This window comes from Bradyrhizobium sp. MI1.4 (assembly GCF_055811315.1).
Window position 1 is genome coordinate 53,188 of sequence record NZ_JBVVPP010000014.1, and the last position, 54,033, is coordinate 107,220.

Genomic DNA, 54,033 nt, shown 5'->3' on the forward strand with positions numbered 1-54,033 from the left:
TGTGCGTTTCGTTTTTTGCGCCGGCGGGGGCGGGCGTGGGGTGGCGGCGCACCCCGCGGGGGCCGCCCCGCCCCCCCCCGCGCCTGGCAATGGCGGCCGAGACGCCTCGTGCGGCCAAGGTCAAAGCCGGCAAGTGGCACGCTCCCCGCACCGCGCGCGCTGCTCATGGCACACCGAACCACGCCGCAGAGACCGAGGGCACTGCAGCCAAGAGCACTGCCCCCAAGAGCGCCGCGCCCAAGAGCACAGCGCCGCGGCCGACCCGTGTGGCAAGCCTGAAGAAGCGCGCGCAGTAGAGCTTACTGTCGCATGATGTTGGCGACGCAGAGCAATACGATCAGCGCCAGGAAGAACAGGTCCATATAGGACTTGACCTCGCCGTCGCGCCGCAGCCGGGCGACGTCAACCACGACCTGCTTGCGCACACTCGTTCCGCCAGTGCCGTCATTGAGCGGAGCCTGAAGGCGCTTGGTCTCGGCTTCCAGCTTCTCGATCTTCTGGTAAAAGTAGAATGCCCGCAGCGTCGAAGCTGCGCGCATGCCGGTATAGACCAGCACCAGGATCGCGATAATCGCCCGGTTCTGGTACTTCTCCATGAAATTCAGGCTGAAATAGACCATCGCCATGAATGCGAAGTTGGTCACGAAGCGATAGACGAAGCTTAAAAAGACCATGCGGGCTCAAGCCTTGAAGGGTGGCGCAACCGGACCGTGTTGCAGATGCGGGGATCAGGAGCCCAGACCGGAACAGCCGGCCTGAATGCCATGCAGCCCCGTCTACGCCAACTTTGTTTCAACAAAGATACTATTGCCCCGGCAATGCCGCCTTTTAGCCACGCCCGGCCATAATGCGAGCCGGAGCACGGCCGCCGGTCCGTTCCGCGGGCCTGCTGGCTGCAACGGCTTCTTGGAGATTTGGCCGAAGTCCCGATAGACTGGGACCGCCACATGTGGGGTCTGCCGATGCCGAAGAAGGGAATCACCGGCCACGACGACTGGGTACTGACCGAGGCGCTGGCGACTGCGCTGGTCGCGCTGGAGCAGCTCGACACCAAGCACCAGCCGAGCGCGCATATGGACGACATCCGCAAGATGCTTTCGAACGGCAAGGAGCCGGCGGCTGTGACCCTGCATCTCGCCCAGGCCAAATGCCGGCTGTTTCCCGATCTCGATCCGCTGGAAATCTACCGGGAATACGGCATCGGCGAGGAATATGGCTGAGGGCGCCGTTGACGGCCGGACTTAAGGCCCGCCGGCGACCGATCCGGCGATCACCATGACCAGCGCGGCCAAGTCGATCTTGCCGTTGACGATCAGCTCCTCCGAGGCTTTCGCGTCGTCCGCCCGTTCGACCTTTAGCAATTGCGGCCGGTTGGCCGCCTGCCGCTTCAGCTCCTCGACGATGGCTTCCGTGAGTTTCTCTTCCAGCATGGGCTTGTCCTCAGGCCGCCATCGCGCGGCAGGATTGCGCGCAGGAGCGGCACATGGCGACGCATTCGTCCATGCCACCGACCCGCACCGCTCAACCCGTGGGATGTTGTGATCGTTCCTGCCGTCGTGTCGATTGCGACCTCGGGGGAACTTCGCGAAGCTAGCCGTACCGCCTCGCGCGCACCGCCCGGTAGCGAGCATCGGTCTGCGGTTTGATGAACAGCGCCGCCACGCTCGGATGACGTTTGCGTATCTCGGTCTCGATCGAAACGACGCATCGCTCGATGTCGTCGGCGCGCTTGTCATCCGCAAATTCGATGCTGAGGGCCGCAACGACCTCGACCGGCGACAGCTGCACCGTCAGCAGGCCGTTGGCCCTGAGCACGCCCGGCGAACGCCCTGCGATATCCAGGACCGATCGCGCAAGCTCCGGATCGGCGGGCTCGCCGATCAGCAGGCTCTTGCTCTCGCGCGCGAGACCGATCGACACGACCGCCAGCAATATCCCGATCAGGATCGAACCGATCCCATCCCAGACCGGCTGGCGCAGCCATACGGCCGCCGCAGTGGCCGCCGCGGCAATGGCGATGCCGACCAGCGCCGCGCTGTCCTCGAGCAGCACCATGAATGCCGGAGGATCCTTGCTGCGAACGAAAGCCTGATAATATCCGAACCGCTGGCCGTCCGGGCTGAAGCGCCGCAGGGCAACCAGCCAGGAGCCGCCTTCAAACAGGAACGACAGCCCGAGCACCACGAAGCTGACGATCGGACTTTCGATCGGCTCGGGTGCGGCGACATGCAGAATGCCCTGATATAGCGAGACACCGGCGCCCAGGGCGAAGATCAGCAGCGCAACGATGAAGCTCCAGAAATACAGTTCGCGCCCATAGCCGAGCGGATGAGATTCGTCGGGCGAACGGCTCGCGCGCCGGTAGCCGTAGAGCAGCAGGATCTCGTTGGTCGTGTCGACGAGCGAATGCACGGCTTCGCTCGTCATGGCCGAACTTCCCGTCCAGGCGGCGGCGCCGATCTTCGTGACCGCGACGAGGACGTTGCCGAAGAGCGCCGCATAGACCGCGGTCTTCGAGGATGATTCTGTTGCCAATGTCCGATACCCCGTTTTTCATACCAGTCGCCGCGGCAGGCTGTGGTGGATCGTGCAGGCGGCGACCGCGGCGTGGCCGAACGCGACCGAGATCTGGTGCAGGTCAGTGACGACGTCGCCGATCCCGTAGAGCCCGTCGACCGAACTGCGCTGATGGTCGTCGACTTTCAGGTAACCCTCCCCGGTATGTTCGGCCCCCAGATTCATCGCGAGATGCGAGCGCACCTCCGCACCCATTACCGGGTAGACCATCTCGAATTGCGCCGTGTGGCCGTCGGCGAAAACGGCTTCGACGCCGTGGTCTCTCCGCCTCAGGCGCAGGCCGGGCGCGACGACGATTTCGACACCCGCTTCATTGAGCTCCGGTGCCGCGGCCTTGCCGTCATCCTCGCCCGTTGCGAGCAACGTCACGTCGCGCGAGTAGCCGCGCATGAACAGCGCCTTGCCGGCGGCACGGTGAAGCGGACCGACGATGCCGATGCGACGGCCGATCGCCTCGTAGGCGTCGCAGACGGGGCAGTAGCGCAACAGCCCGTCCGCGACCGCCGCGCGCCATTCGTCGAACGGCGGGTGGGTGTCGACGATCCCACAGGCGAGAACGACGCTGGCGGCCGTATGCGCGCCGCCGTTCCAGATCGCCTGAAAACCTCGCTCGTGTCGCCGCAAGTCGGTGACCTCGGCGCCCACCCGCGTGACCGCGAGCTCGCTCAGCTGCGCGGACATGCGCGCGAGCAGGTCGGTACCGGACAGGCCGTGGACGAAGCCCGGCACATTGTGACTGCGCGGGATCAGCTCCGCCCGGCTCGCGCCTGCGTCCACGACGCAGACGCGCCGCCGAAATCGCGCGAGGTAGATCGCGGCCATCAGCCCGGCGGGGCCGCCGCCGACGATCAGGCAATCATAGGACTGATCCGTCATTTGGGGTTTGGATCCGACAGGCCCGCACCGGGCTCGCGAAGCTGTCCGCTCCGCGCCAGCCGGACCGCATTGCCGAGTGCGCGCGCGACGTTCTGCACCTCTGTCTGGAATGCCCTGTCGTCATCGAGGTCGCGGTGCGAGGTGGCGTATGGCCCCATGTAGCCGACATAGCCATCGAGCTCAGCGAAGCGGCCCGCCGAGATCAGCTGCATATCGGTCAACCAATCCGACAAGGTCCGGCGCACACCCTCGGCACCGACCGCATCGCCATGAACGACGAGGCCGAAATGACGGCCGGCGAGATGGCGTGGATAAGACCAGCCCTTCAGCTCCAGCTCCTTCGCCTCGGCAGCCTTCTTGCCGTGGGTCGAGGTCGGATCGGGATTGCCGCCGTCGGCGCAGACCATGCGATCCATCATCGCCTTCAGTCCGGCGGGCACGTGATACCAGTTCACCGGAGTCACGATCAGGATGCCGTGGGCCGCGACCCACAGCGGATAGATATCGTTCATCCAGTCGTCGGTCTGCCCCAGCGAATAATTCGGATAGCAGCTGCACGGCCAGTGGCAGAGCGGCATCGCGGTTCCGACGCAGGATTTGCAGGGATGGATCGTCTTGCCGAACTCCGAGGCCAGACGCGACAGGTCCAGGATGTCGACGGCAAAGCCAAGCTCGGCAAAGACCGGCTCGGCGAGTTCGACCAGACGCCAGGTCTTAGACATCTCGCCGGGACAGGTGTGCTCGCTGCGCGCCGAGCCGTTGATGATGAGGATGCGCGGCGTCTCGTCCGCATCGTCATGGCGTCGCTGCGCCGCCAGGATCTTCGCGCGCGCGTCGAGCCAGTCGACGGCGATGTCGTAATCGGGATCGGAGAATCCCGCGCCCGCCTTTCGCGTCAGCGGGGCCTTGCGTGAATTGCTGTAGGCATCCCAGGCTGCGCCGACGATGGCGTCGAGCTCGCGCTGGAGCGGTGCAAAGGCGGGATCGACGAACCGGCTCCTGTAGCGGTGCTCGAAGGCCTCGCGCGAGAGCTTGACGGGCGGCATCCCCTTGCGAATGTCGGCTTCCGTCATGCTGGCTCCTCGCGAGGTCGGTACAGTTCGACCAACCCGGGGCGCAGCGCGCGGTTCCTTCTCGCTCTCGTGTCGCTGCTCTACTGGCGGACAACTTCCGGCGGCACATCGAACTGCGCGATGCGCTGGTCCAGCCGCCACAGTTCGATGCGGTGCACCAGCACGAGCGAGGCGGCCTCGCGCTTGGCCTGCTCATCATCGTCGCAGACCAGGTTGATGCATCCAAACACATGCCCGTCCGGATCGATCTGGAACGCGCGGTAGTGCTTGATGCTCCGCATCGTCACCCTCCCCGTCTCGGGTACACGGGTTCGCTCAGCCAGTCCGTCAGGTTCGAGGTCACCTCGTTCTGCTTGGCGCGCTGAAGCAGCATGTCGCGCTCCTTGCCGGGCGGCAGGCTGCGCGCGCGCTCGCGAGCCGTTTGGGCGAATGCCGCCAACCGCTCCTGGAGCGATTGGGTCTGTTTCCTGCGGTTGCGTTTCGCGGTCATTGTACTTTCACAAAGCCCTTTTGATCGGAGGAATTGGCCCCGGCGGGAGGTCGGGCGCCGGGGCCAAAGTTCATGCCGGTTGGGGCGGCCCAGCCCGGCAGTGTTGGCAGCTTCGGCCGCAACCGCAGGTTCCGGCATTTCAATAAGTTAACGGTGCGTGATTTTGCTGGTGCGAAACGAAGGGGCCGAGGAGCGACGGATGGGCGCATTCCCTTCGCACGCCGGCGCTGCTTCGACTGCGCCGGAACCGAAATGCTGATTCGCTTATTGATGAAGGACTTGAAGGAGGATCATCATGGCGAAAGCAGCATGGAAACGGCCGGGCTCACCGATCGGCCGCAAAGGCCCGCGCAAGGCAAATCCCGCGTACAAGCGCAGGGCGCGCGAACGGTGGACACCTGCGGACGTGAGCAAGCTGAAGCAGCTCGCAAAAGGAAACACGCCCACGGGCGTCATGAGCATCAAGCTGCAGCGCCCGGTCGCGGCCATTCGCAGCAAGGCGCAGCGCGAAGGCATTTCGCTCAGGCCCGTCAACCGCTCGCCATACAACAGGCGATCCAAAGCAGCGAAGCGGCGTTGAGCGGGGCACGCCCCCGGCGCGTGCTGCATGTTTGGTGTCGCCGGCTCCTATTCCGGCGACACGCCGTGCCGGAGATCCTGCTCTTGCCGGTTATCGCGAAGGGCCTTGAGCTCGGAGCGTAACATCGCGCTTTCCATCACCACCCGGCGCACCTCGCGCGTGGCGTCATCAAGCTGGTCCGCGACCGCTCTGCGCTGCGCCCGGAGGGCGCGGCTTGCTTCGATCGCGCGCTCAGCGCGGGCAAGCAGGACGTCGTTCATGGAACGACAATACAGGATTCGGGACGAAACTGCCTTTACGTAAGTTACGTCAATTACTCAAAACCAGCCATCCGCTCAAAAAACATCCGCGAACACTAACCTGGATCAAGTACGACCGTTCCCGAAGCGAGCAAACGCTTAGCTCCGTCGATAGAGTTGCAGATAGCTCGGGGAGAACAGCGCCGCATCCTTGAGCGCATCGAGATCGGTGATGGTCAGCGTGCGATCGCGCAGCACGATCAGACCGGAAGCACGCAACTCCTGAACCGTGCGATTGAGATGGACCACCGACAGGCCGGTGGCGTCCGCAAGATCCATTTGCGTCACCGGCATCACGCAGGAATTGCCCTCGACCATGCCGACAGGACGCAGCCGCTCGATGATCTCGCAGAACAGATGGGCCACGCGTTCAAAGGCCACCCGGCGGCCGAGGTTGATGGCCCATTCGCGCTGGATCGCGTTGTTGACGAGCGTCTCGCACCAGAACGCTTCCGCGAGCCCACGGTCCCCCGCCACCAGACTCTCGAACCGCGCGCGCTTGATTTCGGTGTAGACGACCGGCGTCATCGCCGCGATGGAATGATCCATCACCGAGAGCAGGAACGCGTGCGCGTCGCAACTTTCGCCGGGAAAGAGAAAATTGACGATCTGTCTCCGGCCGTCCTCCAGCGTCTTGTAGCGGCAGAGCCAGCCGGACAGCACGAGGCGCACGCTGTCGACCGGATCGCCCTCCGAGATCAGATCCTCGCCCGCTCCTGCGCGCTGGATTCCCTCGAGCATCGCGTATTCGAGCGAGGTGCGGGCCTCCGTCGACAAGGGCCTCAGCACGTTCAGCCGGCGAATGACCGGGTCCACCTGGCTGCGATCTAGCGTCGACAAGGGCATCAGCTGGCCACCGCCGGTGTATGAAACGCCCGCTTGCTGAGGGGAATGGTGATCGTGCATTCCAATCCCTTGGGACTGAATGCCAACCTGGTCTGCCCCTTGAACTCGAACGCGAGTGTGCGCTCCAGAAGCTCGGTCCCAAATCCTTTGTGCGGCGGCGGCGCAACCGGCGGCCCACCGCGCTCCCGCCACTCGAACACCAGCTCCGCCGGGTCGGTGCCCTGCTCGAGGCGCCAGGAAATCTCGATGCGACCGGTCGGCCGGCTCAGGGCGCCGTATTTGAGTGCGTTGGTCGCGAGCTCGTGAATGGCAAGGGCAAAGGTTTCCGCTGCCTTCGACTGAAAACGCACCGGGGGACCGCTGACACGTACCTGCTCGCCCTCCCTGGCATTATAGGCCAGCATCTCCTCGACGGCGAGGTATTCGAGATCGACGCCGCCTTCGGGATCGCGGGTCACCAGCGCCTGGGTACGGGCGAAAGCGTTGAGCCGGCCGTCGAGATGAGAGGCAAACTCCTCGACCGTCGAGCTCGTATCGGCCGTGCGACGGGCGATCGAGCGCACCACGCCGAGCGTGTTGCGGACCCGATGCTGGAGCTCGGCCAGCAGCAGGCGCTGCCGCTCCTCGGCGCGGGTCATGGCGGTGATGTCAACGAAGGTGATCACGACCCCGGCGATGAAGTTTTCGATGCTGCGATAGGGCAGGATTCGCACGATGTAGCGCGTGCCGCTGTCCGGCGCCCTCAGCTCGCGCTCGGCGCTGGCAAGCGTCCGCAGCACGCTGCGAACGTCGTCATAGAGGTCCTCGATCGGGACGCGCGCCTTGATGTGCGCGATGGGCCGGCTAATATCGGTTTCTACGAGATGCAGAATTTGTGTGATCGCCGGCGTGAAGTTCATCACGCGCAACTCGTTGTCGAGGAATACGGTCGCGATCTGCGTGCTCTCCAGGAAATTCCGGAGGTCACTGGTGGCGCGCGTCAATTCCTGGACGCGGTGAGCAAGCTCGCCGTTGACGGTGGTCAGCTCCTCGTTGACCGACTGCAATTCCTCGCGCGAGGTTTCGAGTTCTTCGTTCGCGGACTGGAGCTCCTCGTTGAGGGACTGGTATTCCTCGTTCGAGGACTTCAGCTCCTCATTGGTGCTTTCGAGCTCTTCGATGGTCGCCTGAAGGCGCTCCCGCGTCGCCCGCAGCTCGCCTTCGATACGGTCGACATGCTCGGTCTGCACCAACGCATTGGGCTTGCCTGCGCCGGCATCGATGGCGCGCACCGGGCCGTCCTTGAACAGGACGACAAAATTGCGATCGCCGCTGCCGCTCTCCTGGATCGGCTCCACCGTGATGTCGACGGGAATGTGCTGGCCGTTGGCGCCGAGCTGCACCTGTTCGGCATGGGCGGGCTCGTTGGTCTCCGCCGCGCGGCTGAGCACCGCCCGCAGGTCCAGGCGGAGATCGCGGTGGACGAGTTGGAGCAGATCGAGCGTGGCGGCGCCTGCCGTCGGCTCGATGTAGCGTCCGGTGCGCCCGGAAAAGTGCAGGACCTGAAAGTTGCTGTCGGCGATGACATAGGCGGGCGCATAGCGCTCCGCGATCCGCTGCGCGCGACGCTCCAGCCCGATATCAGGGCGGAAGGAGCGCGCCGGCGCTATCTCGAGGTTTGCCCTCCCCGCGGCGGTCGTGATCGGAAATTCCGGCGGCAGCCGGGTTCCGGTCTCGAGCTTCTTGAAGATGCGGGCGCGGCGGTCGACCGGTACGAACAGTTTTGGATGCCGCGTGACGTTCTCGGAATTGCCGAGGAACAGGAACCGATCCGGCAGAAGGGCGAAGTGAAATAACGGGATCACCCGGTTCTGCAATTCGGCATTGAGGTAGATCAGCAGGTTGCGGCAGGAGACGAGATCGAGCTTGGAGAACGGTGCGTCCTTGATCACGTTGTGCTGCGAGAAGATGCACATCTCGCGCAGCTCCTTGACCACGCAATAGGTGTCACCTTCGCGCACGAACCAGCGCGCCAGGCGCTCGCCGGTCATCTCCGCTTCGATCTTGGTGCGATAGCGGCCGACGCGCGCAGCCGCCAGCGCCCGTCCGTCGATGTCGGTCGCGAAGATCTGAACCTGCGGTGGCGAGTCCATTTTGGCCATGTACTCGCGCAGGAGGATAGCGATCGAATAGGCCTCCTCGCCGGTTGCGCAGCCGAGCACCCAGACGCGAACCTGCTGGCTCGCGTCCTTGCCTTCGAAGAGCTTCGGGACGGTCTGGTTCTCCAGCACCTCGAATTCACGCTTGTCGCGGAAGAATTCGGTGACGCCGATCAAGAGGTCGTTGAAGAGGTGCTGCGCCTCGTCCTGGTCGTTGCGCAGGAAATCGACGTAAGCGGAAATGTCGCCGATCTGGACCACCTGCATCCGCCGCTGCACGCGACGCAGGAAGGTGTTCTGCTTGTAGCCGTGGAAATCATTGCCGGTCTTGCTGCGCAGGATGTCGGCGATGCGCGACAGCGAGGTCGCTGCAGCGGCCAGCACCTCATCGAACCCCTGCTTCTCCTCCAGCCGCCGCAGATGACGGGCATAGACCTGGATGTGCTCGGCGATGTCTTCGGCGGTCAGCACGTAGTCGGCGATCGCCGCCGGCGTATCGGCGTCCTTCAGATGATCCGCGTCGTCGCTCGCGCCTTTTTCGGCGATGGCAAGGCCGCCGTGGTCCTTCAGTGTCGCGGTACCCAACGTGCCATCGCCGCCGATGCCGGACAGGATCACGCCGATCGATTGCTCGGCGCGTTCTTCCGCCAGCGACACCAGGAAGCTGTCGATCGTCGCCCGCTCGCCGGGCGCCTGCTCGGCCGGGCGGACGCCGAAGCGACCGTCCTGGATCGTCGTGATCATCGCCGGCGGGCACAGATAAATCGTGCCACCCTCGATGGTCTGGCCGTTGCCGACGTCGGAAATCTTGCCACCGTGGGAATTTCGCACGATCTGGCGCAGCCGCGGCTCGTCGAGGGCCTCATGATGCTGGAATGCGAGCACGACGGCCTGGTCGGCGCTTACGGTCAGCCTGGAAAAGAACCGCTCGACGCTATCCAGAGCTGTCGGCGCGGCGCCCACCCCGATGATCAGCGGAGACCTGGTCTGGCGCTCTCTTTCGACCGACTGGTCGCCGATTTCATGCATGGTCTCGGTAGCTCTCATTCATTGACGGGAACCAGAGGACGCCCGCTCGCCGCAAATAGCAGAATTGATATTATCCCAACAGGTGCAAGGCGGAAACGTCACGCTGCGTTCCGTACAGCGAGCATTGGGCATTAGGCATTGAGCTTGGGTGGCCTGCCAACGCCCCCAGATCACTCCGGACCGACTTGCTGCCGAAGATAGGCGATCCGCTGCTCGATCAGGACGCGATGGCGCAGCCATTCCGTGAGGGTCTGCTTCAGCGCCTCGACCAACCGTTCCGCCTGGCCCGCGTCGTGGCCGCCGGCACTGAGCTCGCGGATGCGCGCCTCCTGATCGAGGATGCGCCGCGAACCCTCCTCGATATCCCGATCGGCCTTGATCAGATGGCGGCGCTCGGTATCGAGTTGCTCGGTCCATTCGGCGAGGGAAATGGCCATCGCGACCCTCAAGCCTCCCGCTTGCGAATAGGAGGATCGAGCGACTTTAGCACAACGCGCCGGATCATGTCGGCATATTCGCGATATTCGGCAGCGCGCGCCTGGTACATCTCGGCCACCGCCGGCCGGCCGTTGCGCCGTCCGTCGGCGGCCATGCGCTGCACCAGCTCGGCCCGCTCCTCGATGATGCGCAGTGCGACCCGCAGGGCTTCATCCACTTGCCCCTCCTGCTCTTTTGCGAGGACGTCGGCGGCGAAGGCGTGACCGACCTGGCAACGGAAGCGCATCGGGTGCGATTCCTTCATCTCGGACAGGACGCCCCCGCAGGCCGGACAGGTCAGCGCAACCGGATCGGCCATCGAGACGAGACGGTCACTGCCGATCCGTTCGCCGGCCGCGATCTCGACCTCGAGCCGGATCTCCGGCGGGATCGGCAGTGCGGCGCCGGCAGCCTCCCTGGCGAGATCAGACAGCACGTCGCCCATTCCGGCGCCGGGAACGCAAAGATCGATGATGGTCGCCTCGAGGGCGCTCCTTGGCATTTCATCGGCGATGGCATCCGAGGGGTCCTGAACCACCGAAATCCCGCCGCAACGCTTGATGGCGTTGAGACCGGCCGAACCGTCGGACAACAGGCCGCTGAGCAGCACACCGATCACACGCGGGCCGTAGTTGATGGCGGCCGAGCGAAACAAGGCATCGATGGCCGGCCGGACCATGTTCTCGCGCGGGCCGCGCCCGAGGAATACGCGATCCTCGGACAGCAGCAGATGGTGGTCCGGTGCGGCCAGATAAACCCGGCCTGGCTCGATCTTCATGCCGTTTTCGGCCTGCCGGACCGGGAGCGGACCGGCGCTGCTGGCCACCGTCGAGAGAATGCCGATGCCCTGCGCCGGGATGTGCAGCACGATGAACACCGCCGCGGGCAGATCCGGCGGCAGCCGGCCCAGGATCTGCTTCAGCGGCGCGGTCGCGCCGGCCGAGCCACCTATGACGATGATGTCGCGGTTGCTCATGGAACCCACTATCGGTTGTATTCGTTTGTACCAAGGCGGGTCACCGCCCTATGTTCCTATGAACCGGCAACGAAGGGGTGGAAGGCACCATGGCGATGTCGCCTCGATCGTCAGGTCCAGAGTCGGCGCTCAGCGGGCGACGCATCTTCATTGTCGAGGACGAATATTTTCTCGCCGACGACATTGGCAGAGCATGTCGCGCGCTCGGCGCAGACATCGCGGGCCCGGTGGGCGATCTCAACGACGCACTCCGTATCCTGCACGACGGCAGTGTTCTGGATGCCGCCGTGCTCGACGTGAACATCCGCAGCGAGATGATCTTTCCGGTCGCGCGCGAACTGAAGGCACGGAACGTCCCCTTCCTCTTCACGACCGGATACGACAAGGTCACGATCAGTCCGGAATTCCACGACGTGCCGATCCTGGAGAAACCGATCGATATGCCTGCGATGGCACAGAGGCTGGCGGCGCTGATCGCCGATCCGCACGGCCGAGCCTGACGACGATCAGAACAGATGCGCGAAAGCGAGCCAGGCGGTCACCGCCAGACACAGAAGCACCGCAGCATAGGGCAACGCGATCCGCAAATCAGCAGCCCTCCCGGTCATCAACCCATCATCATCCAGACGATCGCCGCCATCATGACGAGAAAACCCGTGATTGCCGTTGCGACAAAGGCCTGTTCGACGCGATCCATCGGCATCACAGCCCCCTTTTTCCAGCCGAACCAGTCTGACGGCGCGGGGAGCTTTGCGCATTAGGCTATGTGAATCGGCGTCCTCCTTATCGGTCCGCGCCGCACCGGTTAGCTTAGATTGCGACGGTATCGTTCTACGACTTCGCCGTGCCCGGCTCCGCCATCTTGCGATGCTGCTTGGCCAGCATCTCGTTCGGCGTGACATTGGCGATCGTGGTCTGGATCTTGTTCTTCATTCCGGTCACGATGTCGGACTCCCCGCGCAACATGGCGTCGAAGCCGGCCTTCGCGACGTCGTAGGCACTGTCCTTCGGCTCGGTGCCGACCTTGGTATCCATCATGTCGGCGCGGCGGAAGAACTCCGTTTCCGTGGCGCCAGGCATCAGGCAGGTGACGGTGACGCCGCTGTCGCGCAACTCCTCGCGGAGCGCGAATGAGAATGAATCAAGAAACGCCTTGCTGGCGTTGTAGACCGCCTGAAAACTGCCCGGCGTGAATCCCGCGATCGAGCCCGTGATCAGGATGCGCCCCGAATTGCGGCGAAGCATCGCGTTGCCGGCGCGATGGATGAGATACAGCGTGCCGGTGATGTTGGTGTCGACGAGGTGCTTGATCCTGGCAAAATCCTGGTCGAGAAAGGCCTTGCCAAGACCAACGCCGGCATTGGCCAGCAGCGCGTCGATCGGCCGGTCGCCGACCGCGGCGCAGAGCTTGTCGACGCCTTCGGTGGTGGCGAGATCGGCCTGCACCGGTTCGACGCTGCTGCCGAGCCTGCGCAGATCGACGGCCACCCTCTCGATCTCGGGCTCGTCCGCCGCAATGACAAGGTTGAAACCTGCTTGGGCACAGCATCTGGCGAGTTCCAGCCCGATGCCGGTGGAGGCGCCGGTGACGACGGCGAGTTGATTGGCGGGCATGAGCGTATCCTTCGCTAATCCTCGAGGGGGATTGATGACGCTCCAATCACCGCAATGCGCGCTCGTTCCTATCGGGGACGCACGCTGGTGCGGCGCAAAGATTTTGCACTGTGGAATAGCAACCATCGTTCGTTGTTCGACTTGGTTGCCTCGTAGCTCGGGAGAAAAGAGATGAAGGCGCTGGTTTGGCACGGCAAGGAAGACATACGCTGCGACACCGTTACCGATCCGGAAATTCAGGACGCGCGGGATGCCATCATCAAAGTCACGAGCTGCGCCATCTGCGGCTCGGACCTGCACCTCTTTCACAATTACATTCCGGGCATGCTGCCCGGGGACATCATGGGCCACGAGACCATGGGCGAAGTGGTCGAGGTCGGCTCGGGCGTCGACGGCAAGCTGAAGAAGGGCGACCGCATCGTCGTGCCCTTCACAATCATTTGCGGCGAATGCGACCAGTGCAAGCGTGGCAATTTCTCGGTTTGCGAAACCACCAATCGCAAGAGTCATCTCGCTGAAAAAGCGTTCGGTCATTCGGGCGCCGGCCTGTTCGGCTATACGCACCTGACCGGCGGCTATCCCGGCGGCCAGGCCGAATATTTGCGCGTGCCGTTCGCTGACGCCACGCACATCAAGGTGCCCGCGGGCATTCCCGACGAGCAGTTGCTGTTTCTCAGCGACATCTTCCCGACCGGCTGGCAGGCCGCCGTGCAATGCGACATCGAGCCGACCGACACGGTCGCGATCTGGGGCTGCGGTCCCGTGGGGCAGATGGCGATCCGCAGCGCCATCCTGCTCGGCGCCAACCAGGTGATCGCGATCGATTGCCTGCCCGAACGGCTCAGCATGGCCGAAGCCGGCGGCGCCACCACCATCAACTTCGAAAAAGAAAGCGTCCTGGAGCGGCTCGAGGAGCTCACCGACGGCAGAGGCCCCGAAAAATGTATCGATTGCGTCGGGATGGAGTCGCATGTGATGGCTTCCCTGCCCGACACGCTGCTCGACCGCGCCAAGCAGATGGTCATGGTGGAGAGCGACCGGCCCCATGTGCTGCGCGAGATGATCTATGTCTGCCGGCCCGGCGGCATCATTTCGGTGGCAGGCGTGTACAGCGGATTCTCCGACATGCTGCCGATGGGCGCCTTCATGAACAAGGGCCTGACGATGCGCACCGGCCAGACCCACGTCAACCGCTGGACCGACGACCTGCTCCATCGCATCGAGGAAGGTCAGATCGATCCGTCCTTCGTCATCACCCACACCGTCCCGCTTAGCCAAGGCCCCGAGATGTACCAGGTGTTTCGCGACAAGCGCGACTCCTGCGTCAAGGTCGTGCTGAAGCCCTGAGGAGCAAGACCCATGTTTCATTTCTCCAACATCGTTCGCACCAAGGGCGACCCGAAAATCGTCGAGGGCGGCCCGAGCCTGAAGCGGCCCGAAGACCAGCTCGCCCGTGCGCTCGGCTGGTTCAGCATCGGTCTCGGCGTCGTGGAATTCTTCGCGCCGCGGCGCGTCACGGAAACGCTGGGCATGGAGGGCCATGAGACGCTGGTCCGCACCTTCGGCCTGCGCGAGATCCTGGCCGGGGTCATGACGCTCTCGGTCGAGAAGAACGCCGGCCTGTGGGCCCGCGTCGGCGGCGACGGCCTCGATGCCGCCGCGCTGCTCTCGGGGCTGACCGCGGACAATCCCAAAAAGGGCAATATCGCGCTGGCGCTGCTGATGGTCGGCGGCATCGCGATGCTCGATTACCGCGCCGCGCAGGACACCAAGCCGCAGCGGCCGCAGCGCGACGCACGGCGCAAGCTGTATCCGAACCGCAGCGGCTTTCCCAAGGGCATCGAGAGCGCCCGAACCGCGGCCAAGCAGATCGCAGCGCACGCCGCGACGGAACGGACCTGAGAACGCGCGACGAGGTGATGCAAGACAATGAGCGAAGCGTCCCGTAACGAAGGTGCGTGGTGGGAATCCGCCGTCATCTACGAAATCGCACTGATCTCGTTCCAGGACTCGGACGGCGACGGCAAGGGTGATCTCGCCGGCCTGACATCCCGCATCGACTATCTGAAATGGCTCGGCGTCGACGCGGTGTGGCTGACGCCGGTCTACAAGAGCCCGTTTCGCGACCTCGGCTACGACATCTCCGACTACTGCTCGATCGATCCTGCGTTCGGCAGCCTCGAGGCGTTCGACCGCCTGCTCAAGGCCCTGCACGCGGCGGATATCCGCGTGATCCTCGATCTCGTGCCCAATCATACCGCGAACGATCACGCATGGTTCATCGAGAGCAGCAGCTCACGGAACAGCGCGAAGGCCGATTGGTACATCTGGGCCGACGCAGCCGAGAACGGCGGCCCGCCCAACAACTGGCTGAGCCGCTTCGGCGGCAGCGGCTGGGAATGGTGCGAGGCGCGGCGGCAATATTACTATCACTCCTTCCTGGTCGAGCAGCCCGATCTGAACTGGCGCAACCCGCAACTGCGCGCCGCGATCGCCGACGTCATGCGCTTCTGGCTCGATCGCGGCGTCGACGGCTTTCGCGTCGATGCCAGCGCGGTCCTGATCAAGGACGCGCTGCTGCGCGACAATCCGCATAACCCGCAAGCGAAAGGCAAGCCGCCGCCGCAGCGCCAAACGCCCGTCTTTACCGACGACCGGCCGGAGACGATGGATTGCATCGAATTCATTCGCGAGGTGATCGACGGCTATCCAGGGCGGATGTTGTGCGGTGAAGTCCAAGGCAAGACCGACCGCATCGGCCACTTCTACGGCAACGACCGACCGCGCCTGCATCTGCCCCTCAATTTCGCACTGCTGGACTCGCAATGGGACGCGCTGTCCCTGCAAGCAACGATCGACGCGTATTTCAACGCCATCCCGGATCATGCATGGCCGGTCTGGGTGATCGGTGGTCACGACAAGCAACGGATCGCGAGCCAAATCGGCGAGCCGCAAATGCGCGTGCTGGCGATGCTGCTGATGACGCTGCGGGGAACGCCCTTCTTCTTCATGGGCGACGAGATCGGCCGCAAGCGCGTTCCCATTCCGCCCGACCGCGTCCACGATCCCTTTGAGAAGCTCGTGCCGGGGTATGGCCTTTGCCGCGATCCCGAACGCGCGCCGATGCGATGGGATGACAGCAGCAACGGCGGCTTTACAACCGGCGATCCATGGCTGCCGCTCGAGCCGCGCGACGGCGCGGCCAACGTGGCCGCGCAGCAGCGCGACCCACGTTCGATCCTGGCGCTGTTTCGCGCGCTGATGCGACTGCGGCGCGAGCGCGCGTGCCTGCGCCACGGCGGCTACGAGCCCCTACGCGCGCAGAACGACGTTCTTGCCTACAGGCGGACGGATGGCGGCAAGGAAATTCTGGTCGCGCTCAACATTGCCGCCGAGCCGCGGAAATTGCATTGGCAAGGTCGCGGCCGCCTGCTGATGTCGACGCATCTCGACCTGCCGTCCGAGCCGCTGCCGGACGCCTCCATCCTGCTCCGCGGCAATGAAGGCGTGATCATCGAACTCGAGCCACGGTGACGGCCGAGGAACCATCCGCGCGTCAGAGAGTCTCATCAACGCCTCCGACGTCCCCCCTGCCGGAGGCTGAATAGACGAAACCGCAGCCCCGGCGCTCACCCCCTTCAAGCGCCGGGGTGGCGGCGTGAGCCAGGAGGCGGATCATGAGCAAGACCAAGGGCCTCGGTCAGCGGATCGCCGGCAAGGCGAAACAGGCCGTCGGCGAGATCGTCGGCGATCAGAATCTCCATGAGGAAGGCAAGGAGCAAGCGGAGCGCGGCCGGGACGAACAGAGCAAGCCGAGCGAGCTCAATCCGTTGAAGAAACTCAATCAGCTGACGTGAACGCTGCCGCGCCGTCAGCCATTTCCAAGTCAATTCGCACCGGTGATGAAGGCGCCTCACGGCGACGCTCGCGCTGGGTCGCCGCTGCCGAACTCGGCCTGATCAGCAGCACCTTCTCGACCATCGTCAGCCAGCTCTTCGCCGCGCGCATCGGACGCGATGCCGCGGTCGACTGGATGACGGTCGCCGCCATTCCCGCGCGCGATTGGGCGATCAGCGCAGAGCCGTCGTGGAGCGCGATCCTTGCCGGGATCGCCTTCCACCAATGGGCGGACTTCTCCTGGGCGCTGGTGTTCTTCGGTGTGCTCGGGCGCTGGACCGCTGACCTGCGGCCGCTCACGATCCTGCTGCTCGCGCTGCCCTGGGCCGTGTTCTCGTCAAGCATGGAATGGTTCGTGCTGGTGCCCCTGTTTCCGTTTTGGCAACCGCTGTTCACGCTGCAGCAGCCCTACTGGATCGGCCTGCTCGTCCACGGCTCCTCGGCCGTGATGTACCCCCTGTTTGCCCGGCTGCGCTGGACGGGGGGAGCAGCACCCGCGCGCGACGTTCGCTTCACCAATGCCTGGATCACCGGCGCGCTGGCTTTGATCGCACTGCTCGGCGCGGCTGCCTTGTTCGGCAGCCATGGTTACGAGCCGCAGTGGGCGGGCCGCGACAGGGACGCGGACCAGACTTACATCCGTCACATGACTGCGCATCACGCCCAGGGCATCGCGCTGGCGCGGATCGCCGCGGAGCGCGCGCAGGACCCGCATCTGCGAAAGCTGGCGATGCTGATGGTCGCAAGCCAGACCGGCGAGAACCGGATTTTCGAGACGTGGTGGCTGAGCTGGTTCGACACCGAGATACCCGATTGCAGCTCGGACGAACGCGCCGCCATGCCGGGCTTCCTGACACAGGCCGAGATGCGGCAGGTCAAGGCCGCGCCGGCGAACCAATTCGACACGGTCTTCGTCGAAACGATGAGCAAGCATCACGCAGGCGCAGTCAAGATGGCCGACCAGATGTGGCATAGCGGCGGCGATCTGCGCCTGCGTGTGATGGCCCACGCCATCCGCCATGAGCAACAGGGCGAGATCGCGCTGATGCACGGCGCCAGCGGCATTGCCGCCGTCGCCGCCGCCTTCCGCAACATGCTCGGCGACAATGTCAATTGAGCGGGTCGTGCCCTACTCGCGCCAGAACTCCGCCAATTCCTCGGCGGTCATCAGATCGACCTGGCCGTGAAAGCGGGTGCGATACATCGTCATCAGCGCATCATGGCCGACGTCGGACGAGCTGCACAGCGCATCCTCGACGATGACGACCCTGAAGCCGAGATCGACGGCGCTCAGGACCGTCGAGAGCACGCAGACGTCCGTCTCCGCCCCGGTGATGACGACCGTGCCGACGTTCTTGTCGATCAGCAGGCTCGCGAGGCCAGGATTGCTGAACGCGGAGTAGGCCGGCTTGTCGATGACGGCAGCCGGCGGAACGAAGCGGCTCAGAGCCGGCACGAGTTCGAGGCCGGATGGCGGCAGATGTTTGCGGGTCGCTTCGCGCCAGCGACGAAAATAGCGTTGCCACTGTCCGGGACGATCTTCCGGATCTTCCGGCGTGATGAATCGCGTGAAGATCGTTCTGGCCTGATGGCGCGAAACGATCGAGGCGATCGTCGGCAACACTCGCGCCATCCATGGCGTCTCCCAAAGGCCACCCGGAGCGAAGATGTTCTGCATGTCGATGCACAAGTGAACGGCGTCGCTGATGTCGGTCACGTCCGACGCGCTGTCTCTCATCGTCCTTCACTCCTGTGGGCGTGATCGACGGCGTTCACGACGCCGAGATCCGAGCCTCTCCGGCCTCGACGATCTCTGGAAGGATGTCCTTGAACAGACGCACCGGAATGGATTTTGCCGCAGGGACCTTGCTGCCCTCCGCGTAATGCCAGAGCGGAATGAGCACGTTGCACTCCGGATAATAAGCCGCAATGCTCCTGCGCGGGATGCCATAGGGGACGATTTGGAGTTCGCTCAGGCTGCGTTCGACACCGTCGCCCGCCTCCGTCACCAGCGTGACGGTATCTCCTGCTTTCAACCCGTCTCCCTCCATGTCGGCGGGATTCATGAACACGACGTAGCGGCCGCCCTCGATGCCGCGAAAGCGATCGCCTTCGGCGTAGATCGTCGTATTGAACTGCCCGTCCGCGCGCAGTGTCATCAGCTCATAGACGCCGTCGGTCTCGCGCGGCGGCGCGAAGGCCGACTTCGGAACGGTGAAGTTGGCCTTGCCGTTCGGGGTCTTCCACTTCCGCTCGCGCGCCGCGAGTGGCCGCGCAAAACCGCCGGGTTCGAACATGCGCGCATTGAAGTCCTTGAACTGGTCGGGATAGGTGCGCTCGATGGCGTCCCGAACCCGCGAATAGTCGGCGACCCAGGCGTCCCAATCGATCTTGGGGTTGGGCTTCAACGTTGCCTTTGCCAGGGCGGCGACGATCGCCGGCTCCGACAGGAGATGGTCGGCCACCGGCTTGCGCTGGCCGCGCGATCCGTGAATGCAGGTGGTGGAATCCTCCATCGACACCGCTTGTGCGCCGCTGGCCTGCCGGTCGATCTCGATCCGGCCGAGGCACGGCAGCAGATAAGTGCCCTCGCCCGGCACGAGGTGGGTCCGGTTGAGCTTGGTCGCGATCTGCACCGACAGGCGCAGGCCGGACCAGGCGGGCTCCATCAGGGACCGCTCCGGAACGGCGCGCAGGAAATTGCCGCCGAGGCCGACGAAGCCGCGAACGTCGCCTTTCAGAATACCCTGGCAGGCGTCGACGGTGGACAGTCCCTCCCACCGCGGCGGCTCGAAACCGAAAAGCTCCGCAAGCTTGTCGAGCGGCACCAGCTTGGTCTTCTCGGAGATGCCGACGGTGCGCTGGCCCTGCACGTTGGAGTGGCCCCGGATCGGCAAAATGCCCGCGCCCGGCTTGCCGATATTGCCGCGAAGCAGCAGCAGGTTGACGATCATCTTGTTCGTCTCGACGCCGTGCTTGTGCTGGGTGATGCCCATGCCGTAATTGGCGATCACAGCCTTGGCTTCCATATAGGTGTTCGCGGCTTCGCGCAGCGCACCGCGCGAAAGCCCCGAGGCCCGTTCGATCTCGTCCCAATCCTGTGTACGGCAGAATGCGGCGAACTCCTCGAAGCCGGCCGTGTGCTGCTGGATGAATTCGACATCCACCACGCGCGCAGCTTCATTCTTGCGCGCGAGGTCGTCCGCCTCGATCACCCATTTGCAAATCCCGACGATCGCCGCAGCATCACCGCCGACCCGCACCTGATAATATTGCGAGCTGATGCGCGTGCCGCCGGCGATCATCTGGACCGGATTTTGCGGATTGACGAAACGCTCCAGGCCGCGCTCGCGCAGCGGATTGAAAGATATGATCGGCACGCCGCGCTGCGCCGCCTCCTGGAGCGGATGCAGCATGCGCGGCGCATTGGTGGTCGTGTTGTGGCCGAAGAAGAAGATGCAACCGGTAGTCTCGAAATCCTCCAGCAGAACGGTCCCGACCGGAACTCCGATCACCTCCGGCAGCGCCACCGACGTGGTTTCGTGGCACATGTTCGAGCTGTCGGGGAAATTGTTGGTGCCGTACATGCGGCCGAATAATTGGTACATGTAGCTGGTTTCGAGCGAGGCACGTCCAGACGTGTACATCACGACCGAACGGGGATCGAGCCGGTTCAGCTCGGCGCCGATAGCCGCAAAGGCCTCCTCCCAGTCGACCGGCAGATATTTGTCGCTTGCCCTGTCGTAACGCATCGGCGTCGTCAGGCGCCCCTGCTCCTCCAACTGATGATCGGACCAAGTTCGTAGTTCAGCCAGCGTATGTTGCGCAAAGAACTCCGGTGTCACGGTCTTGCGCGTAATCTCCCAGGCGGTCGCCTTGGCGCCGTTTTCGCAGAACTCGAACGGACGCGGCTTGGCCGGCTTGGCCCAGGAGCAGCTCACGCACATGAATCCGTCCGGCTTGTTCTGCTTGAGCAGGATCTCGCTGCCGAGAATGGCGACCTCTTCCTGTGTCAGGATACTGGCAACGGCTTTGAGCGAGCCCCAGCCGCCTGCCGGCGCATCATAGTTCTCGACCTTTGCCTTTTGCCGCATGGCGTTTCCTTCAATCGCAAGCCCTGCACGCAAAACCCGAGATGGGATGGCAAGTTCCAAGCGTTCGGAACCTTGCTCCGGTTCGTGCGTCGATGAATCGACGTAGGACGAACACCCATGCACGGCTCTCGATCCGGCGCACACGATCGCGCATCCATGCCCACGGCATCCGTGAGAATGCCCCGGCTGACGTCGAGCGGAACGCGGGATGAGCGGATGCTGGCGGAGGAATGTCCCGTGGCACTCGTCTACGACGGAACGACCGTCGCCGTTGTGATGGCAACTCCCGCCGATCTGACCGATCTTGCTGTGGGATTCAGCCTGACCGAAGGGATCATCGGGGACATCGGCGAGATCGAGGAGCTCACGGTCGTTCCCGGTCGCGACGGCATCGAACTGCGGCTATGGCTGCGAACGAACGCCGGGCGCCGCCTGAAGGAGCGCCGGCGACATCTGGTCGGGCCGACGGGTTGCGGCCTGTGCGGCATCGACAGCTTGCGGGAAGCCGGGCGGATCGTTCAGTGCGTCGAGCAGCCAGCGAACCTCACGGCGGAGCAGATCAGCACGGCCGTCGCAACCCTCAGCGAGTCACAGATCCTCAACTACAAGACACGCGCCGCTCACGCCGCGGGTTTTTTCGAGCCAGTCGGCAAGACCATGACGGTGCGCGAGGACGTGGGGCGCCACAACGCCCTCGACAAGCTTGCCGGCGCTCTCGCGACGGAAGGAGCATCCGGCCGCGCTGGCGCCGTCATTCTCACCAGCCGGATTTCGGTCGAGATGGTGCAAAAAACCGCCGCGATCGGCGCCGGCGTCGTCGTTGCCATGTCTGCACCGACCGCGCTCGCAGTCCGAACGGCCGAAGCCAGCGGGATCACGCTTGTCGGCATAGCGCGGGGCGACGAATTCGAGATCTTCAGCCATCCGGCGAGGGTGTTTAAGCCCGCCGCCACGCAGATCGAGCCGGAGTCTCGACCGCAGGCAAACTAAGGGAACCCGGACGTGAGGGCATAGCGAACTTCGCCAGGCAACTTCATGCCCGATCGCGCCGAGGGAGCGAACCCTCGGCCGCGAGATCGAACATCGAAGACTTGGGGAGGCCCCGTTGCAGGGTCCGCAGCGCGAACAGGGCGGGCACCGAAAATCGCGAAACAATCTTTCGCGTGTCTGTTTGCTTGGTGCGCTCGGAGGGACTCGAACCCCCACGATTTTACTCACTGCCACCTCAAGGCAGCGCGTCTACCAATTCCGCCACGAGCGCTTTGGGGATGCCGGCTTGAGGCTTGAAGGCCAACCGGATCAACGGCGCCGATCTAACAAATCCGTCAGAGGGGTACAAGCCTCCAAAGGCCCTGAATTCCACAAGCTTGGCAGGAAAGTTCCGGCTCCTTGCGCCGGGATCGGCCTTTTCCGCCTGCCCGGCCGCTACTGCGCGCCCAGGCCGCGACGCGTGCCCGGGCCGCGACGCCTGCCGGGCCGCTACCGTGTGCCCGGGACACGTGGCAGCATCTGCTTGACCTCGACCGCGATGCGGTTGCGGTCGACCAGCACGACCCCGGAGGCGACCGGCAAATTATTGGCCAGAACCTTGACCTCGTCGGCCTCGGTTGCGTCCAGCTCGATGATGGCGCCGCGGGAAAGACGCAATACCTGATGGATCGGCATGGTCGTCGTCCCGAGGACGACCATGAGGTCCACGGTGACTTTGTCGAGAGTAGGCACTTCAGCACCACCGCAACTTGGGACTAGGACTAGGGACTGGTATTTGCTCCTGGGATCATCACCCGGTTATGGTTAGCCAATGGTTAATTCGCCCCAACACCCCCGCCAAGAGCTCGATTTGACGCCGTTTTCCGCTTCCACCGGCGAGCCGGTGGAATGGCGGATTTCGGACGCGCCGGTGCCCTATCCGGAGGCGGTCGCCGAAATGGAGGCGCGCGTCGCGGCGATCGCGGCCGGTGCAGCCCCGGAGCTGGTCTGGCTGCTGGAGCACCCCCCGCTCTACACGTCCGGCACCTCGGGCAAGACCACCGACCTGCTCGATGCCCGATTCCCGACCTTTGCCACCGGGCGCGGCGGCCAGCTCACCTATCACGGGCCCGGCCAGCGCGTGGCCTATGTCATGCTTGACCTGAAGCGCCGCCGGCCGGATGTCCGGGCCTATGTCGCGAGCCTGGAGGAGCTGATTGTGCAGACGCTCGCCGCCTTCAACATCCGTGGCGAGCGGCGCGAGGACCGGGTCGGCGTCTGGGTCAAGCGGCCCGACAAGGGACCCGAGCACGAGGACAAGATCGCCGCGATCGGCGTCCGGCTGAAGCGCTGGGTCTCGTTTCACGGCATTGCCATCAATGTCGAGCCGGAGCTGTCACATTTCGCCGGCATCGTGCCCTGCGGCGTCGCCGATCCCCGCTACGGCGTCACCTCGCTGGTCGATCTCGGCCAGCTCCTGACGATGAGCGATGTCGACGTGGCGCTTCGGCAAGCCTTCGAGGAGCTGTTCGGGCCGACCCAGGCGCTGATGCCGGAAGCAGCGGCCTAACTTCGGTCTCCCTCATTCTCGGCAAACCCGGAATCAGCTACCCTCGATTCCGGTGTCGCCCACGCCTCCCCCCTCCGCCGGGAAAGCAGATGTCATGCCGGGCGAATTGATCATCGGACCGACTGTTCGAGCGCCAAGGCATAAGGAGGGGTTGCGCTTCAGCTCGCAATGGGAGGTTTTTGCGATGAGACTGTCTGCACCCATTTATCATCTGAAACGAAAAGCGAAGCGCTTGTCCCGCGAGGTAGGCATCCCGCTGCACGATGCGCTCGACCGCGTCGCTGCGACGCAAGGCTTTTCCGCATGGAGCCTGCTCGCGGCGAAAGCGGCCACAGCGACGCCGGCCAACCGGCTTTTCCCGCAATTCCAACCGGGTGACCTGGTGCTGGTGGGCGCGCGTCCCGGCCAGGGCAAGACCCTGATGAGCCTCGGGCTTGCCGTAGAGGCGATGCGGTCGGGCCACCGCGCCGCGTTCTTCTCGCTCGAATACACCGAGAAAGACGTTCTGGATCGCTTTCGGGCGATCGGCGTGGATCTGGCGGAGTTCGAAAAACTCTTCGAGGTCGATTGCTCCGACGCCATCAGTGCCGACTACGTCGTCAAGCAGATGGCCGCAGCACCGCGCGGCACGGTCGTGGTGATCGACTATCTGCAGCTGCTGGACCAGCGGCGGGAAAATCCCGACCTCACCGTTCAGGTGCGCGCGTTGAAATCATTCGCGCACGACAAGGGATTGATCGTCGTCTTCATCTCGCAGATCGACCGTTCCTATGATTCCTCGCTCAAACCCTGCCCTGACCTGGACGATGTCAGGCTGCCGAACCCGCTCGACCTGAAGCTGTTCGACAAGACCTGTTTCCTGAACAAGGACGAAGTTCAGTTTCGCATAGCGAGCTGACGATCCCTGGCAACGGTTCAGGCCGCGGGTGCGGTTATTCACCCGCGGCCTCCCTCCTCACGCCTTCTCCGGCGAAACCTCGAGCTTGCCGGCGATGTAGCGCCGCTCCTGGGTCAGGCCGCCAAAGCCATAGGCGTCGCCCTTGACCTCGTCGACATGCAGATAGGTCTCGTGATGCAGCGGGCCCAGGATCCCGGCCATGCGCTGGAACATCGCGGCGAGATAGGCGGCCTTCTCGTCCTTGGTGTTGGTGCCTTCGCTGACGTGAATGTCGATCCAGTAGCTCGCGAGCTTTTGCTCTGCGAGCGACTTGCCGCCAGCGAACCAGTCGCTCGCCTCCACCGACTTCACGATAATGGCCGTGACCTCAGGGTCCTTGTGCAGGATTTTTGCGGTGAGCTCGGATACGGCGCTCGCGATGTCGGCCTTCAGCGGCGGCGACTGGCGCGGGGTGGTGTAGGACACGGTGATCAGCGGCATGGTCGTTCTCCTCGGATGTCGCGCAGGTGTTGCGCGGCGTTCATGAGAAGCTAGACCCGCCACCGACATTTTGGTATCTTATCTCTGTTGATACCAGTGATAAGACATCGTAATGACAGCAACGCTCGACATCGCCACCGTCCAGGCCTTCCTGCTGGTCGCCGACCTCCAGAATTTTACGCGGACCGCCGAAGCGCTCGGCACGACCCAGGCGGCTGTCAGCCTCAAGCTGCAACGGCTGGAGACGCTGCTGGGAAAACGTCTCGTCGAGCGCTCGCCGCGCGCGGTCCGGCTCACGGCAGACGGCGCGACGTTCCTGGAGCGCGCCCGCGCGCTGATCGCGGCGCATGACCGCGCGCTATCGGGCGAGGCCTCAGTCGCGCAGTCGCTCTCGCTCGGCATCTCCGACCATGCTGCGGGGCCGGAGCTGGTACCCCTGCTCGAACGCCTGCATGCGATGTCGTCGAACCTCACGCTTGCCGTCATCATCGGCTTCTCGCGCGAGATGCAGGAGGCCTATGATGCGGGCCGACTGGATGCGGTGATCGTGCGCCAGGAAGGCAGCCGGCGCGGCGGAGAGACGCTGGCCGAGGACGAATTCGGCTGGTTCGCGTCACGACGCTTCACCGTGCCAAAGGGGCAGCCTTTGCCGCTCGCGACGCTCGCCCCGCCCTGCGGCGTCCGCGCCATCGCTGTGCGCGCGCTCGACAAGGCCGGCCTGAAATGGCGTGAGCGCTTCGTCGGCGGCGGCGTCACCGCCGTGGTTGCAGCCGCGCTCGCCGGACTTGCAATCGCGCCGCTGGCGCGACGGATCGCGCCGGCAGGCCTGGTCGACGTCGGCCCCGCCCACAAGCTGCCGAAACTCGGCAGCTCAAAGGTGATGCTCCATTCGAAGGTCAGCGATCCCGCAAAGCTGGCGGCGCTGCGTGCGGTGGCGGCGACGTTCCGTAGCGTGGCGGCGGTCTGACGCGCACGGCTTTCCGGCTCGAATGCGGGCGAGCGTCTGCTGGCTTGCGTCCTGCATACGGACGCGCAATGTTGCCTAAAAATGTTCCAACCTCCGGGAACAATCCGCCACCTACTGCGTTTGCCCCCGTTGAGGCAGGGTCCGCGAATGGTCGAGAAGTCTAGTCAGCAGAGGGATTTGTTCGAAAGCGAACGCAGTTTCCGCCTGTTAGTTGAAGGAGTTGCGGACTACGCACTCTACATGCTGGATCCCACCGGGAGAATCACCAGCTGGAACATTGGCGGCGAGCGCATCAAGGGCTATTCACCCGGGGAGATCCTCGGCCAACACTTTTCCCGGTTCTACACCGAGACGGACCGCGCCAACGGCAAGCCCGCCCGTGCGCTCGGCATCGCGCGGGAAAAGGGCCGCTACGAGGAGGAAGGCTGGCGCGTCCGCAAGGACGGCACCTTCTTCTGGGCCAGCGTCGTGATCGATCCGATCTACGAGGCCGGCGAGCTGGTCGGCTTCGCCAAGATCACGCGCGACATCACCGAGCGGCGCAATACCCAGCTCAAGCTCGAGGCGATGCAGAAGCAGCTCGCCGAATCCCAGAAATTCGACGCGCTCGGCCAGCTCACCGGCGGGGTCGCCCACGATTTCAACAACCTCCTGATGATCATCAGCGGCAGCCTCCACATGCTGAAACGAGGGGCCGACGACGAAGCCAAGCTTCAGCGCGCGATCTCGGCCATCGAGACCGCTACCAGGCGCGGCGCCGCGCTAACCAACCAGCTCCTCACCTTCGCGCGGCGGCAGAGCGTCAATCCGCAGGCGATCGACTTCGCCGACCGCATCGCGGCGATCCGCGAGGTACTCGATGCCGGCGTCGGCAGCTCCGTGCGCCTGGCTTTCGACGTCAGCGACGACGTCTGGCCGATCAGGACCGACGTTTCCGAGCTCGAGACCGCGCTGCTCAACCTTGTCATCAATGCCCGCGACGCGATGCCCGACGGAGGCACGGTGACGATCGCAGCGCGCAATCTCGTGCTCGACGAGGACCCCCTCGTGGGCGAATTCATCGCGATCGACGTCACCGATACCGGCCTCGGCATTCCCTCCGACGTTCTCGACAAGATCTTCGAGCCGTTCTTCACGACCAAGGCGATCGGAAAAGGCACTGGCCTCGGTCTCTCCCAGGTGCACGGCTTCGCCCATCAGGCCGGCGGCACGGTCCGGGTCGCGAGCGCGCTCGGCAAGGGCACGACCTTCACCATCCTGCTGCCGCGCGGAGAAGACGAGCCATCGCGTGAGGCGGCGGGAGAACCGGCGTTCCAAGGCAGCGGCACGGTGCTGCTGGTCGAGGACAATCCGGACGTCGCCGCCGTCAGCATCGGCCTTCTGGAGCAGCTCGGCTATCAGGTGCGCCGGGTCGCGGACGCCGAAGCCGCCTTGAGCGAGATCGAGAAGAACGGCGTCGACTTCGTGTTCTCGGATATCGTCATGCCCGGCAAGATGGACGGGCTCAGCCTCGCCCATCACCTCCGCCAGATCCGCCCCGGCCTGCCGATTCTGCTCGCCACCGGCTACAGCGAAGTCGCCGCAGGCGTGCGCGGCGATTTCCCGATCCTGCGCAAGCCCTACGAGATCCACGAATTGAGCGAAGCGATCGCCAAGCTGCCGCGGTGATTCTTTAGCTACACCGTCGGCAACACCGAAAACGCCTCGCCTGCTCGGCGCAAGTTCAGTTCATCGACGTCGGCCGTCTCGCTGGTGACGCTGTCGACGCGCGAGGACGGCGGGCCGTGGCGGCACAGCGCAACCATGTCCGCGACGTGCTTCGGCGGCCCCGCGAACAGCGCTTCGACGCTGCCGTCACGGCGGTTGCGGACCCAGCCTTCGAGACCGCACGTCGTCGCCTGATACTCGAGCCAGGCCCGGTAGCCTACCCCCTGCACGCGGCCGCGGATCATGACCTGGAGGATCGCCCGGCTCATTGTTTCAGTCCGAGGACATCGGCGCTCCGCGCCTTGACGTCGGCCTCCCGCGTGACGCGGCTGGTCAAGTCCGACGATGGGAGACCTTTGAGATTCTTCGGCGCAGTGCCGTCGCGTAGCGCCTTCTGCGTCTCGTAGACGGCCTGCGTTGCGGCCGCGATCGGCGCGTGGCCCTGAAGCGCGATGCGCACGCGCTGGCCAGCGAGGTATTCGAGCACGTTCAACTCCTCCGGCGCGCCGCCGAGCACGATCGGCAGGCGCGTCGCAGACACGATGGCCTCGAGCTCGGCGCGCGACTTGATGCCGGTGAAGAACAGCGCGTCGACGCCGGTAGCCTCATAAGCTCTGGCGCGGCGGATCGCATCCTCGATCGAGGTGATCGAGGCCGCACCGGTGCGGCCCATGATGACGAGCGAGGGGTCGCCGCGGCCGTCGAGTGCCGCCTTCATCTTGCCGACGCCCTCCTCGAGCGAGATCAGCTGCGTCTTCGCTTCGCCGAAGCCAGCCGGCAGCAGCGTGTCCTCGATGGTGAGGCCGGCGGCGCCCGCCGTTTCCAGCTCCTGCACCGTGCGACGCACGTTGAGCGCGTTGCCATAGCCGTGATCGGCATCGACCAACACCGGAAGCGCTGCAGCACGCGACATCCGCCGCATCTGCTCGGCAAGTTCCGTGAGCGTGATCAGCGTGATGTCGGGGTCGCCGAGCACCGCGAGCGAAGCCACCGAGCCGCCGAACATGCCGAGCGGGAAACCGAGATCCTCGGCGATGCGGATCGAGATAGCGTCGTAGACCGAGCCGGGATGGACGCACGTCCCGCCCGACAGGATCGATCGCAGTTTTTCGCGGCGGGAACGAAAGGCCATGGTGATGTCTCGGTTAGGTCACGGAGGCCGCAGCATACTCCGTCATTGCGAGCGAAGCGAAGCAATCCAGAAATGCATCCGCAGAGACAGACTGGATTGCTTCGTCGCGGAGCCTGTCATCGGGCCGCGCTTCGCGCGGACCCGGTGGCTCCTCGCAATGACGTTACGCAAACTCCAAAATCAGCGCATCCACCGCGAGCGTCGCGCCGGCGCTGGCGTGGATCTTCTTCACCGTGCCGTCCTGCTCGGCGCGCAGAACGTTCTGCATCTTCATGGCTTCGACCACCGCGAGCGTCTCGCCGGCCTTGACCTCCTGCCCTTCGGTCACCGCGATCGAGACCACGAGACCGGGCATCGGACAAAGCAGCTTCTTGCCGGTGTCGGCAGCCGTGGTCACCGGCATCAGCCGCGCCGAGGCAGCTTCCGCTTCGGTCCAGACATAGACCGGCACCTCGACGCCCTGATGCGCGAGGCGGATACCGTTCGCGATCGGGCGCACCTGCACCGCGACGACATGCCCGTCGATGGTGCCCTGCCAGACAGGATCGCCCGGCTTCCACGGCGACTGCAACAGATGCGCATTGCCGGTCTTGCCGTCAGCATTGACGAAACGCACCGCGACCGCCTCGCCCTCGCGCGCGATCTCCAGCAGGATCTCCTGGCGGTCGAGCCAGACCGCACGGCGACGCTCGCGCTGCACGATGCGGCCGCCCATCTGCCCCGAGATCTGCCGCTTGCGCTCGCCGAGCACGTGATCGATGGCGGCGCCGACCGCAGCGAGCCGCCGTGCGACCTCGCCTTCAGGCACGCGCACGGCAAAGCCCTTGGGGAATTCCTCGGCGATGAAGCCGGTGGAGAGCCGGCCTTCGCGCCAGCGCGGATGATGCATCAGCGCCGACAGGAACGGGATGTTGTGGCGGATACCGTCCACATAGAACGAGTCCAGCGCAGTGGCCTGCGCCTCGATCGCGGCGGCGCGCGACGGCGCGTGGGTGACGAGCTTGGCGATCATCGGATCGTAATGGATCGAGATCTCGCCGCCCTCCTGCACGCCGGTGTCGTTGCGCACGGTGATGCCGTCCTGGCTCGCTTCCGCCGGCGGACGGTATTTCACCAGGCGCCCGATCGAGGGCAGGAAGTTGCGGAACGGGTCCTCCGCGTAGAGGCGCGACTCCACTGCCCAGCCGGTCAGCGTGACGTCCTTCTGCGCAATGGCGAGCTTCTCGCCGGCGGCGACGCGGAGCATCTGCTCGACGAGGTCGACGCCGGTGACCAGCTCGGTGACAGGATGCTCGACCTGGAGGCGCGTGTTCATCTCCAGGAAGTAGAAGCTCTTGTCCTGCCCCGCGACGAATTCGACGGTGCCGGCGGAGTCGTAATTCACCGCCTTGGCGAGTGCGACCGCCTGCTCGCCCATCTTACGGCGGGTGGCTTCGTCGAGCAGCGGCGACGGCGCTTCCTCGATGACCTTCTGGTTGCGGCGCTGGATCGAGCATTCGCGCTCGCCGAGATAGATCACGTTGCCGTGCTTGTCGCCGAGCAGCTGGATCTCGATATGGCGGGGATCTACGATGAACTTCTCGATGAAGACCCGGTCGTCACCGAACGAGGCCTTGGCCTCCGCCTTGGCGAGGTTGAACCCTTCGGCGACCTCGGAGGTCGAATGCGCGATGCGCATGCCCTTGCCGCCGCCGCCGGCGGAGGCCTTGATCATCACGGGATAGCCGATCTCGTCAGCGATCTTGACCGCGTGCGTAGCGTCCTCGATGACGCCGAGATAGCCGGGCACGGTCGAGACTTTTGCCTTCGCGGCAGCCCTTTTGGATTCGATCTTGTCGCCCATCGCCGCGATCGCGCCCGGGTTGGGGCCGATGAAGACGATGCCGGCCGCCTCCAGCGCGCGCGGAAACGCCTCGCGCTCGGACAGGAAGCCGTAACCGGGATGCACGGCCTCGGCGCCGGTCTTGCGGCAGGCCTCCACGATCTTCTCGATCACCAGATAACTCTCGGCCGCAGCCGGCGGGCCGATCAGCACGGCCTCGTCGGCCATCTCGACATGGAGAGCGTCGCGGTCGGCCTCGGAATAGACCGCGACCGTCTGAACTCCCATGCGGCGAGCGGTCTTGATGACCCGGCAGGCGATTTCGCCGCGATTGGCGATCAGAATGCGTTTGAACATGCTTTTCTTGAGTCTCGACCTTGGGCGGGACCCTTCCCTGGCCGTTGGAGCCTATGGGAGGGGCCGTGTGGCTCCCGTGGTACATCAAAATAGGCTGGAGGCAACGGTCAAAATCCGGCCCCTCTGGCGTACCAGCGCAAGACCGAAGCAAGACCGAAACGGGCCTGACAGGCCCCGGACGGCCTACGGCTTCCCGGCCTTGCCCACGTTCCGGACCAGGCCGTGAATGAAGCCGAGCTTGTCGACAACGACCGGCGAGAGGATGAACGGATAGAGATCGCGCATGCCCATGGCGCGGTTGACGCTGTTCATGGCGAAGGTGAAGGGCAGCCATGCGTTGACGATGGCCTCGACGTCCCTCGCTTCGTACGGGTTGAAGCGGATGCGCGCCGTCAACTCCCCGTCGCGGTCCACCTTGGGCCGCACCTCCATGCCGAACTCGCTAGCCATCTCCAGAGTGTCGACGATGTGAAGATAGTGCGCCCAGGTCTCGGCGAAATCTTCCCAGGGATGCGTGGTCGCGTAGGCAGAAACGTAGTTCTGCTGCCAGTCCGGCGGGGCGCCTTCGGCATAGTGGCGCTGCAAGGCCTGACCGTAATCGGCGGAATCGTCGCCGAACACGGCGCGGCATTCGTCCAGCATGCCGCCGTCGCGCACCAGCACGTCCCAGAAATAGTGCCCGACCTCGTGGCGGAAATGCCCGAGCAGCGTCCGGTAGGGCTCGCCCATCTCCAGCCTGCGCCGCTCGCGCTCGATGTCGTCGGCCTCGGTCAGCGCGATCGTGATCAGGCCGTTGTCGTGGCCGGTCAGGACCTTCTGCCCGCTCTGCGGATCGTCGGCGAGGAAATTGAAGATCAGGCCATGTTCGGGATTGTCCTGCCGGGTCTGGAGCGGCAGCTTCCAGCGGATCAGGGAATAGAACAGCCGGTGCTTCGCCATCTCCAGCTCGCGCCAGCCGGCGAGTTGCGCCTGATCCGACAGATCCGGCACGACGCCGTTATGCCGGCAGGCGCGGCAATAGCCGGTGGTATCACCTGCATCCGTCAGCCAGTTGCAGGAATCATATTCGGCATTACGGCACGGCATGCGTCCGCTGCCCTTGTCGGCGAGCGTGGCCCAGACCTCTCCGTCGGGCTCGATCGCCGACATCGTCTCCTTCTCCGGCAGGAACGCGACCCGATGGCCGCAGCGTTCACAGGTGCGGTTCTCGAAATAGAGGACGTTGCCGCAGGCCTGGCAGACAAAAAGCTTCAAGATTTAGCCTCTTCGGAAAGGGAGCTTTTGGGAATGACAGTTGTGGCGCCTCGCGGATACGCGCGCGGCGGGCTCATCGTTCCAATGTTCGGAACAAATAGCCAGACTTGGCGTTCGCTCATGCCCACCATACTGCATCCGGCGACGCCTTTCTTTCCATATTCCCTCTGAGCAATGGCCATCGCGCTACGTCTGTGTGAATATCGGTCCGCCACGTGCGCTCTCGCATCACAACGGCCAACGCCTTGAACGATCCTTTGCCCGAGACCATCGCCGCCGAAAAGCTGCGCCAGCACCTGGAAGATGTTGCGCGCGAGCGCGACAACGCCTATCGCGCGCTCCAGGAGCGCGAAGCCGAACTTGCGCGCATCCAGCGCATCGGCAAGGTCGGCGGTCTCGAAGTCGATTTCCGCGAAGGCTTCAAGAACCGCCGTTCGCCGGAATATCTGATGCTTCACGGCCTGCCGCCGGAAGCTGCCGACGAGTCGCACGAGGACTGGATCAATCGCATTCATCCCGGCGACCGGGACGCTACGGTGAAGCACTTCATCGAAGCGCTGTCCGGCACCAGTGAGGACTATACCGCAGAATACCGCATCATCCGCCCCAGCGACGGCGAGACCCGCTGGATCCGCGTCGTCGCCAAGATCGAGCGGGACGGTGGCGGCCGCGCCCTTCGCCTCGTCGGCGCCCATATCGACGTCACCGACCAGATGCTGGTGCGTGAGACCCTGCGCGAGAGCGAAGAGCGCTTCCGGCTGATCGCCGACAGCGCCCCGGTGCCGATCTGGGTCACCAAACTCGACCGCACACGGTCCTTCGCCAACCAGGCCTATGTCGATTTCGTCGGCCTGCCCTACGACCAGGCCATTGCCTTCGACTGGCGCAAGGTGCTGCATCCGGACGACCTGCCCCACGTGCTACAGCAATCCGTTCAGGGCGAAGCATCACTCAAACCGTTCGTGCTGGAAGCCCGCTACAAGAACGCCGCCGGCGAATGGCGCTGGCTGCGTTCGGAATCGCAGCCGCGCTGGGACCCGACCGGCAGGCATATCGGCTTTATCGGCGTTGCCCATGACATCACCGTGGCCAAGCAGGCCGAGATCGAGCTCCGGCAGCTCAACGAGACGCTGGAAGAACGCATCGCCGAGCGCACCGCCGAGCTCGAATCCAACGAGGCGCGGCTGCGCGCGATCCTGGAGACCAGCAACCAATATCAGGGCCTCGTCAATCTCAGGGGCGAGCTGCTTTACGCCAACACGACCGTGCTCGACGCCATCAAGGCGAGCCCTGCGGACGTGATCGGAAAGCCCTTGTGGCAGACGCCCTGGTTCAGCACGACGGACGGCATGAGCGCGCGGGTGCGCGAGGCCTTCGACACCGTGCTCAAGGGCGAAGCCGTGCGGCTGGAGATGCGCCTGCGCCTTCCCATCGGCGAGCGCGATTTCGAGTTCGGCATGCGCCCGGTGCTCGACCGCCACGGCAACATCACCGGCGCGGTGCCCGAGGCTGTCGACATCACCGAGCGCCGCCGCGGCGAGGAAGCGTTGCGGCAATCGCAGAAGATGGAGGCGATCGGCCAGCTCACTGGCGGCGTCGCGCACGACTTCAACAATCTGCTCACCATCATCCGCTCGGCCACCGATTTCCTGCGCCGCCGCGAGCTGCCGGAGGAGCGCCGTCGCCGTTATGTCGATGCTATCTCGGACACCGTCGAGCGCGCCTCCAAGCTGACCGCCCAGCTGCTGGCGTTTGCGCGCCGGCAGCCGCTGAAACCGCAGATCTTCAACGTCGGCAGCCAGGTTGAAGGGGTCGCGCAGCTGGTCCGGCCGCTGGTCGGTGGCCGCATCGAAATTGCGGTGGAGGTTCACGATGGCGACTGCTTCACGGTCGCCGATATCGCGCAATTCGAGACCGCGCTGATCAACCTCGCCATCAACGCCCGCGACGCCATGGACGGCGAAGGCCGTCTCACCATTGCGGTCCGGAAAGTTCAGGGAATCCCCGACCTCCGCACGCAACCGGCGCGCGGCGGCGACTATGTCGCGATCTCCGTTGCCGACACTGGCAGCGGCATCGCGCCCGAAAACATCGAAGCCATCTTTGAGCCGTTCTTTACCACCAAGGAGGTCGGCAAGGGCACCGGCCTCGGCTTGAGCCAGGCCTTCGGCTTCGCAAAGCAGTCCGAGGGCGACATCGCCGTGACGAGCACCCATGGTGAAGGCGCGACCTTCACCATCTATCTGCCGCGGGCGCACAGCCCCGCGACAGATCAGGAAGCCGCGGCGCTGACCTATGAGGCCGCGGCCACCGGGCGCGGCTATCGCGTGCTCGTGGTGGAAGACGACGACGAGGTCGGCCGGTTCTCCACCGAGCTGCTGGAAGACCTCGGCTATGTCGTCCGCCGCGCCGCCAACGCCAATGCGGCGCTCGCCATTCTCGGCGAGAACGAGTTCGCCGTCGATCTCGTTTTCTCCGACGTCATCATGCCCGGCATGAACGGCGTCGAGCTCGCCGGCATCATCCGCGAACGCTATCCGGGCCTGCCCGTCGTGCTCACCTCTGGTTACAGCAACGTTCTCGCCGAGAACGCCGATCGCGGTTTCGAGCTGATCCAGAAGCCGTATTCGGTCGAAGCGCTGTCGCGCATCTTGCGCAAGGCAATCACGGCAAAGCCGTCGATGGCGCGATGAGTGTTATGGTCGCACGAAGCTGCCACAAACTCCGTAGTTGCGAGCGCAGCGAAACAATCCAAAATCTTTCCGCGGAAACAGTCTGGATTGCTTCGTCGCTGCGCTCCTCGCAATGACGGCGCTATCGCGCCGCTCCAACCCAACGGGCTTTTGAACAACATTGTGGACTGAAACTCGGGCCGAGACGCGGCAATCGCAGATAGCCGTCCGCGCTCGCGGGGGGAAGACATCGACATCGGCTTCCGCTATCGCTGCCGAATGAACCGACACATCTCAAGGATCGAACGTGCCGTCTAACGCCATCTGGGCCTGGAGCATCATCGTCGTCGCGACCGCAGGCGTCATCATCCGGCCCTTTCGCCTGCCGGAGGCGATCTGGGCCATCATCGGCGCCAGTGCGCTCGTGCTGTTCGGTCTGCTGCCCTGGCGGGATGCGCTCACCGGCATCGAGAAAGGCGTGGATGTCTATCTTTTCCTGATCGGCATGATGCTGATCGCCGAGCTGGCGCGGCTCGAAGGCCTGTTCGACTATCTCGCAGCGCTCGCCGTGGAACATGCCGGCGGCTCGCCGCAGCGGCTGTTCCTGCTGATCTACATTGTCGGCACGCTCGTCACCGTCCTGCTCTCGAACGACGCCACCGCGATCGTGCTGACCCCCGCCGTCTATGCCGCGACGCGTGCGGCCGGCGCCAAGCCGCTGCCTTATCTCTTCGTCTGCGCCTTCATCGCCAATGCCGCGAGCTTCGTGCTGCCGATCTCCAACCCCGCCAATCTCGTCGTGTTCGGCGCCCACATGCCTGCGCTCACCGAATGGCTGCGGCTGTTCGCCCTGCCCTCGGCGGCCTCGATCCTGCTGACTTATGTCGTGCTGCGCCTGACCCAGCACCGCGCCCTGAAGGAAGAGACGATCGCGCGCAGAGTGCCGCATCCCAAGCTCGGCTGCGGCGGCAAGCTGACGGCCATCGGCATCGTGGCGATCGGCGTCGTGCTGGTCACGGCCTCCGCGTTGGACAAGCAATTGGGCCTGCCGACCTTCGTTTGCGGCGTGGTGACAGCCGCAATCGTGCTGCTGCTCAACCGGCAATCGCCGCTCCCCGTGCTGCGCGGCGTCTCCTGGAGCGTGCTGCCGCTGGTCGGCGGATTGTTCGTGATGGTGGAAGCGCTGATCAAGACCGGCGTGATCGGGCAGCTCAGCGCGCTGCTGCATGAAGCTGTCGGACAATCCGTGACGAAGGCGGCCTGGAGCGTCGGCATCGCCACCGCGGTCGCCGACAACATCGCCAATAATCTTCCCGTCGGTCTCGTTGCCGGCTCGGTCGCCGCCAGCGATCACTTGCCCGCGCCGGTCGTGAGCGCCATCCTGATCGGCGTCGATCTCGGTCCCAATCTGTCGGTGACCGGTTCGCTCGCCACCATCCTGTGGCTGGTGGCGCTGCGGCGGGAGAAGATCGAAGTCGGCGCCTGGCCGTTCCTCAAGCTCGGACTGCTCGTGACGCCGCCGGCCCTGATCGCGGCCTTGGCGGCCGCGATCAGGTAACTTGCGAGATCAGTCGTTCTCGTAGCCGTAGACTTCCGGCAGGATGAAGATTGCGGCAAGCAATCCGATCAGCGGGAAGATCGCGACGAACAGCGTGGCATTCGCCTGCCCAATCGCCGCGAACAACGACGGGAACAGGAAGATCGCGAGGAACGACGGCAGCTTCACGAACATGTAGGCGAAGCCGCTGGCGGTGCCGCGATATTTCGGCTTGGCGACCATGGTCGGGATCGTCATGCAGTTGGAGGCATCCCAATAATGGCCCCACAGCATCGCGGCAGCCGCGAACGGCAGCAGGATCTTGTTGTCGGTGTAGAGCGCGAAGGCCGCGACCAGCAGCGAGACCAGCACGATCGAGAAGCCCGCGATCGAGATGCCGCGGTGGCCGATTTTCGGGGTCAGCAGCGGACCGACCCAGCCCGACACGGCAGCGAAGGAGAACAGCGCCATCGTCACCAGATTGATGCCGAGCACGCTCGACACGCCGACCATCACGAAGAGCACCGGCAGGTAGAACGCGAAGGTCGAGAACTCGCTGGCCTGCGCGAAGCAGGCGATCCAGCCGTAGATCGTGGCGCGCCAGCGGATCGGATCCTTCTTGAGGTCGGCGAGGAAGTCGCGGGTGGACACCTTGGGCACCTCCACGTCATGGTCCGGCAGCATGGCGAGGTCGTCGTTGAACATCTCGCGCGCGACCTGCTTGGCCTCGCGGTAGCGTCCCTTCTGCACCAGCCAGACCGCCGTCTCCGGCACGTCGTGCCGCATGATCAGGATGATCAGCGCCGGCAGCGCGCCGAGGCCGAGCGTCACCCGCCATAGCGTTTCGTGGTTGATGTCGAGCAGCAGGAAGATCACGATGACGCCGATCGTCAGGACCTCACCGACCGCGAACATGAATTGCCAGCGGTTGCCCATGACTTCGCGCTCACCCTTGGCCATGGATTCCATGATGTAGGTGTAGCCGGTCGAGATGTCCGAACCGAGCGGAACGCCGAGCAAGAAGCGGATCACGACGAGCCAGAACACATTGGGCACGAAGGCCTGCGCCAGCGCCAGCACGATGAACAGCACCATCGTCACCAGGAACATGACGCGGCGGCCGATCTTGTCGGAGAGCCAGCCGCCGAGCAGCGCACCGATCAGGGCGCCGCCTTGCGTACCGGCCGCGGCCAGGCCCAGCATCAGCGGATCGGGATTGAACTGCTCCTTGATGAAGATCAGCACGAAGGCGATCGAATAGAGATCCCAGGCTTCGACCAGGATCGAGGCCATCATCAGCCAGCCGACCTTGTTGCCCTTGGGACTGTAGTTCGTGATGAGGTAGCGGACCGCGGCTTCGCTCGCGGTCGGTTGTGGCATCGCCATCGTCGACATCTTTGGTCCTCTCTTCAAAACTTTCTTACGTGCCAAGCAGCGGCTCGATGCTGCAATCGAGCAGGCGCGGGTCGATCCCGACCTCCATGCCGGTGAACATCTCGCCCATGTAGTCGATCAGTGCATCGCTCGCCTTCACCGCGTCCTCGACGCGGCGGCCGGCGACCGCGGCGAGAATGGCGAGGTGACGATCGATCGTGCCTGACAGTTCGGCCTGTCCCGGCATGAACCGGTGGTGGATGTAGCCGATGCGCCGGTACAGCGTGTGTAACGGCCGTAGCGTGTGCACCAGAAACGGCTCGCCTGCCGCCTCCAGCACCAGCGCGTCGATGCGGCGGTCAATACTGTTGAACTCGTCGAGGGTCAGAGTGGCGCGGCGCTCGCGCAAAAGGCGCTCAATATGCAGCGCCTGATTGCGGTGCGAGAGGCTGGCGCGATCGGCCGCAAGCCGGATCACGAAGCGCTCCATGTCGCGGCGCAAGGCCAGCAGCATGCGCTCGCGTGCCAGATCGATCGGCGCAATGCGCAGACCGTGGCGCGGTCGGATGATGATCAACGTATCGGCGGAGAGACGATTGACGGCGTGATGAACCGGCGTACGGCCGAAGCCGGTGATGTGCTGCAATTCCAGCATCGTCATGAATTGGCCGGGCTTGAGCTCGCAATGGACGAGCAGCTCTTCGATCCTCTGATAGGCCAGCTCGAAGAAGTTGAGACGATTGCGCCGGGAGGGCTTGCCCTCGCCGTCGTCGTTCCTCACCACCTCGAGCGCGCGCTTGCGCGTTGCCATGTCGTCTCTCCCTCAGCCCGCGCCGTCGTTGCAGGGCGGCCGCCTTATTGGTGATATCCCTAAAACATGTTGTGATATATTACAAGCGGGCGTAAGACTTCGCATGCGCCCGCACCATGTTGCGGTGCGGAATGACAACAAGACGGCGCTGCGCGCGCCTGCGACGGGAGGAGTATTGCCGTGAAGATCACGTCGATAGAGACGCTGCGCACCGAAGAATTCTCCAACGTCATCTGGGTGCGCGTCCACACCGACACGGGCATGATCGGCCTCGGTGAAACCTTTTATGGCGCCGGCGCAGTCGAGGCGCAGATCCACGACACCTTTGCCGGCCGCCTGCTCGGCCGCAATCCGCTGCACATCGAGGCGATCCATCGCGACATGCTGAACCTGCCGATGGCGCAGTCGTCCACCGGCGTCGAATATCGCGCGGCTTCGGCAATCGACATTGCGCTGTGGGACCTGTTCGGCAAGGTCTGCAATCAGCCGGTCCACCAGATGCTCGGCGGCCTCTGCCGCGACAAGCAGCGCATCTACAACACCTGCGCCGGCACCCAATATGTCCGCTCCACCAATATCAGCCCGGTCGCGAACTGGAATCTTGGCGCTGCCAAAAGTCCCTACGAAGACCTCGACGGCTTCATGCACCGCGCCGACGCGCTTGCCGAAAACCTGCTGGAGAGCGGCATCTCCGCGATGAAGATCTGGCCGTTCGATCCGGCGGCGCAGGAGAACAAGGGTCTCTACATCTCCGCCGCGCAGATGAAGCAGGCGATCGAGCCGTTCGAGAAGATCCGAAAGACGGTCGGCGACAAGATGGAGATCATGGTCGAGCTTCACTCGCTGTGGAACCTGCCAACCGCAAAACAGATCGCGCGCGCGCTCGAGCCCTACAAGCCGACCTGGTACGAAGACCCGATCCGTATGAACTCGCCGCAGGCGCTGGCCGAATATGCCCGCTGCACCGACGTCTGGGTCTGCGCCAGCGAGACGCTGGGCTCGCGCTTCCCCTACAAGGACATGCTCGACCGCGACGCTATGCATGTGGTGATGGCGGATCTGTGCTGGACCGGCGGCCTCACCGAGGGCCGCAAGATCGCGGCGATGGCCGAGACCTATCACCGGCCCTTCGCACCGCACGACTGCATCGGCCCGATCGGCTTCATCGCTGCCATCCACATGTCGTTCAGCCAGCCCAACACATTGATCCAGGAATCCGTGCGCGCCTTCTACAAGGGATGGTACAATGAGCTCGTGACCACCATGCCCACGATCAAGGATGGTTTTGTCTATCCAATGGAAGGCCCCGGCCTCGGCGTCGACCTTCTGCCTGCCGTCTTCGACCGCTCCGATCTGACCGTGCGCCGTTCCAACGTCTGAGGATTCTTGAGATGAGCACCGCCCTCTTCGATCTTTCCGGCCGCACCGCGCTCGTGACCGGCTCCTCCCGCGGCCTCGGCCGCGCCATTGCCGAGGGCATGGCCAAGGCCGGCGCCAAGCTGATCATCAACGGCGTCGATCCCAAGCGTGTCGAGCAGGCCGTCGCCGAGTTTCGTGCCGCCGGACATCAGGCGGAAGGCGCCCCGTTCAATGTCACCGACGAGCCTGCGATCGTCGCCGCCTTCAACGACTTCGACAAAAAGGGCATCGCGGTCGACATCCTCGTCAACAATGCCGGCATCCAGCACCGCAAGCCGCTGGTGGAGTTCACCACCGACGAGTGGCGCAAGGTGATCGAGACCAACCTCACCAGCGCCTTCGTCATCGGCCGCGAAGCGGCCAAGCGCATGATCCCGCGCAAGCACGGCAAGATCATCAATATCGGCTCGCTCGGCAGCGAGCTCGCGCGTCCCACGATTGCGCCTTACACCGCCGCCAAGGGCGGCATCAAGAACCTGACCCGCTCGATGGCGGTGGAATGGGCCCAGCACGGCATCCAGGCCAACGCGATCGGCCCCGGCTATATGCTGACCGACATGAACGAGGCGCTGGTCAACAACACTGATTTCAACAACTGGCTGATGGGCCGCGTTCCCTCCAAGCGCTGGGGCCGACCGGACGAGCTGGTGGGCGTTGCGATCTTCCTGGCGTCGGAGGCCTCGACCTATGTCAACGGCCAGATCATCTATGTCGATGGCGGCATGATCGCCGCGATGTGAGCCGCGAAACGCTGAGGGAGCCAACCATGCACGCCGTCGTCATTCACGCACCGAAAGATCTGCGGATCGATAGCTATCCAGATGCAGCGCCCGGTCCGGGCGAAGTCCGCGTCAAGATCGCGAACGGCGGCATCTGCGGCTCCGATCTGCACTACTATCATCACGGTGGCTTCGGTGTCGTGCGCATCCAGCAGCCGATGGCGCTGGGGCACGAGATCGCGGGCGTGGTCGCGGCCATCGGTGACGGCGTCACGAACGTGAAGCCGGGCACTCGGGTCGCGGTCAATCCGAGCAAGCCGTGCGGCCGGTGCCTGCATTGCCAGGAGGGTATGCGCAACCAGTGCCTCGACATGCGCTTTCTCGGCAGCGCGATGCGCTTTCCCCATGTGCAGGGCGGCTTTCGCGAATTCATCACGGTCGATGCGGCGCAGGCCGTTGCGATCGCCGACAAGCTGTCGCTGGCGGAAGCCGCGGTCGCCGAGCCGCTCGCGGTGTGCCTGCATGCCGGCAAGCAGGCCGGGCCCCTGCTCGGCAAGCGCGTGCTGATCACCGGCTGCGGCCCGATCGGCGCGCTGATGATCCTGGTCTCGCGCTTCGGCGGCGCGGCCGAGATCGTGGTCACCGACGTCGCGGAGGCGCCGCTTGCGGTCGCCAGGAAGCTCGGGGCCAGTCATGCCATCAATGTCGCGGCCGACGCCGCGGCGCTCGATCCGTGGCGCACCGGCAAGGGTGTGTTCGACACGCTGTTCGAAGCCTCGGGCAACCAGGCCGCACTCCGCACCGCGCTCGACGTGCTCAGGCCGGGTGCCACGTTGGTGCAGCTCGGCCTGGGCGGCGAAATGACGCTGCCGATCAACTCCATCGTCGCCAAGGAATTGCAGCTGCGCGGCACCTTCCGCTTCGATCCCGAATTCGAGCTGGCGGTGCGGCTGATGGGCGAAGGCCTGATCGACGTCAAGCCGCTGATCACGGCGACCATGCCGTTCGAGAACGCGGTCGCAGCGTTCGAGCTCGCCAGCGACCGCTCGCAGTCGATGAAGGTGCAATTGACGTTCTGATCGATGAGCGCTGCTATTGGTTCTCGATCAGCCGGTCGCTGACCAGCCGCACGGCGCCCCGTTTCCAGGAATAGTCCGCGCCCAGGCGCAGGCCGCTGTCGCCGCGTGCCAGCACCGCGCCGGTCCTGGCATCGCGCACCTGGAAGCCGAGCGTGTATTCGGTGCGGCTGACCCGCCGCACCACCCCGATCAGAGACTGATCCGCACCGAGCCCTTGCGCCATCGCCGCTTCGCAGCCGCCGCAGTCGCGTAAAGCGCGTGCCTTTACCGCCTCCTCGTTCGCGCTGCCGACATCGACGAGGCGGTAGCGGCCGGATTGGCCAAGGGCATCGCGCACACTGCCGGTCACTTCGGCCAGATAGGATGCATCTGCGGCCGCGAGACCGGCGGCCGGCGCCGCGGTCTTGTCCTCGAGCTCGAATTCGAACACCGCCAGCGCGATCGGCGCGGGTGCGCCGAGCGCGGCCATGATCTCGCGGGACACGAAGATCTCGGCACGCTCCCATGATTCATCATTGTCGCCGCGGAAGGTGTAGAGCTTGTCCATCACGACCTTCCTGGCGCCAACGTCGATCACGGCGACCTTGGCCCATTGCACCAGTGTGCTCGTCTTCTGGATGCCGCCGATCACCTTGAACGCCGCGCCGTCCTGGGCCGAGGGCACGAGCCGGTAGCGCCGGTCTCCGCCGATATCTTGCCGGAGCGCGGCCATGAAGGCCGCCAGCCGTCGCTCGTGGGCGGCGGTCTGGTTGGCAGGCTCCGCTGACGTATCGGTATAACTGAAATCGTCCATGGCGACGCCGACGGCAGTCTCGGCACCGAGCGCATAAGCCGCCGGAAGGACGACAAGGAGACAGACTGAGAGGATCAACCGGCGCAGGTGCATAAATGTGCCTCGTATGACGGAGCGGCGCACAATCTGGACGGCGTAATCAGGGCTCGCAGCAGCGCCGGTCCCGGCGATGACCGGGAAAATTTCACGACGGTGCACCGCACTCACGCCTGACGGCTTTGCGCTAGGTGCGTTCTGCCGTTTAATGCGGGCGCGACAACCCGTTCGCACCAGGTGCCCGCCGATGTGGAACCGCCCGAGGTTCGATCTCAAAGTCCGTCTGACGTTGCGCGTGGCCGCGATATCGGCCGCCTGCTTCGCCGTTATCTCCGCCTATTTCCTGATTACGGCCGACCGCGCGGCGCATGCGCGCCTCGACGACATCGCCGCCATCGTCGCCAAGACGCTGGAGCTACAGCAGGGCAAGATCCAGTGGGTCGCCAGCCCGCGCTCGGACTTTCCCAACCTCGACCCCGTTTCGGCCTATGTGATGACGCCCGGCCTGTGCCTGGCATTCCGCGGCACGAGCGGCGACATCCTCCAGCGCTTCTGCAGCGGCGCGCCCGCCCCGGCAAACCCACCGCCGCAAGCCTTCACGGCCTTCTATCGCAGCCTGTTCGACCCCGGCCGCGAAGCGGCACGGCCTGTGATCGTGCGCGGAGCGAAGCTTGGCGACGCCGTGGTCTCGGTCGAGCCGGCCGTGCAGACGGCGGAGGCCTGGCACGAGGCCGGCCGCCTGATGCTGGCGCTGGCGATCGCGCTGCCGCTGCTCTGCGCCCTGGTCTACGCCGCGCTGGCACGCGCGCTGCGCCCCACCCGCATGATCCGCACCGGCCTGGAGCGGATTGCCGCCAACGACCTCACCACGCGGCTGCCGCCGTTCGACCTTGCCGAGCTCTCCGCGATCCGCGACGGCTTCAACCATCTCGCCGAAAGCCTCGAGACCGCACTTGCCGAACGCAGCGAGCTGACGCGGAAGCTGATCGCGCTCCAGGACGAGGAGCGCCGCCATCTCGCGCGCGAGCTGCATGACGAGTTCGGCCAGTCGCTCGCCGCCATCCGGGCGCTCGCCTCCTCCGCCCGCCAGACCGCCGCGCAGGACTGCCCTTCCTTGCTTGGCGAATGCGACGGCATCGCGCGGACCGCAACCGGCATGATGGAGACGTTGCGCGGCACACTGTTCCGGCTGCGGCCGCCGGATGTCGAGGAGCTCGGGCTCGTCGCCAGCCTCGAAGGCCTGGTCGCGGGCTGGAACGGGCGCAGCCGCGGCGAGACGCGCTTCTCGATCCGGTTCGACGGCGCATTCGAGACCCTGCCGGCCACGATCAGCGCCAGCCTCTACCGGATCGTGCAGGAGGCGCTCACCAATGCCGCCAAGCATGCCGTCGCCACGCGGGTCAGCCTGGAATTGACGATGGGGGCGAGCGAGATCGCGCTTGCGATCGACGATGACGGACGCGCGACCGATCCCGTCGCGAAATCCGGAATGGGCCTGCTCGGCATGCGCGAGCGCGTCGCGGCCTTGCGCGGCCAATTGAGCTTCGAGGCCAAGCCGAACGGCGGCTCCGCACTGCGCGTCGTCATTCCGCTCGCAGCCGCCGATCGGCCGCCGCTGGAGCACGCCGCATGAGCGCGGCCGGCGCGACCATTCTGCTGGTCGACGACCATTCCGTCGTCCGCGAGGGCTATCGCTCCGTGCTCCAGAAGCAGCCGGGACTTCGCGTCATCGCCGAAGCCGCCGACGGCGCCGAGGCCTATCGTCTCTACAAATCGGAGGCGCCCGACCTCGTCATCATGGATCTGAGCATGCCCGGCATCGGCGGCATCGAGGCGGTCAGGCGCATCAGGCAGTGGGACAAGGGCGCGAGGATCCTCGTCTTCACCATGCACGAGAATGCCGGCTTTGCCGTGCAGGCGATCCGCGCCGGCGCCAGGGGCTACGTCACGAAGACCAGTCCGCCGGAGACGCTGGTGCGCGCCGTGATGGACGTGCTTGCCGGCAAGATTGCGATCAGCCCCGACATCGACCATGAGCTCGCGCTGAGCCGGCTGGCTGGGGAAAGCTCTGCCGCCGACGTCCTCACGCCGCGCGAGTTCGAGGTGCTGCGGCTGCTGCTCGCCGAGAATACGACAGAGGAGATCGCCGAGACGCTCCATGTCAGCCCGAAGACGGTGGCGAACCTGCATTCCCTGATCAAGGACAAGCTCGGCGTCGGATCCGACATCGAGCTGGTCCGGCTGGCGCTGCGCCAGGGCATCTTGACGGAGGTCGATCTCGGCGAGGCCTGATTGCTCAAGCCAGATAGCGCGTGAGATAGCCTTCCATCGCGTAGAGCGCACAAAGCGCAAGGCTCGACCACACGGCGGCGGTGAAATACAGGAACATCCAGGTCAGCTCGCCCTTCCAGTGCGCGATGTCGTGGGTCACGACCCAGCGCGTCGAGACGTCATGCAGGCCTTCGAGGAAGCCGAGCAACCGGTTGCCCTCTTCATACCCTGCCCGCCAGCGGCTGAGATACATCGGCACGTCGACGGTGACGAGGAAGGCCAGGAAGCAGGCGATGCCGACGATGCCGGCAATCAGCGCCCAGCGCACCGGCCCCTGGAATTCCGGCATCAGCCGGCACAGCGCGATGCCCGCGAGGAAGAATGTCACCGCCCACAGCGAGTTCTCGATCGCGTTGAAAAGGAAGTTTGTCGTCACCACCGCATACCAGGAGAAGCACTCCGCGATGATGATGATGGGCACGATCACCCACGCGATGTTCACAACCGTCTCGGCGCCCGTCATGGTCCCGAGTTGATGCAGGATGACCGCCCATTGCGCCGCGAAGCACAGTTCGGCCACGGTCGCGACCGTGCGGCCGACGAAGACGCTGGAGAGCCAGGTGTCGAACAGACAGATGCGCTGCACGTCGGCGCGCGGCAGGAACGAGCGGAAGGCGCAGCCGAAGACATAGCCGGCGCAGAGCAGGAACATCAGTCCGATGTCGGAGCCGCCACTGATGCTGCCGGCGGACGTGGGATAGAACGCGCGGTACAGCATGAACCAGGCGAGAATGTTGGCAGCACTGACCAGCGTCAGGGACCCCCACCACCACGCGAGGGGATTTGTCCGCGCCTGCCACTGCAACATGAATCGCTCCGCTGTAATCGATATGACATTCAGTCGTAATAATCCTGTCACAACAACCCACGGAATCACGACGAGAATCTGTGTGCGGCGGAGCTCGTCGCGCACATTTTATCCGCACGGGCAACGCCGCCGCGTGTCCGGATAGTGGACACAAAATACAATTTTATGAATCTATTGGACAACCGCCCCGACCGGGTTCATTAATCCTGGATGGCCAAAACCGCGTCCAAACCGATCCGCGCCTCCTCGTCCGCTGCCGCCGTGCTGGCGGACAGCATCGACGACGCCGCGTTCGCGACGACGCTGGCAAAGGGTCTCGTGGTGCTCGAAGCGTTCAAGGCGGGAGCGACGCAGCTCGGCAACATGGAGCTGTCGACGCTGACCGGGATTCCGCGTCCAACGGTGGCGCGGCTGACGCATACGCTCGCCGAGCTCGGCTACCTCCGCTACGATTCCGAACGCGCCAAATATCGCGTCGGCGCGCGCGCCCTTCGCATGGCGCATCCGCTGCTCGCCGACATGCAGTTCCGCCAGGTCGCGCGGCCCATGATGCAGGAGCTCGCGCAAAGCGTGCGCGGCACGGTCTCGATCGGCCTGCTCGATGCGACCTCCATGATCTATGTCGAGACTGCGCGCTCCGGCGACGTCGGCCCGCACGTCCCCGACATCGGCATGCCCATTTCCGTGGTGATGACGGCGATGGGCCGTGCCGCGGCGGCGACCTTGCCGCAGGCCGATGCCGCGCTGCTCGAAGAGCGCATTGCAAGCGAGGATACCGAGCTGTGGTTGGCCTTCCGCGAGACATACCGCGCCGGCCTCGCACAATGCATCAGCCGCGGCTTCTGCACCTGCTTCGGCGAGTACATCGCCTCGATCCATGCCGTCGCCGCGCCGCTGTTTCATGCGCGTGAGGCGAAGCAGGCCTTTTCGATCAATTGCGGCATCCCCGCATTCCGGCTCCAGCCCGGCCAGCTGGAGGGCGAGATCGGCCCGCGCATTGCCGCTCTTGCCGACAGCATCCGCACCATGATTGGGGCGGCACCGGCGACCGAAACACAAAAGCAGAACAAGAAGAGCGCCAGGCGATGAACAAGACAATCGGCGCTCCGCCATCGGGAGGCCACCATGACCATCACACGGCGAACATTTTTGGGCACCCTCGCTCTTTCGATATCCGGACTTCCATTCGCCGCACGCGCTGAGGACGCCTGGCCGTCGCGTATGGTGCGGCTGATCTCGCCTTACGGGCCCGGCGGCTCCAACGACATCTCGCTGCGGCTGCTGGCCGAAGAGTTCGGCCGCAACCTGCACCAGCAATTCATCGTCGAGAACAAGCCGGGCGCCGGCACGCGCATCGCCAACGACACGGTCGCGCATGCGCCGGGCGACGGCTATACCCTCCTCTATGTCGCGGCCCCCTATGCGACCGCCGAAGCGCTGTTCGGCAAGCTGACCTATGAGCGCAAGGATCTGCAGCCCGTCGCCATGGCTGTGATCGCGCCACTGTTCCTGATCATCAGCGCGGACGCGCCGTTCAAGACGCTCCCCCAATTGATCGCCTACGGCAAATCGAAGCCGGATGGCCTGACCTTCGCCTCGCCCGGCGCCGGATCGCAGCCGCATCTTGCCGGCGAACTCCTGTTCAGGGATGCCGGTGTCAAGGGGCTCAACATTCCCTTCCGTGGCGATGCGGCGTCCTACACCGAGCTGCTCGCCGGCCGCGTCGATGCCACGCTGACGGCGCTGCCGACCGCACTGCCCTACATCCAGAGCGGCAAGTTCATCGTGCTCGGCGTCGCCTCGGCCGAACGCAGCGCGCTTTACCCGCAGGCGCCGACCCTGCGCGAGCAGGGTTTTCCCAACGTGGCCGCGGCCGGCTGGTACGGCTTCATGGCGCCTTCGACGACGCCGCGGGCGATCGTCGACAAGCTGCAGGCCGAAGTCTTGCGCGCGCTGGCCGAGCCGGCGATCAAGGACAAGCTGACGGCCCAGGGCCTCGAAGTGCGCGCGGGCACCGCGGCCGAATTCGGCCAGTTCATCGACAACGAAACAAGAAAGTGGACCGGGCTGATCCGCGAGGCCGGCCTCAAGGGCGAGTGACAGTCACGAACAGGGAATGGAAATGAAAAACGTACTTCTCAAACGTGTCGCGGCAGTCGCGATCCTTCTCGCGCTATCGATCCCGGCGGCACAGGCCCAGAAGAAATACGATCCCGGCGCATCCGACACCGAGATCAAGGTCGGCCAGACCGTCCCGCTCAGCGGGCCGGCCTCGGCCTATGCCGTCATCGGCAAGACCCAGGCCGCCTACATGAAGATGATCAACGACCAGGGCGGCGTCAACGGCCGCAAGGTCAATCTGATCCAGTATGACGATGCCTATTCGCCTCCGAAGACGGTTGAGCAGACCCGCAAGCTTGTCGAAAGCGACGAGGTGCTGCTGACCTTCCAGATCATTGGCACGGCGCCCAATGTCGCCGTGCAAAAATATCTCAACGCCAAGAAGGTCCCGCAGCTCTTCGCGGCAACGGGCGCGGCGCGTTTCACCGATCCGAAGAACTTCCCCTGGACCATGGGCTTCAATCCGTCCTACCTCGTCGAGGGCCGGATCTACGCGCAATATCTTCTGAAGAACCATCCGAACGCCAGGATCGGCGTGCTCTATCAGAACGACGATCTCGGCAAGGATTACCTCGCCGGCTTCAAGGCAGGTCTCGGTGACAAAGCGAAGATGATCGTCGCCGAGACGTCCTACGAGATCACCGAGCCGACCATCGACTCGCAGATCCTGCGGTTGAAGGATGCCGGTGCCGATGTGCTGTTCAGCGCCACCACGCCGAAACAGGCCGCGCAGGCGATCAAGAAGGTGGCCGAGATCGGCTGGAAGCCGCTGCACATCATCGACATCAACGCCTCCTCGGTCAGCGCGGTGCTGAAACCTGCCGGACTCGACAACGCCAAGGGCGTCGTCAGCGTCGGTTATGTCAAGGATTCAGCCGATCCCGAATGGAAGGACGATCCCGGCATGAAGCGATATCTCGCCTTCATGGCCAAGTACTACCCGGAGGGCGACAAGGATTCGAACCTGAACGTCTACGGCTATATCACCGCGCAGCTGCTGGTGCAGGTGCTGAAGCAATGCGGCGACGATCTCACGCGCGAGAACGTGATGCGCCAGGCCGCCAGCCTGAACAACATCGCACTCGACCTGACGCTGCCGGGCATCTCGGTGACGACGACGCCGACGGACTACCGCGTCAACAAGCAGTTCCAGATGGTGCAGTTCGACGGCCAGCGCTGGCAGAAACTCGGCGACATCGTCACGGACGACGCGAAGGAATGAAGCGCCCCTCATCCCGAGGGGCGCGCGCCTTGAAGAAGGCTTCACCAATGGTCCTCGTGCTTCGAGGCGGCCGCTCCGCGGCCTCCTCCGCATGAGAGAGGAAGTGGCTGCTCGCCCTACCTCTTCATCCCACTCACATAGGCCGCGAGCTTGTCGAGTGTCTGGTAGCCGTATTCGACGGCACCGAAGTTGATCATGCCGTCGCGCTGCGCCGCGCTCGACGCCAGCTGCCGCATCATCAGAACCGTCTTGCCGTTGCTCTGCTCGGCGAAGGTGACGGTGAAACGGAACATTCCGGGATCCTCGTCCTGGTCGGTACCGTGATCCATCTCCATCAGCGACGGCCGTTCGATGCGGCGAAAGCGCATGCGGTTCGGGTAGACCGTGCCGTCCGGGCCGATCATGTTGAAGCGCCAGACGCCGCCGACCCGCACGTCGATCTCGAAGGTCTCGAGCTTGAAGCCCTTCGGGCCGAACCATTGCGGCAGATGCTTCGGGTCGGACCACGCTTCGAACACCAGATCGCGCGGCGCGTCGATCACGCGCGACATCACGATCTCACGGTCGAGCGACCATTGCGACAGAGCGGGATTGGCAGAATTCGTCATCGTCAGGAACCTTTCCGTCTGGTTGTCTTGTCGATCGGCTTGTTACTTGTCTTGGTCGCCCGTTTGGCAGCCGCCCGCTCTTTCTTCAGCTTCATTACATAGGTTTCGAAGCGATCGAGCCGCGCCTCCCAGATCGCACGCTGGTGCTGGAACCAGTCCTCCGCAGTGAGGAGCGCGTCAGGACTGAGGCGGCAGGTGCGCACGCGGCCGGATTTCTCCGACAGGACGAGACCGCTCGTCTCCAGCACATGGATGTGCTTCATGAAGCTCGGCAGCGCCATCGCGAAGGGATCGGCGAGTTCGCCGACCGACGCCTCGCCGGCGCAGAGCCGCATCACGATCGCCCGCCGGGTGGGATCGGCAAGGGCCGCGAAAACCTGATCGAGCCGGGATAGTTGGTTAGCCATGGGGCTAACTATAGGGCTGCCATGATCTCGCGTCAACAATTGTTAGCCAATTAGCTAAGTTAATTTTGCCCGACTGGTAGCCTGGATGAAGGGAAGCGTAATCGGGGCCGCTCGCTCGGCTGCGGCACTTTCCGGGTTGCGCTTCGCTCCATCCGGGCTAACGGACCATTCGCGCGGAACCCACCACGCGCAATCGTGAATAGGGAGGATCGGCCCTTCCCACTACAAGAGACTGGGGGCGCATCGAATCTTGCGCCAGAGCCGTGTCGTCTGTTGTCACCTCATCGTATCTCACCCGACGGGCGCTCGCCCGGGCCGCGCTCGTTCCCCTTGCGCTTGCATGGCCGCGCGGGGCCGCCGCGGATTCCGACATGATCGCGCAGATGCGCGACATCGTTGCGAACGAACTGACGCCGACCGCGACGCCGGACCAGCCGGGCGGTCTCGCCGCTGCACTTTATGCCGGCAGCCATGTCGAGTACTTCAATTACGGCTTTGCCGACAGCGCCACGCGAAGGCCGGTCACGCCGGACACGCTGTTCAACCTCGGTTCCCTACGCAAGCCGTTTGAGGCGACGCTGGTTGCGCTCGGCACCCTCCGCGGCGAACTGCGGCTCGACGATCGTCTGGCGAAATATCAGCCGGAGCTCACCGGCGACTATGTTCGCCGCATCACTGTCGGCGAACTCGTCACGCACACCTCAGGCATGCTGCTGCCGACCGATCATCCGCCGTGGCCGAGCGACACGTTTTCCCGCGCGCAGCTCATCGACATGTTCAACAGCTGGAGACCGCAAGCCGGCGAAGCGCCCGGCAAGCAGCGCGTCTACAGCCACGCCGGCTACGTGCTGCTTCAACTCGTGCTCGAGCGCTGTTACGGCGCTCCGATCGCAACCCTGTTTGAACAACACATCCTCAAGCCGATCGGCATGGATGCGACCTCCGTGCCCGAACGCGGCGAGGACAGCCGTGCCGTCATGGACGACGCCTGGATGCAGCTCGCGGTCCAGGGCTACTCGGATCAGGGCATGGCAATCGGCCCCATCGGCAACCAGCAGAGTTATTTTGATTTCCCCGGCACCGGCCAGATGTTTTCTTCGCCGCGGGATCTCGCCGCATTCGTTGCGGCCTGCGTCGATGGGCGGTCGACCGAGCCTCACTTGCGCGAGGCCCTGCGGATGACGCAGCACGAGATTTTCCGCGTCGACGACAAGTTTGGGCAGGGAATGGCCTGGGAGACGGTGCGTCTGCCGGGCGTCACCGTCGTCGACAAGCCGGGTGGGCTCAACAACGCCTCTGGCTATATCGGCCTGGTGCCGGCGCAGCGGATCGGGATCGTCCTGCTCGCCAATCGGGGCGAATATCCGCACGAGATCGCGCGCTACAGGATCCTGCCAGCATTGGCGCATCTGGTGGCATCGCACTGAGTCCGCCTAGCGAAAAACAGAAAGCCCCGGCTAAGCCGGGCTTTCCACGCCAGGTCGGAACGGGAATGCTCAGTACCTGGCAACGACGGGTCCGCCGAACTTATAGTTCACGCCGACGCGCACGATGTTCGATTTGAGATCGACCGAGTGGGTGAAGACGTTGGTCGGAAACGCGCCGCCAAGCAGATTGGTGCTGGTCACGGTGCTGCGTCCGAGGTCGACGTAGAGATATTCCGCCTTGAGCGACCAGCCACCGCCGAAGGCATATTCGGTGCCGACACCTGCGGTCCAGCCCAAGCGTGTGTCGCGGAACGCGGCCGACTCAGTCGCCGCAGCGAACGTGTCCACGAAGTTGAAAATGCCCTTCACCTCGGCGATCGCCGCACCGCCGGTGGCGTAGAGCAGCCAGGTCGGAGCAGCGAGGAAACCGATGCGGCCGCGGATGGTGGCGAGCCAGTCGGCCGAGACCGACGACGACACGGTGAAGCCGGTCGGTGCGCAGCACGGATAGAGCGCCGAACCCGTCGCACTGCCCTTGAAGCCGAAATAGTTGATATCGCCTTCCAGGCCGAGCACGGCGTTGTTGAGTTGCCAGTTATAGCCGGCGGTAAGACCGCCGGTGACGCTGGAGCTGTTGACACGCTGGGCGCCGACTGCAGCAATCGCGGTAACACTGGTGTCCGCGAAATAGCCGGCGGGATCGAACGCGGTCGAGGTGGCCGGATCGGCGCTGCCCCATTGCCCGCCGACATTGCCGCCGACGTAAAAGCCGGTCCAGCTGTAGGCCGTCGCCATCATCGGCGCCTTGGTGTAGTGCGCCGCGAGGTCGGCCGCCTGCACGGATGCGGAGCCCAAAACAACCGCGGCAACCGCCAGCAAAAACTTCTTCATTCCAGTCTCCTTGCCCCGCGCGATTGATCTCGCGTTTCGAATGCGCGGGCGGAAGTTGTCCGGCGCAGATTGGGCATAGGCTGCCGGTCCCTCGCCGTCTTGGGCTGCGGCGAAGTTCATAGGGACTGTGACGTAGCGTGAGCCGTGCGGCACGCGAACGCGTGACGGGTGTGACTGGAGGGCCACGCGTCATCCCTCCTCCGTGACGCGCGACGCACACCACTGTCGCATCGCGACAACCCGCGCGCGATCCGACGCTCCGCGTCTCAGACCGAACGCGTCAGTCCGCCGTCGACGCGGATGTTCTGTCCCGTGATATAGGCCGCGCCATCGGACGCCAGGAACGAGATCGTCGCGGCGATCTCCTCGACCTTGCCGTAGCGCCGCATCGGCACGCTGTCGCGGCGTGCATCCAGCTGCGGCAGGCTGTCGATCCAGCCCGGCAGCACATTGTTCATCCGGATGTTGTCGGCGGCATGGGTGTCGGTGAAGATCTTCGTGAAGGCGGCGAGGCCAGCGCGGAACACCGCAGAGGTCGGAAACATCGCGCTCGGCTCGAACGCCCAGGCGGTCGAGATGTTGATGATGGCGCCGCCCTTCTGCGTCTGCATGATCGGCATCACCAGCCGGGTCGGACGGATCACGTTGAGCAGATAGGTGTCGAGGCCGGTGTGCCACTGCTCGTCGGTGATCTCGGTGATCGCCGCCCGGGGGGCCCATGGCCCGCGCTGTTGACGAGCACGTCGATGCGTCCCCATCGGGCAAGCGCCCCGTCCACAAGCCGCTTCAGATCGTCGTTCGACTTGTTGGAACCGGTGATCCCTAACCCACCGAGCTCGGCTGCCAGCGCCTCGCCCTTGCCGGAAGAAGACAGGATGGCGATGCGAAAGCCGTCGGCTGCGAGCCGGCGCGCAGCCCCTGCCCCCATGCCGCTGCCGCCGGCGGTCACGAGTGCGACCTTCTCTGCTGCCATCTCTGCTGCCATGAGCGATCATCCTTTGTGATATCGTGGAGGCGAGCCGTGGGCCCGGCCTATCATGAGGCCTTCTACCGCCGGACCGGCCGGAAGGTCCACCGTCGAAGGCGACTTGAAAGATGAGCGATTTGGAGATCCGCAATTTGCGCCCCGAGGAGATCGCCATCGCCGTCGACTGGGCCGCGGCCGAGGGCTGGAATCCGGGCCTCTCCGACGCCGCCTGTTTCGCGATCCCGGACGCGAAGGGCTTCTTCGTCGGCGAGATCGACGGCGAGCCGGTCGCGACCGTCTCCTGCGTCAACTACGACGATCGCTTCGCGTTTCTCGGCTTCTACATCGTGCGATCGGGTTTTCGCGACAGAGGCCACGGCCTGCGCATGTGGAACGCGGCGATCGCGCATGCGGGCGCTCGCGTGATCGGCCTCGACGGCGTCGTGGCACAGCAGGACAATTACAGAAAGTCCGGCTTCCAGCTTGCTCACGCCAATGTCCGCTATGGCGGCTTCGTCGCCGCGCCATCGAGGCCGCCCGCCGATGTCGTTGCGCTCGACACGATCCCGCTCGCGCTCGTTGAAGCCGACGATGCAACGGTTTTTCCGGCTCCGCGCAGTGCCTTCCTGCGTGCCTGGATCGGCACATCAGGACATGTCGGGCGCGCGCTGCTGCGCGACGGCAAGCTC

Annotated in this window: 55 protein-coding genes, 1 tRNA gene and 1 pseudogene (1 of these 57 only partly in view); 27 read left to right on the forward strand and 30 right to left on the reverse strand. The window is 64.7% G+C overall.

The features are described 5' to 3' along the window. Nucleotides 1–35 precede the first annotated feature (35 nt). Nucleotides 36–296 (forward strand): hypothetical protein, encoded by a 261-nt coding sequence (locus AC0L23_RS18070; RefSeq protein WP_473357180.1) that lies wholly within the window; start codon nucleotides 36–38, stop codon nucleotides 294–296. A gap of 3 nt (nucleotides 297–299) precedes the next feature. On the opposite strand, the gene AC0L23_RS18075 is transcribed toward AC0L23_RS18070, so the two are convergent. Further along, nucleotides 300–674: a hypothetical protein gene (locus AC0L23_RS18075; protein ID WP_018455201.1), complete on the reverse strand. Its 375-nt coding sequence runs from the start codon at nucleotides 672–674 to the stop codon at nucleotides 300–302. Between the two features lie 288 nt (nucleotides 675–962). Between AC0L23_RS18075 and AC0L23_RS18080 the strand changes: the two genes are divergently transcribed. After that, entirely contained in the window at nucleotides 963–1,220 is a 258-nt protein-coding gene (locus AC0L23_RS18080; RefSeq protein ID WP_179950104.1) for a hypothetical protein, read from the forward strand. 21 nt (nucleotides 1,221–1,241) lie between these two features. On the opposite strand, the gene AC0L23_RS18085 is transcribed toward AC0L23_RS18080, so the two are convergent. The 6 genes from AC0L23_RS18085 to AC0L23_RS18110 all read right to left on the reverse strand — a co-directional run bounded on the left by AC0L23_RS18085 (nucleotide 1,242) and on the right by AC0L23_RS18110 (nucleotide 5,016). After that, entirely contained in the window at nucleotides 1,242–1,430 is a 189-nt protein-coding gene (locus AC0L23_RS18085; protein ID WP_027567374.1) for a hypothetical protein, read from the reverse strand. A gap of 160 nt (nucleotides 1,431–1,590) precedes the next feature. Continuing rightward, nucleotides 1,591–2,535, reverse strand: coding sequence for a cation diffusion facilitator family transporter (locus AC0L23_RS18090; RefSeq protein ID WP_446480488.1), 945 nt, complete (start codon nucleotides 2,533–2,535; stop codon nucleotides 1,591–1,593). An 18-nt stretch (nucleotides 2,536–2,553) separates the two neighbouring features. Further along, nucleotides 2,554–3,453, reverse strand: a complete 900-nt coding sequence (locus AC0L23_RS18095; RefSeq protein ID WP_473357181.1) for an NAD(P)/FAD-dependent oxidoreductase — start codon at nucleotides 3,451–3,453, stop codon at nucleotides 2,554–2,556. Further along, nucleotides 3,450–4,526: a flavodoxin family protein gene (locus AC0L23_RS18100; RefSeq protein WP_473357182.1), complete on the reverse strand. Its 1,077-nt coding sequence runs from the start codon at nucleotides 4,524–4,526 to the stop codon at nucleotides 3,450–3,452. Before AC0L23_RS18100 ends, AC0L23_RS18095 begins: the two co-directional genes overlap by 4 nt. 80 nt (nucleotides 4,527–4,606) lie before the next feature. Then, nucleotides 4,607–4,807 carry a hypothetical protein gene (locus AC0L23_RS18105; RefSeq protein WP_026232903.1) on the reverse strand — a complete coding sequence of 67 codons (201 nt, stop codon included), beginning with the start codon at nucleotides 4,805–4,807 and terminating at the stop codon, nucleotides 4,607–4,609. A 2-nt stretch (nucleotides 4,808–4,809) separates the two neighbouring features. Continuing rightward, nucleotides 4,810–5,016, reverse strand: coding sequence for a hypothetical protein (locus AC0L23_RS18110; protein WP_018455208.1), 207 nt, complete (start codon nucleotides 5,014–5,016; stop codon nucleotides 4,810–4,812). Nucleotides 5,017–5,422: 406 nt separating this feature from the next. Between AC0L23_RS18110 and AC0L23_RS18115 the strand changes: the two genes are divergently transcribed. Next, complete coding sequence (locus AC0L23_RS18115; protein ID WP_240543305.1) at nucleotides 5,423–5,596, forward strand: hypothetical protein; 174 nt, start codon at nucleotides 5,423–5,425, stop codon at nucleotides 5,594–5,596. 47 nt (nucleotides 5,597–5,643) lie between these two features. Here the strand turns inward: AC0L23_RS18115 and AC0L23_RS18120 are convergent, their stop codons facing one another. From AC0L23_RS18120 to AC0L23_RS18140, 5 genes are all read right to left on the reverse strand, one after another. Next, the gene (locus AC0L23_RS18120; protein ID WP_085351356.1) at nucleotides 5,644–5,856 is read right to left on the reverse strand and encodes a hypothetical protein; all 213 of its coding nucleotides are present in this window, start codon (nucleotides 5,854–5,856) and stop codon (nucleotides 5,644–5,646) included. Nucleotides 5,857–5,994: 138 nt separating this feature from the next. Then, nucleotides 5,995–6,741 carry a Crp/Fnr family transcriptional regulator gene (locus tag AC0L23_RS18125; RefSeq protein WP_085351355.1) on the reverse strand — a complete coding sequence of 249 codons (747 nt, stop codon included), beginning with the start codon at nucleotides 6,739–6,741 and terminating at the stop codon, nucleotides 5,995–5,997. Further along, entirely contained in the window at nucleotides 6,741–9,908 is a 3,168-nt protein-coding gene (locus tag AC0L23_RS18130; protein ID WP_085351354.1) for a CheR family methyltransferase, read from the reverse strand. Before AC0L23_RS18130 ends, AC0L23_RS18125 begins: the two co-directional genes overlap by 1 nt. A gap of 170 nt (nucleotides 9,909–10,078) precedes the next feature. Continuing rightward, nucleotides 10,079–10,345 carry a hypothetical protein gene (locus AC0L23_RS18135; RefSeq protein WP_018455213.1) on the reverse strand — a complete coding sequence of 89 codons (267 nt, stop codon included), beginning with the start codon at nucleotides 10,343–10,345 and terminating at the stop codon, nucleotides 10,079–10,081. Nucleotides 10,346–10,353: 8 nt separating this feature from the next. Continuing rightward, nucleotides 10,354–11,361 carry a chemotaxis protein CheB gene (locus AC0L23_RS18140; RefSeq protein WP_018455214.1) on the reverse strand — a complete coding sequence of 336 codons (1,008 nt, stop codon included), beginning with the start codon at nucleotides 11,359–11,361 and terminating at the stop codon, nucleotides 10,354–10,356. A gap of 89 nt (nucleotides 11,362–11,450) precedes the next feature. Here AC0L23_RS18140 and AC0L23_RS18145 point away from each other — a divergent pair, with 89 nt between their 5' ends. Further along, nucleotides 11,451–11,861, forward strand: a complete 411-nt coding sequence (locus AC0L23_RS18145; protein ID WP_083926391.1) for a response regulator — start codon at nucleotides 11,451–11,453, stop codon at nucleotides 11,859–11,861. 15 nt (nucleotides 11,862–11,876) lie between these two features. Further along, on the forward strand, nucleotides 11,877–12,122 hold the full coding sequence (locus AC0L23_RS18150) for a hypothetical protein (protein WP_162496518.1): 246 nt from the start codon (nucleotides 11,877–11,879) through the stop codon (nucleotides 12,120–12,122). Between the two features lie 70 nt (nucleotides 12,123–12,192). Here AC0L23_RS18150 and AC0L23_RS18155 read toward each other — a convergent pair whose 3' ends face one another. Then, nucleotides 12,193–12,975, reverse strand: coding sequence for an SDR family NAD(P)-dependent oxidoreductase (locus AC0L23_RS18155; protein WP_085351353.1), 783 nt, complete (start codon nucleotides 12,973–12,975; stop codon nucleotides 12,193–12,195). Between the two features lie 171 nt (nucleotides 12,976–13,146). Here AC0L23_RS18155 and AC0L23_RS18160 point away from each other — a divergent pair, with 171 nt between their 5' ends. From AC0L23_RS18160 to AC0L23_RS18180, 5 genes are all read left to right on the forward strand, one after another. After that, a complete protein-coding gene (locus tag AC0L23_RS18160; RefSeq protein ID WP_085351352.1) occupies nucleotides 13,147–14,322 on the forward strand; it encodes a zinc-dependent alcohol dehydrogenase in 1,176 nt (391 codons plus the stop codon). A gap of 12 nt (nucleotides 14,323–14,334) precedes the next feature. Further along, a complete protein-coding gene (locus tag AC0L23_RS18165) occupies nucleotides 14,335–14,877 on the forward strand; it encodes a hypothetical protein (RefSeq protein ID WP_018455219.1) in 543 nt (180 codons plus the stop codon). Between the two features lie 27 nt (nucleotides 14,878–14,904). Beyond that, a complete protein-coding gene (locus AC0L23_RS18170) occupies nucleotides 14,905–16,509 on the forward strand; it encodes an alpha-amylase family glycosyl hydrolase (RefSeq protein ID WP_085351351.1) in 1,605 nt (534 codons plus the stop codon). 143 nt (nucleotides 16,510–16,652) lie between these two features. Then, nucleotides 16,653–16,832 carry a CsbD family protein gene (locus tag AC0L23_RS18175; protein ID WP_085351350.1) on the forward strand — a complete coding sequence of 60 codons (180 nt, stop codon included), beginning with the start codon at nucleotides 16,653–16,655 and terminating at the stop codon, nucleotides 16,830–16,832. Beyond that, nucleotides 16,829–17,989 (forward strand): DUF305 domain-containing protein, encoded by a 1,161-nt coding sequence (locus AC0L23_RS18180; RefSeq protein WP_085351349.1) that lies wholly within the window; start codon nucleotides 16,829–16,831, stop codon nucleotides 17,987–17,989. Before AC0L23_RS18175 ends, AC0L23_RS18180 begins: the two co-directional genes overlap by 4 nt. 12 nt (nucleotides 17,990–18,001) lie before the next feature. Here AC0L23_RS18180 and AC0L23_RS18185 read toward each other — a convergent pair whose 3' ends face one another. Together AC0L23_RS18185 and AC0L23_RS18190 are read right to left on the reverse strand one after the other, a co-directional pair. Next, the gene (locus tag AC0L23_RS18185) at nucleotides 18,002–18,610 is read right to left on the reverse strand and encodes a cysteine hydrolase family protein (RefSeq protein WP_018455224.1); all 609 of its coding nucleotides are present in this window, start codon (nucleotides 18,608–18,610) and stop codon (nucleotides 18,002–18,004) included. A 34-nt stretch (nucleotides 18,611–18,644) separates the two neighbouring features. Beyond that, nucleotides 18,645–20,966 (reverse strand): FdhF/YdeP family oxidoreductase, encoded by a 2,322-nt coding sequence (locus tag AC0L23_RS18190; protein WP_085351348.1) that lies wholly within the window; start codon nucleotides 20,964–20,966, stop codon nucleotides 18,645–18,647. 156 nt (nucleotides 20,967–21,122) lie between these two features. On the opposite strand from AC0L23_RS18190, the gene fdhD reads away from it, so the two are divergent. Next, entirely contained in the window at nucleotides 21,123–21,956 is an 834-nt protein-coding gene (gene fdhD, locus AC0L23_RS18195) for a formate dehydrogenase accessory sulfurtransferase FdhD (RefSeq protein WP_039799364.1), read from the forward strand. A gap of 186 nt (nucleotides 21,957–22,142) precedes the next feature. Here fdhD and AC0L23_RS18200 read toward each other — a convergent pair. Together AC0L23_RS18200 and AC0L23_RS18205 are read right to left on the reverse strand one after the other, a co-directional pair. Next, nucleotides 22,143–22,227 (reverse strand) — tRNA-Leu (locus AC0L23_RS18200). A 218-nt stretch (nucleotides 22,228–22,445) separates the two neighbouring features. Further along, nucleotides 22,446–22,688, reverse strand: a complete 243-nt coding sequence (locus AC0L23_RS18205) for a FliM/FliN family flagellar motor switch protein (protein ID WP_085351347.1) — start codon at nucleotides 22,686–22,688, stop codon at nucleotides 22,446–22,448. Nucleotides 22,689–22,767: 79 nt separating this feature from the next. Between AC0L23_RS18205 and lipB the strand changes: the two genes are divergently transcribed. Next, the gene (lipB, locus tag AC0L23_RS18210; protein ID WP_085351346.1) at nucleotides 22,768–23,505 is read left to right on the forward strand and encodes a lipoyl(octanoyl) transferase LipB; all 738 of its coding nucleotides are present in this window, start codon (nucleotides 22,768–22,770) and stop codon (nucleotides 23,503–23,505) included. A 184-nt stretch (nucleotides 23,506–23,689) separates the two neighbouring features. Beyond that, on the forward strand, nucleotides 23,690–24,403 hold the full coding sequence (locus AC0L23_RS18215; protein WP_143273336.1) for a DNA helicase: 714 nt from the start codon (nucleotides 23,690–23,692) through the stop codon (nucleotides 24,401–24,403). 57 nt (nucleotides 24,404–24,460) lie between these two features. Here AC0L23_RS18215 and AC0L23_RS18220 read toward each other — a convergent pair whose 3' ends face one another. Then, a complete protein-coding gene (locus AC0L23_RS18220) occupies nucleotides 24,461–24,883 on the reverse strand; it encodes a tautomerase family protein (protein ID WP_018455230.1) in 423 nt (140 codons plus the stop codon). 112 nt (nucleotides 24,884–24,995) lie between these two features. Between AC0L23_RS18220 and AC0L23_RS18225 the strand changes: the two genes are divergently transcribed. After that, nucleotides 24,996–25,850 (forward strand): LysR family transcriptional regulator, encoded by an 855-nt coding sequence (locus AC0L23_RS18225; protein WP_085351345.1) that lies wholly within the window; start codon nucleotides 24,996–24,998, stop codon nucleotides 25,848–25,850. 147 nt (nucleotides 25,851–25,997) lie between these two features. Continuing rightward, nucleotides 25,998–27,518 (forward strand): PAS domain-containing sensor histidine kinase, encoded by a 1,521-nt coding sequence (locus AC0L23_RS18230; RefSeq protein WP_085351344.1) that lies wholly within the window; start codon nucleotides 25,998–26,000, stop codon nucleotides 27,516–27,518. An 8-nt stretch (nucleotides 27,519–27,526) separates the two neighbouring features. Here the strand turns inward: AC0L23_RS18230 and AC0L23_RS18235 are convergent, their stop codons facing one another. The 4 genes from AC0L23_RS18235 to AC0L23_RS18250 form a co-directional block, all read right to left on the reverse strand. Next, entirely contained in the window at nucleotides 27,527–27,826 is a 300-nt protein-coding gene (locus tag AC0L23_RS18235) for an acylphosphatase (protein ID WP_007603158.1), read from the reverse strand. Continuing rightward, nucleotides 27,823–28,689 carry an isocitrate lyase/PEP mutase family protein gene (locus tag AC0L23_RS18240; protein WP_018455234.1) on the reverse strand — a complete coding sequence of 289 codons (867 nt, stop codon included), beginning with the start codon at nucleotides 28,687–28,689 and terminating at the stop codon, nucleotides 27,823–27,825. The genes AC0L23_RS18235 and AC0L23_RS18240 overlap by 4 nt, the downstream gene beginning before the upstream one ends. A gap of 163 nt (nucleotides 28,690–28,852) precedes the next feature. Further along, nucleotides 28,853–30,868: an acetyl-CoA carboxylase biotin carboxylase subunit gene (locus AC0L23_RS18245; RefSeq protein WP_018455235.1), complete on the reverse strand. Its 2,016-nt coding sequence runs from the start codon at nucleotides 30,866–30,868 to the stop codon at nucleotides 28,853–28,855. Nucleotides 30,869–31,051: 183 nt separating this feature from the next. After that, nucleotides 31,052–32,122, reverse strand: coding sequence for a zinc-binding metallopeptidase family protein (locus AC0L23_RS18250; protein ID WP_018455236.1), 1,071 nt, complete (start codon nucleotides 32,120–32,122; stop codon nucleotides 31,052–31,054). 215 nt (nucleotides 32,123–32,337) lie between these two features. Between AC0L23_RS18250 and AC0L23_RS18255 the strand changes: the two genes are divergently transcribed. Beyond that, the gene (locus tag AC0L23_RS18255) at nucleotides 32,338–34,815 is read left to right on the forward strand and encodes a PAS domain S-box protein (RefSeq protein ID WP_085351343.1); all 2,478 of its coding nucleotides are present in this window, start codon (nucleotides 32,338–32,340) and stop codon (nucleotides 34,813–34,815) included. A gap of 286 nt (nucleotides 34,816–35,101) precedes the next feature. After that, a complete protein-coding gene (locus tag AC0L23_RS18260; RefSeq protein WP_085360908.1) occupies nucleotides 35,102–36,352 on the forward strand; it encodes an arsenic transporter in 1,251 nt (416 codons plus the stop codon). A gap of 9 nt (nucleotides 36,353–36,361) precedes the next feature. On the opposite strand, the gene AC0L23_RS18265 is transcribed toward AC0L23_RS18260, so the two are convergent. Both AC0L23_RS18265 and AC0L23_RS18270 read right to left on the reverse strand, forming a co-directional pair. After that, nucleotides 36,362–37,726 (reverse strand): MFS transporter, encoded by a 1,365-nt coding sequence (locus AC0L23_RS18265; protein ID WP_085351341.1) that lies wholly within the window; start codon nucleotides 37,724–37,726, stop codon nucleotides 36,362–36,364. Between the two features lie 25 nt (nucleotides 37,727–37,751). Continuing rightward, nucleotides 37,752–38,516 carry a GntR family transcriptional regulator gene (locus tag AC0L23_RS18270; protein ID WP_085351340.1) on the reverse strand — a complete coding sequence of 255 codons (765 nt, stop codon included), beginning with the start codon at nucleotides 38,514–38,516 and terminating at the stop codon, nucleotides 37,752–37,754. 180 nt (nucleotides 38,517–38,696) lie between these two features. Between AC0L23_RS18270 and AC0L23_RS18275 the strand changes: the two genes are divergently transcribed. Genes AC0L23_RS18275 through AC0L23_RS18285 form a run of 3 tightly spaced genes read left to right on the forward strand, consistent with a single transcriptional unit; the run spans nucleotide 38,697 to nucleotide 41,733 of the window. Then, entirely contained in the window at nucleotides 38,697–39,896 is a 1,200-nt protein-coding gene (locus AC0L23_RS18275; protein ID WP_085351339.1) for a mandelate racemase/muconate lactonizing enzyme family protein, read from the forward strand. A gap of 11 nt (nucleotides 39,897–39,907) precedes the next feature. Beyond that, the gene (locus AC0L23_RS18280) at nucleotides 39,908–40,675 is read left to right on the forward strand and encodes an SDR family oxidoreductase (protein ID WP_018455242.1); all 768 of its coding nucleotides are present in this window, start codon (nucleotides 39,908–39,910) and stop codon (nucleotides 40,673–40,675) included. A gap of 26 nt (nucleotides 40,676–40,701) precedes the next feature. Further along, the gene (locus AC0L23_RS18285; RefSeq protein WP_085351338.1) at nucleotides 40,702–41,733 is read left to right on the forward strand and encodes an L-idonate 5-dehydrogenase; all 1,032 of its coding nucleotides are present in this window, start codon (nucleotides 40,702–40,704) and stop codon (nucleotides 41,731–41,733) included. A 13-nt stretch (nucleotides 41,734–41,746) separates the two neighbouring features. Here the strand turns inward: AC0L23_RS18285 and AC0L23_RS18290 are convergent, their stop codons facing one another. Beyond that, nucleotides 41,747–42,619 carry a DUF3280 domain-containing protein gene (locus AC0L23_RS18290; protein ID WP_085351337.1) on the reverse strand — a complete coding sequence of 291 codons (873 nt, stop codon included), beginning with the start codon at nucleotides 42,617–42,619 and terminating at the stop codon, nucleotides 41,747–41,749. 190 nt (nucleotides 42,620–42,809) lie between these two features. On the opposite strand from AC0L23_RS18290, the gene AC0L23_RS18295 reads away from it, so the two are divergent. Then, nucleotides 42,810–44,195, forward strand: a complete 1,386-nt coding sequence (locus tag AC0L23_RS18295) for a HAMP domain-containing sensor histidine kinase (RefSeq protein ID WP_018455245.1) — start codon at nucleotides 42,810–42,812, stop codon at nucleotides 44,193–44,195. Further along, a complete protein-coding gene (locus AC0L23_RS18300) occupies nucleotides 44,192–44,854 on the forward strand; it encodes a response regulator (RefSeq protein ID WP_018455246.1) in 663 nt (220 codons plus the stop codon). The genes AC0L23_RS18295 and AC0L23_RS18300 overlap by 4 nt, the downstream gene beginning before the upstream one ends. A 4-nt stretch (nucleotides 44,855–44,858) precedes the next feature. Here the strand turns inward: AC0L23_RS18300 and AC0L23_RS18305 are convergent, their stop codons facing one another. After that, nucleotides 44,859–45,701: a hypothetical protein gene (locus tag AC0L23_RS18305; protein WP_018455247.1), complete on the reverse strand. Its 843-nt coding sequence runs from the start codon at nucleotides 45,699–45,701 to the stop codon at nucleotides 44,859–44,861. Nucleotides 45,702–45,911: 210 nt separating this feature from the next. Here AC0L23_RS18305 and AC0L23_RS18310 point away from each other — a divergent pair, with 210 nt between their 5' ends. From AC0L23_RS18310 to AC0L23_RS18320, 3 genes are read left to right on the forward strand one after another with little or no spacing between them, the layout of a single operon-like run. After that, nucleotides 45,912–46,790 carry an IclR family transcriptional regulator gene (locus AC0L23_RS18310; protein ID WP_085351335.1) on the forward strand — a complete coding sequence of 293 codons (879 nt, stop codon included), beginning with the start codon at nucleotides 45,912–45,914 and terminating at the stop codon, nucleotides 46,788–46,790. A 36-nt stretch (nucleotides 46,791–46,826) separates the two neighbouring features. Beyond that, nucleotides 46,827–47,801 (forward strand): Bug family tripartite tricarboxylate transporter substrate binding protein, encoded by a 975-nt coding sequence (locus tag AC0L23_RS18315; protein WP_085351334.1) that lies wholly within the window; start codon nucleotides 46,827–46,829, stop codon nucleotides 47,799–47,801. A gap of 22 nt (nucleotides 47,802–47,823) precedes the next feature. Further along, nucleotides 47,824–49,044 (forward strand): ABC transporter substrate-binding protein, encoded by a 1,221-nt coding sequence (locus AC0L23_RS18320; protein ID WP_162496376.1) that lies wholly within the window; start codon nucleotides 47,824–47,826, stop codon nucleotides 49,042–49,044. Nucleotides 49,045–49,160: 116 nt separating this feature from the next. On the opposite strand, the gene AC0L23_RS18325 is transcribed toward AC0L23_RS18320, so the two are convergent. After that, nucleotides 49,161–49,652, reverse strand: coding sequence for an SRPBCC family protein (locus tag AC0L23_RS18325; RefSeq protein WP_018455251.1), 492 nt, complete (start codon nucleotides 49,650–49,652; stop codon nucleotides 49,161–49,163). 2 nt (nucleotides 49,653–49,654) lie between these two features. After that, the gene (locus AC0L23_RS18330) at nucleotides 49,655–50,059 is read right to left on the reverse strand and encodes an ArsR/SmtB family transcription factor (protein ID WP_094183458.1); all 405 of its coding nucleotides are present in this window, start codon (nucleotides 50,057–50,059) and stop codon (nucleotides 49,655–49,657) included. Nucleotides 50,060–50,430: 371 nt separating this feature from the next. Here AC0L23_RS18330 and AC0L23_RS18335 point away from each other — a divergent pair, with 371 nt between their 5' ends. After that, a complete protein-coding gene (locus AC0L23_RS18335) occupies nucleotides 50,431–51,486 on the forward strand; it encodes a serine hydrolase (RefSeq protein ID WP_162496375.1) in 1,056 nt (351 codons plus the stop codon). Between the two features lie 69 nt (nucleotides 51,487–51,555). Here AC0L23_RS18335 and AC0L23_RS18340 read toward each other — a convergent pair whose 3' ends face one another. Together AC0L23_RS18340 and AC0L23_RS18345 are read right to left on the reverse strand one after the other, a co-directional pair. Next, nucleotides 51,556–52,377: an outer membrane protein gene (locus AC0L23_RS18340; protein WP_085351330.1), complete on the reverse strand. Its 822-nt coding sequence runs from the start codon at nucleotides 52,375–52,377 to the stop codon at nucleotides 51,556–51,558. 266 nt (nucleotides 52,378–52,643) lie between these two features. Then, a pseudogene (locus AC0L23_RS18345) lies at nucleotides 52,644–53,350 on the reverse strand (SDR family oxidoreductase). Nucleotides 53,351–53,472: 122 nt separating this feature from the next. Between AC0L23_RS18345 and AC0L23_RS18350 the strand changes: the two are divergent. Further along, nucleotides 53,473–54,033 carry the 5' portion of a GNAT family N-acetyltransferase gene (locus tag AC0L23_RS18350; protein ID WP_085351329.1) on the forward strand. Its footprint extends 282 nt past the window's final position, so the window shows 561 of its 843 coding nt (coding positions 1–561); the start codon lies at nucleotides 53,473–53,475; the stop codon falls past the right edge of the window.

What these genes read in the sequence shown, in the direction of transcription:
- AC0L23_RS18340 (WP_085351330.1), bottom strand. Translation starts at nt 52,377, where the DNA reads ATGAAGAAGTTTTTGCTGGCGGTTGCCGCGGTTGTTTTGGGCTCCGCA.
- AC0L23_RS18335 (WP_162496375.1), top strand. Translation starts at nt 50,431, where the DNA reads ATGATCGCGCAGATGCGCGACATCGTTGCGAACGAACTGACGCCGACC.
- AC0L23_RS18315 (WP_085351334.1), top strand. Translation starts at nt 46,827, where the DNA reads ATGACCATCACACGGCGAACATTTTTGGGCACCCTCGCTCTTTCGATA.
- AC0L23_RS18290 (WP_085351337.1), bottom strand. Translation starts at nt 42,619, where the DNA reads ATGCACCTGCGCCGGTTGATCCTCTCAGTCTGTCTCCTTGTCGTCCTT.
- AC0L23_RS18150 (WP_162496518.1), top strand. Translation starts at nt 11,877, where the DNA reads ATGCGCGAAAGCGAGCCAGGCGGTCACCGCCAGACACAGAAGCACCGC.
- AC0L23_RS18270 (WP_085351340.1), bottom strand. Translation starts at nt 38,516, where the DNA reads ATGGCAACGCGCAAGCGCGCGCTCGAGGTGGTGAGGAACGACGACGGC.
- AC0L23_RS18100 (WP_473357182.1), bottom strand. Translation starts at nt 4,526, where the DNA reads ATGACGGAAGCCGACATTCGCAAGGGGATGCCGCCCGTCAAGCTCTCG.
- AC0L23_RS18245 (WP_018455235.1), bottom strand. Translation starts at nt 30,868, where the DNA reads ATGTTCAAACGCATTCTGATCGCCAATCGCGGCGAAATCGCCTGCCGG.
- AC0L23_RS18155 (WP_085351353.1), bottom strand. Translation starts at nt 12,975, where the DNA reads ATGCCCGCCAATCAACTCGCCGTCGTCACCGGCGCCTCCACCGGCATC.
- AC0L23_RS18310 (WP_085351335.1), top strand. Translation starts at nt 45,912, where the DNA reads ATGGCCAAAACCGCGTCCAAACCGATCCGCGCCTCCTCGTCCGCTGCC.
- AC0L23_RS18190 (WP_085351348.1), bottom strand. Translation starts at nt 20,966, where the DNA reads ATGCGGCAAAAGGCAAAGGTCGAGAACTATGATGCGCCGGCAGGCGGC.
- AC0L23_RS18240 (WP_018455234.1), bottom strand. Translation starts at nt 28,689, where the DNA reads ATGGCCTTTCGTTCCCGCCGCGAAAAACTGCGATCGATCCTGTCGGGC.
- AC0L23_RS18285 (WP_085351338.1), top strand. Translation starts at nt 40,702, where the DNA reads ATGCACGCCGTCGTCATTCACGCACCGAAAGATCTGCGGATCGATAGC.
- AC0L23_RS18165 (WP_018455219.1), top strand. Translation starts at nt 14,335, where the DNA reads ATGTTTCATTTCTCCAACATCGTTCGCACCAAGGGCGACCCGAAAATC.
- AC0L23_RS18175 (WP_085351350.1), top strand. Translation starts at nt 16,653, where the DNA reads ATGAGCAAGACCAAGGGCCTCGGTCAGCGGATCGCCGGCAAGGCGAAA.
- AC0L23_RS18225 (WP_085351345.1), top strand. Translation starts at nt 24,996, where the DNA reads ATGACAGCAACGCTCGACATCGCCACCGTCCAGGCCTTCCTGCTGGTC.
- AC0L23_RS18305 (WP_018455247.1), bottom strand. Translation starts at nt 45,701, where the DNA reads ATGTTGCAGTGGCAGGCGCGGACAAATCCCCTCGCGTGGTGGTGGGGG.
- AC0L23_RS18140 (WP_018455214.1), bottom strand. Translation starts at nt 11,361, where the DNA reads ATGAGCAACCGCGACATCATCGTCATAGGTGGCTCGGCCGGCGCGACC.
- AC0L23_RS18215 (WP_143273336.1), top strand. Translation starts at nt 23,690, where the DNA reads ATGAGACTGTCTGCACCCATTTATCATCTGAAACGAAAAGCGAAGCGC.
- AC0L23_RS18325 (WP_018455251.1), bottom strand. Translation starts at nt 49,652, where the DNA reads ATGACGAATTCTGCCAATCCCGCTCTGTCGCAATGGTCGCTCGACCGT.
- AC0L23_RS18075 (WP_018455201.1), bottom strand. Translation starts at nt 674, where the DNA reads ATGGTCTTTTTAAGCTTCGTCTATCGCTTCGTGACCAACTTCGCATTC.
- AC0L23_RS18320 (WP_162496376.1), top strand. Translation starts at nt 47,824, where the DNA reads ATGAAAAACGTACTTCTCAAACGTGTCGCGGCAGTCGCGATCCTTCTC.
- AC0L23_RS18230 (WP_085351344.1), top strand. Translation starts at nt 25,998, where the DNA reads ATGGTCGAGAAGTCTAGTCAGCAGAGGGATTTGTTCGAAAGCGAACGC.
- fdhD (WP_039799364.1), top strand. Translation starts at nt 21,123, where the DNA reads ATGCCCACGGCATCCGTGAGAATGCCCCGGCTGACGTCGAGCGGAACG.
- AC0L23_RS18265 (WP_085351341.1), bottom strand. Translation starts at nt 37,726, where the DNA reads ATGTCGACGATGGCGATGCCACAACCGACCGCGAGCGAAGCCGCGGTC.
- AC0L23_RS18295 (WP_018455245.1), top strand. Translation starts at nt 42,810, where the DNA reads ATGTGGAACCGCCCGAGGTTCGATCTCAAAGTCCGTCTGACGTTGCGC.
- AC0L23_RS18330 (WP_094183458.1), bottom strand. Translation starts at nt 50,059, where the DNA reads ATGGCTAACCAACTATCCCGGCTCGATCAGGTTTTCGCGGCCCTTGCC.
- AC0L23_RS18095 (WP_473357181.1), bottom strand. Translation starts at nt 3,453, where the DNA reads ATGACGGATCAGTCCTATGATTGCCTGATCGTCGGCGGCGGCCCCGCC.
- AC0L23_RS18105 (WP_026232903.1), bottom strand. Translation starts at nt 4,807, where the DNA reads ATGCGGAGCATCAAGCACTACCGCGCGTTCCAGATCGATCCGGACGGG.
- AC0L23_RS18080 (WP_179950104.1), top strand. Translation starts at nt 963, where the DNA reads ATGCCGAAGAAGGGAATCACCGGCCACGACGACTGGGTACTGACCGAG.
- AC0L23_RS18185 (WP_018455224.1), bottom strand. Translation starts at nt 18,610, where the DNA reads ATGAGAGACAGCGCGTCGGACGTGACCGACATCAGCGACGCCGTTCAC.
- AC0L23_RS18110 (WP_018455208.1), bottom strand. Translation starts at nt 5,016, where the DNA reads ATGACCGCGAAACGCAACCGCAGGAAACAGACCCAATCGCTCCAGGAG.
- AC0L23_RS18170 (WP_085351351.1), top strand. Translation starts at nt 14,905, where the DNA reads ATGAGCGAAGCGTCCCGTAACGAAGGTGCGTGGTGGGAATCCGCCGTC.
- AC0L23_RS18130 (WP_085351354.1), bottom strand. Translation starts at nt 9,908, where the DNA reads ATGCATGAAATCGGCGACCAGTCGGTCGAAAGAGAGCGCCAGACCAGG.
- AC0L23_RS18160 (WP_085351352.1), top strand. Translation starts at nt 13,147, where the DNA reads ATGAAGGCGCTGGTTTGGCACGGCAAGGAAGACATACGCTGCGACACC.
- AC0L23_RS18120 (WP_085351356.1), bottom strand. Translation starts at nt 5,856, where the DNA reads ATGAACGACGTCCTGCTTGCCCGCGCTGAGCGCGCGATCGAAGCAAGC.
- AC0L23_RS18145 (WP_083926391.1), top strand. Translation starts at nt 11,451, where the DNA reads ATGGCGATGTCGCCTCGATCGTCAGGTCCAGAGTCGGCGCTCAGCGGG.
- AC0L23_RS18280 (WP_018455242.1), top strand. Translation starts at nt 39,908, where the DNA reads ATGAGCACCGCCCTCTTCGATCTTTCCGGCCGCACCGCGCTCGTGACC.
- AC0L23_RS18085 (WP_027567374.1), bottom strand. Translation starts at nt 1,430, where the DNA reads ATGCTGGAAGAGAAACTCACGGAAGCCATCGTCGAGGAGCTGAAGCGG.
- AC0L23_RS18300 (WP_018455246.1), top strand. Translation starts at nt 44,192, where the DNA reads ATGAGCGCGGCCGGCGCGACCATTCTGCTGGTCGACGACCATTCCGTC.
- AC0L23_RS18220 (WP_018455230.1), bottom strand. Translation starts at nt 24,883, where the DNA reads ATGCCGCTGATCACCGTGTCCTACACCACCCCGCGCCAGTCGCCGCCG.
- AC0L23_RS18135 (WP_018455213.1), bottom strand. Translation starts at nt 10,345, where the DNA reads ATGGCCATTTCCCTCGCCGAATGGACCGAGCAACTCGATACCGAGCGC.
- AC0L23_RS18125 (WP_085351355.1), bottom strand. Translation starts at nt 6,741, where the DNA reads ATGCCCTTGTCGACGCTAGATCGCAGCCAGGTGGACCCGGTCATTCGC.
- lipB (WP_085351346.1), top strand. Translation starts at nt 22,768, where the DNA reads ATGGTTAATTCGCCCCAACACCCCCGCCAAGAGCTCGATTTGACGCCG.
- AC0L23_RS18235 (WP_007603158.1), bottom strand. Translation starts at nt 27,826, where the DNA reads ATGAGCCGGGCGATCCTCCAGGTCATGATCCGCGGCCGCGTGCAGGGG.